This window comes from Rhizobium sp. P1_C7 (assembly GCF_056406295.1).
In genome coordinates this window covers 226,218-283,888 of the sequence record NZ_JBFUAL010000008.1, presented here as the reverse complement: position 1 = coordinate 283,888, position 57,671 = coordinate 226,218, and the positions used below count along the sequence as shown (strand labels likewise).

Below are 57,671 nucleotides of genomic sequence, written 5' to 3'. Positions count from 1 at the left end.
GAACGGCAGCGAGGCGATGACGACCCATGGCGCTACAGTTCCATCGTCAGGTCCGAAAGGCGCACCCCGGGCATTGTAGTCGAAGAACTCCCGATCGACTCCCTCTATCTTCCGCTTGCCCCAACCGGGTCCGTCGCACGCAGTGAACCCCCAGCAATGCTCACCATAGCCGGCAAAGTTCATCGGGTTCCGGATTGCGTATTCTTGCTGGATATATGTCGCATGCCGGCTGTTTTCGAAATAGTCGCTGTCATGGTCACGCATGAACGCGTCGCGAATGCCTCGAAAATCTATCCACATGTGTGAGAGTTGATGGGTAAAGAGCGGTCCCGAATACAACAATTCGCGGCCGTAGATATTTCTCCACTCATAGCTCTCAGTGTAGGCGGCATAGGATTCGGGGGGCAATGGATGAGTTGGGGAGCCGAGGCCGATGATGTAGAGCAGCAGGCCTTCATCGTAGCCACGCCAGCGATAGGGGATGAAGCCACTCTCCGGACGCCAGCCATGGGTTAGAGTGGCACCGCCATTGCGGGCCCAATTCCAATCCGCCCGTTCGTACAGCGCCATCGCAAGCTGGCGGATTTCCGCCTCATCGGCGTTGTCGCCATCAAAGTAAGTGGCGACGGTCAAGGCACCAACGAACAGGAACGCCGAGTCGATCGTCGACAACTCGCACTGCCACGCGCGGCGCCCGGTTTCAATGTCTAGAAAATGGTAGAAAAAGCCTTTGTAGCCCGATGAATCAGGCTCAGGCCCCTGCGGGCAGGCCAGGAGGTATCTCAATCGGCTGCGGGTGATCTTTGCCGCAAATTCGCGGATAAGAACGCCGCGTTCTACAACAACTGGGATCGTCGCGAGCGCCATTCCGATCGCTGCGATGCTTGCCGGTGTATTTGGTTCTGTCTTGTCGCGAACCAGCCCGTTGTCCGGATTTGTGCAGTGGAGATAGTACAACAAGGTGGTGAATTGCAGTCGACCGAGGTCCTGATCGGTGGGCTGGCGGTCGACATACGCGTGAGTTGAGAGGGTTTCGGTCATATCCGCTAACCAATTCCCACGTGTACATCATGCAAGCGCCCGTCTTCGACAAGCGGGACCCTTTTGTCCGCGACAGGTTTACCGTCCAGCGTGACGGAGTGCACGCCTCGGCCGATGGCCTTTGAATTGTCGAAACGGATACGGTAGGTCGCCGATCCATATCGGTAGGCGATCTCATAGGCGGGCCAGCTCGGGGGAACGCACGGCTCGAACCGCAGGAATTGCCCTTGCCGGTGAAAGCCAAGGATCGCCTCGAGTGCTACGCGATAAAACCAACTGGCCGATCCAGTGTACCATGCCCATCCACCGCGACCCGTGTGTGGAGCCGCGCCATAGACGTCCGCGCTGACTACGTAAGGTTCCACCTTGTAGCGTTCGACTTGATCTCTTGTTGCCCCATGGCAAATCGGATTGATCAGGTTCCAAAGCTTCAAGGCGAGATCGCCGTCGCCCTGCAGAGCTGTCGCCCACACGACCCAGGTTGCAGCGTGAGTATACTGCCCGCCATTTTCGCGGATGCCGGGGACGTAGCCTTTGATGTAGCCGGGCTGCAGCACGCCTTTGTCAAAAGGTGGGTCGAAGAGTTTGATCATCTTGTCCTGTGGGAGGACGAGCCGCTCGTGGACCGCACGCATTGCCTGCGCAGCGCGTTTCGCATCGGCCTCGCCGGAAATGACAGCCCAGGCTTGGGGGATGGCGTCGATCTGGCACTCGTCGTTCAGGGATGACCCGAGCGGTGTACCATCGTCGAAATAGGCCCGGCGATACCAGCCGCCGTCCCAGGCGTTGGCCTCAAGGGCCGTGCGCAACGCCTCGACTCGCTCGCGGCACCAGGCGGCTCTGCTTTGATCTCCACGCGACGCTGAAATCTCGGCAAATGATTTCAGGACCGTGAGGAAGAACCAGCCGTTCCAAACGCTCTCTCCCTTGCCTTCGGCGCCGACCTTGTTCATGCCGTCGTTCCAGTCACCGGTTCCCATGAGGGGAAGGCCGTGGCTGCCCAATCGATAGCCATGCTCCAGCGCACGGATGCAATGATCATACACGGAACCGGACTGTTGGCTGGTCGCCGGTTGGTTGAAGTCTTCCTCCTGGTCTTCTTTCAGCACCGGTGACGTGATGAAGGGAACCATGTCATCAAGCAGTTGAACGTCCCCCGTCGTGGACACGTAGTGATGAACGACCAGCGGCAGGAAATAGAGGTCATCGGTAATTCGGGTACGCACGCCGATGCCGGATGGAGGATGCCACCAGTGCTGGACGTCCCCCTCCTCAAACTGCCGAGCTGCCGATCGCAGGATCTGGGAGCGGGTCTCGCTCGGAGTGCTGTAGACCAGAGCCATCACGTCCTGGAGCTGATCCCTGAAACCGTAGGCACCTCCGGACTGATAGTTGGACGTGCGCGCCCAAACACGACACGCCAGAACCTGGTACAGCAACCAGCGATTCATCATCAAGTTCAAGCCAGCATCCGGTGTCGATACCTGTACCGAGTTCAGAATGTCATCCCACTGGCGGGAGACAGCCGAAAGGCTTGCGACTGTGCGTTCGGGGTCGGCATGTTCGTGGACGAGCTTTCGGACCTCATCGAGGTCAGCGGCTTCTCCCAGGACAAAGACGACCTCCCTGGTTTCGCCGGGTGACAGCAGAATATCCACCATCAGCGCGGCGCAGGGATCAAGCAATGCACCGAACCGTTCTGCGAGATTGGTTCGCAGCAAGGCCGCCGGCTGGGATACGGAGCCATAGTTGCCGAGAAACTCAGTGCGGTCGGATGTTGCCGAGCGTACCGGCCGGCTGGCGGCTGCGAAAGCGACCCTCCCGGCAAAGGTTCCGCCCCAGGGGTTTGTCGCGACGATGGCGCCCGACCGCGTATCCCGCGCGCAGACAATTCGCGTCGCTGCGTCTTCGCGGTGGGTCCCAAGGACCCACTCGGCGAAATATGTCGCGGTGAGGTGGCGAGCCCGAACATCATCGTTGGTAAGCGTGAAACGAATGATCTTGACCGGATCGGTAAGAGGAACGAAGACCGTGAGCTCCTGATTGAGGTGACGGCTGTGACTTATATATCGGCTGTAACCTTGACCGTGGCGAACAGTCACGATCGCACCGGGACCGAGAGGTAAGGGCGTCGGCGTCCAGATCTCTCCGGTTTCTTCATCTCGTAGATAGAGGACCTCGCCCGGCATGTCCGCAATTGGGTCGTTGGACCATGGCGTCAAGCGGTTCATCTGGCTGTTCTCCGACCAGGTGTAACCTAGGCCCGCTTCCGTCGTCAGGCAGCCAAAATCGGGATTCGCGATCACATTCGTCCAAGGCGCAGGCGGCAGGGCAGGGGCTCGTGGTTTGACAGCGTCGACGAGCACGACATATTCATGTCCATCGGATGTGAAGCCGCCAAACTCGTTCCAGTATTGCAATTTCTCGACCGACTTGGGAGGCGGGGGTGCCGGTTCCTCATTCCGCCGAGTGACCAAGGTGGGCGAAAGAGCTGGCAGAGCCGGGGAGAATCGTTTGAGTTGATCGCTGAGTGTACCGCCGCTTCCCAGCAGGACGACGCGCGCGGCTGCAACGAAGGTCGCCAGATGATCGCTTCCCGTATCGGACTCGGAGAGGACGAAAACTCCTCCGGACTGGCCGATCATCTCGGCTTGCGGACCCGATTGCAGTTTTTCGGCCAGCCTCTTGGCGTGCGCTGCATCGCCCTCCTCAAGCAGAACCAGGTCAAATCTCGAGCCCCTCCGCCGAGCGAAGTCGTGCCCCATCGTCACCTGGCGAACGAGGGCGTGATCCCGATCGCCATTCGCGCGGACCAGAGCGATCGGGAGGTCGCCCGAGATACCATGAGCCCAGAGTGCAGCCCGATCCAACCGATCTTCCCCGAGAGCGGTCACCTGCCGCATCGCCGGGTTGGCAAACAAGACGCTCCCGGCCAGCCGATTAAACAAAGATACATCGTGAGGCTTCAGGTTCAGCGTCTGAAGCTCGGTTTCGTATCTCTCGGATGCCTCGGAGAACGCCCGCTCGGCAGTCTCGATATTCGCGTATCTCTCCGCGATGCCTTGCACAGTTGACCGGTCATCCGCGGCTCCTGTGACGAAGGCGACGCGTGCTTCACCGCCGGGGGACAGACGAACAACTCTTCGCAAGCAGAAAACCGGGTCCAGAACGGGGCCGGTCGTCCCGGAAAGCGGTGCTCCTTCGTCGAATATCGCAGGGCTGGCTGCCGTTCGGCCTCGGCCAAGAAATCTCAGCCGATCCGTTTCATACTGGACTTCTTGGGAGGGCGACAGGTTCGATGAGGAAACGTGGATTGCCCAAGTGGCTTTTTCCCCGGCAGCACGGGGCCGGCGGCGCGCTAACAAGGCGCCTGACGCCTCATCGAACTGCGTTTCGACAAATAGCTTGGCAAAAGCCGGATGCGCCATGTCCGCACGACGATTGTTCAGGCAGACCTCGGCATAGCTTGTCAATTCGAGTATACGCTCGCGCCCGCCATGGTTCGTGACGGTGACCATGCGCACTTCTGCGTCCACATCCGTTGCGACACAGATTTTCCAGAGGACTTCGATGTCACCGGCCTCACAGCGAAATTCGGCCCGGTCTCCAGAAAAGGCGTGTTCGTAAACGTTTGAGGGTCGAAATAACGGCTGCCTTCCGATGGACCAGAGGTCGTTGTCCGATAGATCCCTGACATAACAAAACTGGCCCCAGCAATCGCGGGTGCTGTCCTCGCGCCACCGCGTAACGTCCAGGTCTTGCCAAGTTGCGTACCCGGCGCCAGCGGCTGTGATCAGTACGTTGTACCGATCGTTGGAAAGCAACGCGATGGCGGAGCCCGGGTTCATCGGCTCCGCGACGCTATTTTGCCATACGGTCTCGGACGCACTCGTTACCACTGAAACCTCCGTTCGACTGGGCGTCGGCGCTCAAGCATTATCCCCTTCAGTCGAGGTTTTTTGGTGCGCTCCTGGTTTGCCTTTCGAGCCCCATTTCCAGCCGCTGATTGCTGGCATGTCGTCGCCGTGCTTCTCGATGTATTGCCGGTGTTCGATCAGCTTTTCGTGAATTGCCTGTTTGAGATAGCCAGCACGCGCACCCAGTTGGGGCAGCCGGTCGATCGCATCCTCGACCAAATGGAAACGGTCCATTTCATTCAGGACCACCATATCGAACGGAGTCGTCGTCGTTCCCTCTTCCTTATAGCCTCGGACGTGCAGATTGCCGTGATTCGTACGGCGGTAGGTGAGCCGGTGGATGAGCCACGGATAGCCATGGAAAGCGAAGATGATCGGCTTGTTCTTGGTGAAAAGGGCATCGAAATCGCGATCCGACAGACCGTGCGGATGCTCGGACGGCGGCTGAAGCTTCATCAGGTTCACCACGTTGATGAGGCGGACTTTCACTTCAGGCAGGTGCTCCCGGATCAGCTCGATTGCTGCGAGCGTCTCAAGCGTGGGAACATCGCCGCAACATGCCATCACCACGTCGGGCTCGCTTCCCTTGTCGTTGCTGGCCCACTCCCAGATACCAATGCCTTCGCTGCAATGCTTTATGGCCTGATCCATCGTGAGCCACTGTGGTGCAGGCTGCTTGCCGGCGACGACGACGTTGACGTAGTTGCGGCTGCGCAGGCAGTGATCGGTTACTGACAGAAGCGTATTGGCGTCCGGCGGCAGATAGATTCGGACAACATCTGCCTTCTTGTTGGCGACATGGTCGAGGAAGCCCGGATCTTGATGGCTGAAGCCATTGTGGTCCTGCCGCCAGACGTGGGAACTCAAGAAATAATTAAGCGAGGCGATCGGACGCCGCCAGGGAATGTGGTTACATACTTTCAGCCACTTGGCGTGCTGGTTGAACATCGAGTCGATGATGTGGATGAAGGCTTCATAGCAGGAAAAGAAGCCATGCCGGCCGGTCAACAGGTAGCCTTCCAGCCAGCCTTGGCATTGATGTTCGCTGAGAACCTCCATCACTCGTCCGTCTGGCGAAAGATGGTCGTCTTCCGGATAGATCTCTGCCATGTAGCAGCGGTCGGTAACTTCCAGCACGTCCTGCCAGCGATTGGAGTTGTTCTCATCCGGGCTGAACAGGCGGAAGTTCTTGCTCTCCATATTCATCTTCATGACATCACGGAGAAACTTGCCCATCACCCTCGCCGACTCGGTGTGGGTTTGCCCCGGGCTCGGTACAGATACCGCGTACTCCCGGAAGTCGGGCATCTTCAGGTCGCGCAGCAGCAGGCCGCCGTTGGCATGTGGGTTGTCGCTCATTCTGCGATGCCCAACAGGCGCAAGTGCGGCGAGCTTTCGTGTGAACTGGCCGTTGTCGTCAAACAGTTCCTGGGGGCGGTAGCTCTCCATCCACTCCTGAAGAATATGAATGTGATCCGGCTTGTCCATGTCGCCCATCGGCACCTGGTGCGCCCGCCAGTAGTCCTCGCATTTCTTGCCGTCGATCTCAGGAGGGCAGGTCCAACCTTTCGGCGTGCGGAAAACGATCATCGGCCACATGGGACGTTTCACGTTGCCTTTGGTGCGGGCATCCGCCCAGATTTTCTGGATATCCGCCACTGCGGTATCGAGTGCGCCGGCCAGTTGCTGATGCACGCTCGCCGGGTCATTCCCCTCGACGAAATGCGGCGTATAGCCCATGCCTTCAAACAGTTTTCGCAGCTCTTCGCGCGGAATGCGGGCAAGGAAGCACGGATTGGCGATCTTGTAGCCGTTCAGGTGCAGGATTGGCAGCACGCAGCCGTCGCGAGCGGGATTCAGGAACTTGTTGCTGTGCCAGGCGGTCGCCAGCGGCCCTGTTTCAGCTTCTCCATCGCCGACAACGCATGCGACAATCAAATTCGGGTTGTCGAACGCCGCCCCGTAAGCATGGCTGAGAGCGTAGCCCAGTTCGCCGCCCTCGTGGATGCTGCCGGGGGTTTCCGGAGCAACGTGGCTGGGAATGCCGCCGGGAAAGCTGAATTGTTTGAACAGCCTCTTCATGCCGTCGGCGTCCTGGCCGACGTTGGGGTAAACTTCGCTGTAGGTGCCTTCGAGATAGGCGTGCGCGACCAGCGCCGGTCCACCATGCCCCGGTCCTATGACATAGATCATTTCGAGATCATCGCGTTTGATAACGCGATTGAGGTGCACATAGAGCATGTTCAAGCCTGGTGTCGTGCCCCAATGACCCAGCAGCCGTGGCTTTATGTGCTCGCGCTTCAACGGTTTTTTCAGCAGTGGGTTGTCGAGAAGATAGATCTGACCAACGGACAGATAGTTCGATGCGCGCCAATAGGCGTCCATCGACTGCAATTCCTCCGCCGAAAGGGGGCCGCCGCCCGATGCCATGCTCCCGCTTTTGGCGACCTTTGCATCTCCTGCCGTGTCAAGCGAAACCATGGGTGCCTCCTCCTGTGAGCCCAGACTGCTACGGTAAGATCTAGAATCGTCGCATTTCCAACGGCTCGCGACTTCAGCGAGCGACGCGCGGCTTGGCGGAAGGGATGCCAAAGGCAAGGAGCGCAGTCTGCAGTGCGGTCGTTGTCGACCGGATGTTTGCCGGATGCACTTCATTCGGCATAAGCGTAACGCGCCAGCGCTCCTACGACCGTTTGTTCCCTAGCTTGTTGTCGGTCGCTCCGCTGTGTGGAACTCTGCCAAGCAACCATTATCCCAACCGTGCAATTCTCGCACAAAAAGCATCCAAAGCACAGTTCAAATCAAAGGCACGTCCCGGTGGTTTATGTCGAAACCTCGGAGAAGTGCTCAACGACACCTTTGACGCCGCGGACACTTTCGGCGGCCACGCGGGCCGCCTTCCTGCACTCAGCGGTGTCAACGTTTCCCCAGAGGTGGGCTACCCCGTCGGAGACGGTTACAGTCATGTCCTTTCCTGCAAGACCCGTATTTTCACTGAGACGGACCGCAACACTGCGACGGATGGCCTCGTCGCCCGAGGCGGTTTCATCCTGGCTGGCCGCAATAATCGCCTCCAAAAGGTTCGCGCGACTGACGATGCCGACCACTTTACCGTCCCTCATCACAGGAATGCGCTTGATGCGATGTTCCTGCATCAGCCTGGAGACCTGCCCCAGAGATGCGTCCTCGTTCACGACGACTGGGTCGCGGCTCATGACGTCAGCCACCCTCCACGCGTTGCTCTTAACATAAGAGCTGGCTCTTTCCTCGGCCGTTGGGGTTGCCGTCCCGATGTCGGCAATGGCTCCCCGGCCCAACTCCGTTCTCCGCAGCAGATCACCCTCACTGATGATCCCGACGAGGTGACCCGTATCGTCGATGACGGGGACGCCGCTTATGTCATTGGTGAGCATGATCTCGGCGGCGCGCCTGACACTGTTGTCGGGTGATACCCCGACAACTTTCGTGATCATCACGTCTTTGACTAACATGGCTGCACGACCTTCCCTCTATGGGCACCGAGCCGCAAATTACACCTCTTGCGGGCGTTCGACAACCATTTCACCGGCATTCCTTGGCAGCGCCTCAGGCCCGGCTGCCCGTCCACTCCCATCCGCCATCCTCGCCGAATTCTAAGACCGCGTCGTGACAATCGCGCAGGGCGTCGGTTTCCGCGCTGTTGATGCAGGCAATGGAATTTTCGGAAAGTATCTGCAGGATCCTCTGAAGCTGTTCGAGACCCAGGGTCGTGTCGATTCGGTCCAGGAAGGCGAACCGCGGCATCGCGACAAGGATATTGACGAGTGCCAGGAGTTGCTGCTCCTGCAGTGAAAGCAACATTTCCCAGTCTTTCTCGACATCTAGTCCGCCGGCGTGCTCCAGCACATGTTCAAGATCGAGCTCACGCAAATACCGGACGATGCGTTCCTCCGGGGCGTCGCCCGCGCGTGCACTGCGCACAAGAGCCTGGCGTAGCGTGCTTGTCGGCAGGTAAGGCCGCTGAGGGAGAAAGAGTATGTCGTCGGCGGCTGGGCGGATGATACGACCGGATCCCTTGAAGGAAATGCCCGCGGTTGCTTTGAACAGCGCTACTCGAGCGCTTTGAATGCCCCCGGTGATCAAAACGCGCGTTCCGACGGGGATCGAAAGCGACAAGTCTCTGACGAGCGGGACTCCATTCGCTGATGACAACAGCGTCAGCCGCTCGTAGGCCAGACGCCCTGTTTCCTCGACAAACTCGATACCGGATTCCGTGGGTGCTTGGACCTGTTCCATGGCTTCCATCAGGGAGCTAAGCCGTGCGACGACCGCAGCGAACGTCGAGATGGACTGGAACTGGGTTATGATAAGCGAAAAAGCGCCCACGAGCATTGCGAAAGCCGCGCCGGATTGGGTTATCACCCCGAATTCGATGTCCCCTCTGATGTAGGCAGGCGCAATGATCAAGGCGGGAATGATCTGGATCAGCCAGTTGTAACCGGTGGTGAAGAATCCCACATTGCGGTTGATCGCCGTGACTTTGCGAAAATTGGTGACGGCCTCCTCGAGTCGCTGCAGCAGACGAAAAGTCTGCTGTCCTTCGCAACGCGCCAGCATAATGGATTCGGCGTTCTCTCGAACTTGAATTAGGCCGGAGCGGAAGCTGGCCTCCTTGTCGAGCTGGTCATAGTTCAGCTTGATCAGTGGTCGTCCAAGCACGATCGTCAAGTACGATCCGCCAGCCGCATACAGCACGGCGACGACAAACAGCAGGGGACTTATCGACCAAAGCACACCGGAAAAGGCTATGATCGTAAGGCTGCTGTTAAGCGCCATTAGGATGAATGATAGCGTCGTCACCGTGAAGGCGCGCATGTCCTCAGCGATCCGTTGGTCGGGGTGAGTGAGCTGCCCCGAAACGTCCAGATGATAGTAGGTTCCATCAGCCAGATAGGAATTGACGGCCCGTCGGGTGAGGAAATCTCGCCAGAGCAGCGCAAGTCGCTCTTCGATGAATCGCGAGACGACCGAAACGAGGGTGAATGCCGCAAAAACCGCAATGTAAAATGTTGCCTGCCGGATGAACTCAGCGGTTTCGCGATCAGCGATCGCGGTCATGAAGTTGCGGCCTACGTAGCTGTTTACGACGTTCAGGCCGCTGAGCGCGAGCAAGAGCGCGACCAGTCCGCCAAACATCACTCCGGCCTTCCTGCCGACCTCGGAGGTAAGGAAGGCCGTGAGCGCTCGTACGAAGCGAACGGCGGTTGTCTTGAAGGGGATCTGTTGCTTGTCCATGCAAGTGGTTCGGCCCCATGTGTGATGCACAAATTTAAAGCATAACGACGCCTAGAACACCACTGCGCCACGTGCGCTCCAAGTAGCGAAATCGAGGACTGGATTGGGTCAGAGCAGGCTGGGCCCCACCGCTATCGCAGGAGTTGCTTCAGGTCCGTTCCAGCAATTAACAGGGATATTGAAGCCAAGCCAAATGGTTTTCTATGAGGCCGGTTCTGGCGAGCGCTTTCGTCAGCTTGCGTCGGGTTGCTTCGGCAACCTGCCAGCTTCATCATCGGCACGGTTCCATCCAACGACGATGCAAGACTCCGACGGACAACGCCGGAGTCTTCATCCCGTGATCAACGGCGATCCGCTGTGCCTATAACTGCGGCGGTCCGACCTTGACCGTTACCTTGTCGAGCGTCCCGGTGAAGCGGAAGGGCACCTGATAGTCCTCGTCGTCGACAGATGTGCGGGTATCAAGGCCGACATCGAATGACTCGTCGATTGTCACCAGGAACGGGATCGTGTGAGAGATCGACCGCTCCGCGACCTTGGAGCCGTCAACACTTAGCACGCCTCTGCCGCCCTTCCCAAAACCGGGGCCGTCATAGGTGAACTCGAAGGCGACGGTGTGTTTGCCGGGCGTCAGTGCCTGCTCGCCCGCCCAACGGAAGCGTTCAAGCGCCAGAAGGTTGTAACTAAAGACAGGCTTTCCCTTAATCAGGTACAGGCCATAGCCACCAAAGCGGCCGCCCAGAGTGGCAAGCACACCCTCCCCACCGCCTTCTGGTACCTCGATGTCTGCGCTGACCGTGTAGGATCGGCTGAGTGGGCTAGCCGCCGAAGCCGCCGCCAAACCGGACAGCTCGCCGGAATACACGAATTCATTGCGACCGGCAGTCGCACTCGGCCGCGGCGCAAGCAGACGCGCGGCGACGGAGTTGTCCAGCGGCAAGACCTGATACTTTGCTGCCTCGACAAGGAAGAGTTGCTGCATATCGCGCAGCTTGTCCGGTTCCTTGGCGGCGAGATCGTTGAACTGGGAGTAGTCCTCCGTGAGGTTATAGAGTTCCCAGTTGTAGCCGTCGATCACGTCTGGCAGTTTGCCGAGCCCCATCAGCCATGGTCCGGCCGGTGGCGTGGTGGAGGCGATCCAGCCGTCATGGTAGATTGCACGATTGCCGAACATCTCGAAATACTGAGTCTTGCGCGCGGAGGGCATATCCTTTGCGCCCTTTGTCCACGTGTAAGCCATGCTCACGCCTTCGATTGGCTTCTGCGCGATTCCGTTCACGGTCTGCGGTGCTTCGATGCCGGTCGCTTCAAGGATTGTCGGTACGATATCGATCACGTGGTGGAACTGGCTGCGGATGCCCCCCTTGTCGGTGATGTGACCGGGCCAGGACATCGCCATTCCCTGTCGTGTGCCCCCAAAATGGGATGCGATCTGCTTGGTCCACTTGAACGGCGTATCGAAGGCCCACGACCAGGCGACCGACATATGAGGCTGGGTCGTCGGATCGCCCCAGGCGTCGTAGTATTTCAATTGGTCGGCGACCGGCATGTTGATGCCTTGGATGGCTGCGAGGTCAAAGGCTGTGCCGATGGTCGATCCCTCGGCGCTGGTTCCGTTGTCCCCCTCGATGTAGATGATGAGAGTGTTGTCGAGCTTGCCCTGCTTGCGGACCTCATCGATCACCCGACCGATTTCGTTGTCCGCATAGGCCACATAGGCGGCGAAGACCTCGGCCTGTCGCGCGAACATCTTTTTCTCGTCCGGCGTCAGCGTATCCCATTGCGGCAGGTCATCCGGCCACGGGGTGAGCTGGGTATTCTCGGGTATCACTCCAAGCCGCTTCTGATTGGCGAAGATCTGGTCGCGCATGGCGTTCCAGCCCATGTCGAACTTGCCCTTGAACTTGTCGATCCATTCCTTCGTCGGCTGATGCGGCGCGTGGGTAGCGCCCGGAACATAGTACATAAAGAACGGCTTCTCGGGTGTCGCAGCATTGACCTCGCGCAGATAGGTGATCGCGTCATCGGCCATGCCAGTGATCATGTTGTAGTTGGGATTTTCATTCCACGGAAAGATTTGGCTGTGATTGCGGAACAACCACGGCGTCCATTGATCGGATTCGCCGCCCATGAATCCGTAGAAATAATCGAAGCCCATGCCCGAGGGCCACTGGTCGAAGGGTCCAGAGGTGGAGATCGCATATGTGGGAGTGTTGTGGTTTTTGCCTATCCATGAGGTGGCGTAACCGTGTTCCTTGAGGATCGTGCCAATGGTGCCGTTGTTCGGCCCGATGATTGAATCGTATCCCGGAAACCCCGTGGACTGTTCGGCGATTACCCCGAATCCCGCCGAATGATGATTGCGACCGGTAATCAGCGCTGCGCGTGTCGGCGAGCAGAGTGCGGTGGAGTGGAACTGGGTAAACCGCAGCCCGTCGGCCGCGATCCTGTCGAGCGTCGGTGTCGGAATGACGCCGCCAAAGGTACCGGAGACGCCGTAGCCCGCATCGTCTGTCATGATCAGCAGTACGTTCGGAGCGCCCTTGGGCGGCACCACAGTCGGTGGCCACCAAGGCGTGGAGTCCTTTGCGTCCAAGTTGATGGTACCTCCGAATGTCGGTGGCGCAGCCGGAAGCGACTGACCGTCGACCGTCGAGGTGGCGCTGGGGGAACCGGATGCTCCAGTGACGACCTGTTGACCCGCGGCGGGAAAGCATGAAAAGCAACTGGCGGCGAGCACTGCTAGAAAAGCGCGCGTTTTCATTGTTGATCGCTCCCTGTTATGCCCTCGGCAACGGAAGCGAGCGATTATGTCCGCTCTTGACGCTTGCGCATTTGCACGAGTGACCGCCCATCCTAACACGCGATTGCGAGGGAGTCAGATTGCTACCGTCCAGTGGGAGTAATTACTGTACCCACATGCCTCGGAACACGGAGGTGTTCAGAACCCGGCCTCGCCGGACAAGATCGGAACCGCGCCACAGAGCCGAGTCCGGTTGTCGCGCCCAAAGCGGTCACTCAAACGGCATTCGCGTCGTCGGCTCAAGATCAACAAAGAATGTAGCGCAAGCGGATCGGCGCCAGGACGGCTACCACTTCGATCTGCACCTTGCGGGCGGGGGGGTGTACGATACGTTCGGGGAACGGCTGTCACTGCTTGCGCTCACGCAGACATCCCGCGACAAGTACAATCGGCGGTCCACGAGCGCAATATTTCTGCGCTATCTTCCGGTTGTCTCTGGTGCTGCGATGGCGCAATTCTACATTGAACTGGCGTGATTGCCGAATCTTAAACAGGTGCCGCGATATCGTGGCACGAATGGCTTTGGATGGGTTCGTACAAGCTGCGCTGGATGAAATCGATGGCAATGAACGGGAAGCAAAGCAGCGAGAGTTCAGGGGCGGCGGACGACCGCCAGAGGACGAAGGCGCCATTGTCGCCTTGGGTAAGACCCCTGAGGCTGCATCTCAGTGTCGTTATCGTGACGTTGCTCGTTTGCATTTCCGCGCCACTGATGTGGCTCACCTACACGAAAGGGCGAGAGGCGGCGATCACAGCGGGCGAAGACCTGATGCGGCAACTGGGACTTCGTGCGATCGATCGCTATCGCAACGTCTTCGGAGATGGGTACTCCGCTGTTGCCACGGCATCGGTTCTTGCGCCACTGCTAACGCCGCCGCCAGCCGACCTCGATGCGAAGCAGGAGTTTCTTGTCAGGGTTCTGCAGAGTTCGCCCTACATCGACGGGATCTATGTGGGCTACCCCGATGGAGCGTTCGTCCAAGCGGTCAATGTCGAGCGCAATTCCAGATGGGATGACGTTCTCAGGACGCCAAGCGGAACGATCTTTGCGCTGCGAACCGTTCAAAAGAGCGGCGACGACGCCCTGTCCACGTGGCGCTTTCTCAATCGGGGCGGTGTTTCCGTGGGTGAACGATCCGACGGGAAGGTTGCGTTTGATCCGCGCGCGCGCCCCTGGTACAGCGCCGCGATGACGGCCGGCGGGCAGGTTTCGGTCGGACCTTATGTCAGCGCCACAACGAGGTCGCTCAGCCTGACACTCGCCATGCCGATGACAAAGGGCAACGGAGTGGTCGTCGGCACCGACGTGCTTCTGGAAGCGATCAGCCGGCTTCTCAATCGCGAGGCGATATCGCAGCATGCGCGCGGTTACGTCTTCGACGACGACAGTCAACTCATTGTCCATTCCGACCCGGCGATCATGACTGAGATCCTGGACACTCTGTCCTACAATCCGACAGGCCGCACGCAGATAACTGGCGCGGAGGATCCGGCGGTCGGGCCCATCAAGGCTCTCCTGGCGAGCAGCGTCACCCAGCGCGGCGGCGCAGTGCAGTTCATGGTCGGAGCCGAACCGTATCTTGCACAAATCTCGCCCGTCGAGTTCTCGGGACTGTTGAAGGGCAATGTCGTCGTGCTGGCCGCTCCCCTCGACGATTTCGTCGGGCCCAGCGATCGCCTTCTGAACAAGACATTGTGGATTGCCAGCATACTCGTTCTCGTCGGGATCGCCGCTGCGCTCGTCGTCGCACGACTTATCAGCAATGCATTGTTCTCGCTTGCGAACGAGGCGCGGCAGATCGGCAACCTCGAACTCGACGGCAATCTCGCGACGCATTCGTGGATTGCCGAGATCAACGTTCTGGCAAACGCCCTGGCGTCGGCGCGCGACGCCATTCACAATTTCGCACTCTACGTGCCGCGCGAACTTGTGCGCAGGATCGTCAACTCGGGCAAGCTGGCTGTCGGAACGGCCTTGCGCCAGGACGTGACATTGCTTTTCACCGATATTCGCGACTTCACGACCATTTCGGAACAGCATTCGCCCGAAGAGGTGGTCGACATGCTGTCGGTCTATTTTCAGTTGATGAACGAGATCGTCGAACGTCACAACGGCGTCATCATCCAATATCTGGGAGATTCGATCTTCGGCATGTGGAACGCGCCGCTTGCCGATCAAAGACACGCGGAAAACGGATGCCGATGTGCCCTCGCTCTCAAGGCTGCGATCGATGATTGGAACGCGGTCAACCGGGCGGCGGGCCGGGCAGAACTGGTGACGCGCTTTGGATTGCATACGGGCGCGGCGGTCGTCGGCAGCGTTGGCGCCCAGTCGCGCCGCCAATACACGGCAATGGGCGACACCGTTAACGTCGCCTCGCGCCTCGAGGGTATGAACAAGCAGTTCGGAACATCGATCCTTGCCAGCCGCGCAGTTGAAGACAGCGTCCGTGAGATGTTTCACTTTCGTGCCCTGGGGCTGGCGGAGGCCAAGGGTCGCCTCGAGCAGATCGAGATTTTCGAGCTTGTCGGCGACAAAGTTTGAGCTTCCGCGCCCGATTGTCACGAAAAGAGGAACCATCTCGGCAAAGACATACACTCGCAACGCCCGTGCCAGGACGATCCTACCGCATCAGTCTCGGGACGGGGCAGCCTTTGTCCGGCATCTAGTCAGCCCATTTGACGTCGCCTGTGAAGGCAATGGTCAGCCAGCGGTCCGGCCCGGGATCGCCGATTTCATTTCCTATCTCCGCTCGAATGGCATCGAGCCGATCGACCGTGCCGATTTCCATCGTTCGCGGCACGATCAGATAGATTTCGATCATTCGCGAGCGTCCGACCTTGGCAACATAAGACCGGTATCCAGCGAAGCCGTGCCGGGCGACCGCATTTTCCGCCGCCTTTCGCGCCAGCTGGTCCAGATCCCGCGGCGCGACGAGGAGGATATCCTTGAAGGCATCGAAGACCGTTTTGATCGGAACCGGCAGCAGGCAGAGTGTCAAGATACACAGGATCGCCGGGTCAATATACGGCACCCACATCCCATAGTCCGTTTTCTCCAGGATCGCGCCCACGATGAAAGCCGCGAGAAGCGCGGTGTTGATCAGGCCCGACATCGCCCAGCCCTTCATGTCGAGCGCGAGAAAATCGGACCGTATGGTGCGGTTGCTGCGGCGCACGTAGAGAAACATGCCGAGGCAGATTGCCGACACCAGGACCGTGTAGGCCACGGCCCAGTCGAAAACGAGATGTCGCCCTCCCGAAAGGAAAGAGGACGCCGCATTCACCAGCGCATAGAAGGAAAGCAGCGTCAGCAAACCGCCATTGAGGACGAGGACCATCGGCTCCGTATGCCAGTATCCCATCTGGAATCGCGCGCTGTTCTCGCGGGCTATGAGTCGCGTGACATTGAGCGCAAGCAAGGTCATTGCGGCATCGACGAGGGAGAAGACTCCGTCAAACACAATCGACATAGAAGCGGACAGCATCCCCAGCAAGATGGCAGAGCCACCGACAAACATCGTGGCGGCGATGGATCGTTTGAGGATTGTTTGCTCGATGGGCGTCCTCATTGGCACGTGAACTCCGTTTCGAGCGTCATTATCCTGCGCGACCGAAAAAATCGCTAGCGGTGGTTTTGAAGCCAAATGGCAACCCGCCCGGTCAACGGATCTTACGCTTCAACTTGTCAGCGCCTCGTCAACAGCACGACACACCTGGGCGAGCAATAGCACATTCCCCATAGGGTCAAGAGCGTGTTGGCCACCACGTTAGGTCACGGCGTAGCCGAGCCCCGGAAGCTGGGGAACGTGCATTTTGACTGCTTGAGTTGCAGGAATACGGGGAAGATACACCCTTGCGCGTCCGATTCAAGGTGCTAATATTATTCGCGTAAAAGTTTGAAATTATATCGCTTGGGACGAAAACGCTAAAAGACCGCCTATCACAGAAGTTGCAGGCAGAAGCAAGTTTTCTTCGAGGGTGAAAGGTCGGCAAGGGAGGCACCGTTCGACAAAACTTGGCTTTATTCGCGGCGAAAAGAACGTCGGCGACGGGCACCGATGCAGTCGTTCCGTGTAACTGCCCTTCCGACGCCAATCCGATACTCAACCTTTGGCTTTGCTTACTATCCAGTCGCTTTTCGGTCACCAACTCATTGGCACCGCCGCACTCGGCTCGTCCGGCAATCGGACGGCCATTTCACAAGGGAAATGAATCATGCCTGAGATCGCTTACCGCGACCCGCCGGGCTCTCGCTGCCCCCACAGTTCATGATGACCATGTTCTCGCTGAGCGAATGGATGAATACCGACAAGATCTATCAGAAGGCACGCATGGAGATTCTGCCATAAGCGCGTTGGCGCCCTGTTCGAGGGATTGCCGCTCGACGTACAGCCGAATCCGAAGGATGCGATGCTACGAAACAACTAGGTTCCGATTGAGATGGGGATTTGTGAAATGCCTCGAATTCATGGACTACGTCTGGCAACAGTCTTCGCGTTCTTGTTGACCCTCGCCGGGTTTTCCTTGACTCCGGACTTCATCGCTGTGGCTCGCGCACAACAAGCGGCGGCTGCCGATGTCTCAGGATCCACCGACGAGGCACCAGCGCCACTGACGGACGACGAGCTCGAAGTGCTGGTTGCCCGTATCGCACTCTATCCGGACGAGCTGGTCGCGGTCGTCACAACCGCATCGCTCTATCCCCTGCAGATCGTCGAGGCAGCGAGATATTTGGACGATGTGAAGACGAACGCCAAGCTGAAGCCCAAGGACACTTGGGACGGTAGCGTGATTTCGCTTCTCAACTATCCCGACATCGTCAAGATGATGAGCGACGATCTCGACTGGACGCAATCGCTGGGCGAGGCACTGACCAACCAGCAGAAGGATGTCCTGATCGCCATCCAGCAGCTTCGCGACAAGGCGGTTGCCGACGGGATCATCAAGACCGACGACAAGATCACGGTCGTCCAAGAGAACAACAACGTCGTCATACAGTCGGCCAGCCCCGAGAAGATCTATGTGCCGCAATATGCGCCCGAGATGCTCTATGAGCCGAACTACGCGCCGCAGCCGATAGGCTATTATCCAGACTACTATCCGAACTACACCTATCCCAGCGCGCCGTTCTTTGCCGCAGCCGTCACCGGCGCGATCTTTGCGGCGGCGGTCGATTGGGACGACTGGGGTGTGTGGGGCGGGCGATGGGGCGGCGACGTCGATATCGATTGCAACAACTGCTTCAACAACGTCAACGGCAAGGTCAACTTCAACGACGTCGACTGGAAGAATGTCGATCGCAGCAAGATCAAGTTCGACAGCGACCAGTTCAAGATCGATCGGAACTCGATCAAGAACAGCATCAAATCGAACGACCGCAACAGCATCGACGCCAAGGCGAACGCAATTGGCAACGACCGCAACACCGCGATCCGCAACACGGGCGGCAATGTCAGCGTGAAGGACGTTCGCAACAGCAAGATCGATGCCGACCGCATCAATCGTGACATGGGCGCCAACGCTGGCAACAAGTCGGGGCAGGCGATCCAGAACAGGACGCCCAACGCCCGGCCGGACAGACCCGCAGGCAGCGTCGCGTCCAAAACCAATTTCGACCGTCCGGCCGGAAAGCCCAAGCCCGCCGCCCGCGCGGACAACAGGCCAAGCAAGCCGTCGGCGCTCGGTCATGTCGATAACGGCCGCCGGGCGCAGCAGCAGTCCAATCGCGGGCGTGAGGCGATGGGCGGTGGCAATCGTGGCGGCGGACACGCCGGCGGCGGCGGGCATCGATCCGTTCCTCATAGCGGCGGCGGACGTCGGTAACCCCTGGAGCAAAGGAAGACAGTCATGACGACGTCAGTCAGAACCATGGTCCTGAGCTCGGTCTTTACCGTTGCGCTCATCGGATTTGCGGCTCCTCCGATAGGCCTCCATGCCGCGGAGCCATCCGAGGGGGCTGTTATCGCGGGTTTTGCGTCGCCGACCGATCCGCCGATATTCGATACGCCCGAGCAGGTCGTCGACGCATTCAAGGCGGCGCTTGCTGCCGGCGACTTCGACAAGCTCGCAACGTTGCTCGGCCTCGACCCCAAGAAGGCGAGGACGGGCGAAGGTGTGATGGATACCTATGCCCAGATCCGGGACGGCGCCAAAAAGCAGGTCGTCGTCCGCGACGACGGTGGCAACAAGATCCTCGACATCGGTGAAAAGTTGTGGCCGCTGCCGTTCCCGATCGTCAAGGGCGCAGACGGAAAATGGGCTTTCGATACCTATGCCGGGTTCGAGGAGATCATCAATCGCCGCGTCGGCGAAAACGAACTGCAGGCGATCGCGACGATGCGAGCCTACGTCGACGCGCAGAAGGAATACGCTTCGGCCGATCACGACGGAGACGGCGTTCTGGAATACGCGCAAAAGCTGATCAGCAGCGAGGGCAAGACCGACGGGCTCTACTGGTCCCCCGATCTCGGGGCGGGCGACAGTCCAGCGGGCGCTGCCTTTAAAAGCGATTCAGTCGCCGTCAAGAAGGCCAAGACGGGTTCGGGTTATTTCGGCTATCACTATCGGATCCTGACCAGCCAGGGGCCAAATATCGCTGGCGGAAAGTTTGATTATATCATCAATGGCAACATGATCGCCGGTTTCGGACTGATCGCCTGGCCGGTCCGCTACGGCGAGACGGGCGTCCATACCTTTGTCGTCAATGCCAACGGTATCGTCTATCAGGCCGATCTGGGCAAGAAGACCGACACGATTGCTGCCGGGATCAAGCAGTTCAATCCTGACGACAAGTGGGACGTTACTGAGGACTGAGAGCTTCGGCTTGGCGAGACAAGAGGCGCCTCGACATGTTTGCGGCCGAGCATCAGGTCGGCACGGCCTTCGCAACATGCCGGGGACAACGTCTTCAAAATCGACGCCACCAAATCCAGCCCAAGAGCCCGTCGCATGTATTCTTGCGCGGATAGGGTAGGTTGCGCAGGGTTGGCGTGACTTGGCCTAGCATCTCCCGCTTGCTTGCCAACAATCTGAATTCTTGAGCGGATTCTCTCCGTTGGGACTTCCGATGCTCATCCTCGCAGCGCGCAGATTTGAACTTAGAGCTTGGTTTCTGGATTCTATGCCCATCACAGACAGTCTTGAGCGACACTATACTTGAAAGCATGGCGCATGGCTTCCGTTGCCACCTTTGCCTGTTCGAGTGTCAAATAAGGGGAGAGTGATGAAGAAGTTGCTGCTATCATCGTTGGCTGGTCTGGCGCTGGCAAGTTGTACGCCGACGCAGCAAGGCGCCGGTATTGGCGCTGCGACTGGTGCCGTGGTCGGTGGCGCCATTACGAACGATGTCCGAGGTGCGGCTGTCGGTGCGGCAATCGGTGGCGTTTCGGGCGCCGTCATCGGCAATGTGGCCGGACGACCCGGGCAATGCTACTATCAGGATCGCTATGGCCGGCGTTATGTGGCGGCTTGCCCACGCTAACGGGTGGTCGACGTCGTGGTCGGTGTTTGATGCGCCACCGGCTCATGCACCAACACGCTCACGCCGATCGCGTGATGCGGTTGATCTGCGTGAGCCCCATCTGGGCTCCCGCCATAGTCAGCAATGCAGGCGCTCTCAAATTTCAAACATCTATTGATGAGTGCCGTGGATTGGGAATTTGGGTTCATACCGATCCGTCACTCTCCACATTAAAGCTAGCTAGCCCGCCTAAACCCAATTCCAGCGCCCTTGGGGACGCGATCCTTTGGCTCAACGGAGGCAAGATATGGCCACTGCCAATGCCGCATCAAAGACCACGATGCAGAGATTCCTCGACGGCGTCGAGAAGGTGGGAAACATGGTTCCCCATCCTGTGGTCATCTTTCTGATTTTGATCGGCATTGTCATCGTCTTGTCGGCGGTGCTGGGCGCTTTTGGAGCGGCGGTCACCTACGAGCGTATCAATCCGGATACTCATGAGATCGAGCAGGCGTCGACGGCGATCCGCAGCCTGCTGAATGTCGAAGGAATCCGCTTCCTCTACTCCTCGCTCATTCCCAACTTCATGAGCTTCACCGCCGTGGGGCTGATGATCGCCGCCATGATCGGCGCGGGTGTGGCAGAGGAATCCGGCCTGGTCACGGCGCTGATCCGCAAGCTCGTCATTGTCTCGCCGAGTTGGGCGCTGACTTACATCCTAGCCTTCGTCGGCATTCTTGCAAGCATCGCGGCCGATGCCGGCTATCTTGTGCTGATACCGCTTGCAGGCGTCGCCTATCTGGCCGTCGGGCGGCATCCGCTTGCGGGTCTTGCGTTAGGCTTCGCTGCCGTGGCGGGCGCGTTCACCGTCAATATGCTCATCAAACCGCTCGATGCCGTGCTCGTCGAATTCACCAATGATGCGGCGCATCTCGTGGATCCCGCACGGTCGATCGGCCTCGCGTCCAACGTCTGGTTTTCCATCGCCTCGGTGCTGTTCCTGACGGTCGTGGTTGCCTTGATCACCGATCGGATCATTGCGCCGCGGCTCGGCGCGTACAATCCGGAAAACGCAGAAGGTGGCGTTCAGAGCCAAGGGGCGACGCTTTCCGAGCAGGAATCGCGCGGGCTGCGGTTTGCGCTCTACGGGCTCATCGGCCTGCTCGTCGTCTTCCTCCTTTTGACAATCCCAAGCGGCGCGCCGCTCCGCAATCCCGATACTGGAGAGCTGATCGGCAACTCGCCTTTCATGAATGGCTTGATTGCCCTGATCATGCTGATCTTCCTGGTGACAGGCTGGACATATGGCATCGGCGCCGGAACGCTGAAAACGCTTGCGGAAGTGATCGCTGCGATCGAAAAATCGATCAAGAACATGGGCGGCACCATCTTCCTGTTTTTCGTCCTCAGTCAGTTTGTCGCCTATTTCACCTACACCAACATCGGTACCGTCATGGCGCTCAGCCTTTCAGGTGCTCTCCAGGCCGCCAATATCGGCGCCCTTCCGTTGCTGATCGGCTTCATCGTCGTGGTCGCGATCATCGACCTGTTGCTGACAGGCGCGATCGCGAAATGGGCGATCTTCGCCCCGGTCTTCGTACCGCTCCTGATGAAGCTGGGCGTCGAACCGGAAGCGGTGCTGGCCGCCTATCGCGTCGGGGATTCGCCGATGAACGCGATCACGCCGCTCAATGCCTATTTCGCACTCGTGGTCGGCTTCGCACAGAAGTACGACAAGAATGCAGGGGTCGGCACGATCGTCTCCCTGATGCTTCCCTATGTCGTGCTGATGTTCGTGCTGTGGACAGGCCTCTTTGCGGCCTGGAAGGCACTGGGTCTGCCGTGGGGCCTGTGAGGGTCGACGCGCAAGCCTGAACGAAACAACGTGCAATTAATCGGATGGATATCATGAGCAATACCTCTATTCCTCTCGACGTCGCCGCGGCGGAAGAACATCTGATGCGGTTTCTCTCAGTGGAGGGTGTTACCGGACAGGAGAAGAACATCGGCCTTGCGGTCTGCGACGCTCTGAAGAAAATCGGTGTGCCTGAATCGGCCATTCGCTTCGATGACGTCAACAAGCGCATTCCGCTGCCGACCGAAACGGGCAACCTGATCGTCGATATTCCCGGAACGCGGCCAGGGCCACGGTTGCTCTTTTCCACCCATCTGGACACCGTGCCACTCTGCGCGGGAGCCAAGCCACGGCGCGAGGGCGACCGTATCGTTTCCGACGGCACCACCGCGCTTGGCGGCGACGCCCGCACCGGCGTCGCGCTGCTTGTCGTGGTCGCCGAAACGCTGATCAAGCACAAGCTGCCGCATCCACCGATCACGCTGCTGTTTACTGTGCGCGAAGAGAGCGGGCTGCATGGCGCACGCGAGCTCAACCCGGCCGATCTGGGCGGCGCGGCCATGTGCATCAATGTCGATGGCCAGAGCGCCTCGGACCTGATCATCGGTGCGGTGGGGCAGGAAAACTGGGAGGTCGAAATCACTGGTCGTGCATCGCACGCGGGCGTTGCTCCCGAAAAAGGCATTTCAGCCACGCTGGTTGGCGCGATCGCTCTTGCCGAAGCGCGGCAAGCCGGCTGGTTCGGCAAGATCGTCAAACCCGACGGCCGGGGCACGAGCAATATCGGCATTTTCGGCGGCAAGGACAACAAGCCTGCCGGAGACGCCACCAACGTCGTCACTGATTACGCCTACCTCAAAGGCGAGGCGCGTAGCCCCGAAGCGGCTTTCGCGACGAAAATCGCCAATGGTTACAAGCAAGCCTTTGCCAAGGCGCAGAGCGAGGTGACGACTGACGAGGGCGACAAGGCCGACGTGAAATTCAGCCACGTCGCGTCCTATCCGCCGTTCGAACTGGGCAAGGACACGCCGATCGTGAAGCGCGCCACCAAAGCGCTCGGGATCCTCGGCATCGAGCCGGTCTATGTCTTCTCCAATGGAGGACTGGACGCCAACTGGCTCGACAAGCACGGCGTTCCCACCATCACCATCGGTGCGGGCCAGGCGGAGATCCATACGATCAAGGAATATGTGAACCTCAAGGAATACGAAAAAGGCTGCCGCATCGGCGTGCTGATGGCGACACTCGATGACTAGCACTTCCGCGGGATTGCCTGCTCGGGCCGCAGCTTGCGGCGGTCGATCCCCGGCGTGCCTGCAGTCATGAGGTCGCATACCTGCCGTGTGAGGCGTCTGCTCGACGCAAATCCAATGCAGCACGGACAGCCTGAGGTTGCATGTTGGCGCCCGCGGCTGAGTGATTTTGGGTGGCCAGAGCGCGGCCAAATGAGGAGCGGAGCGATTGAGTCCCATAGCATACACAGCCACCATCATCGCCGTCGCCGTCGTCCTGTTCGTATGGAACAAGTTACCTGTCGTCTTTGTCGCCATGCTGACCGCATTGGCGCTGTGGGCGACCGGCGTGCTGACGATCGGCCAGGCGCTTGGGGGCTTCGGGGATCCGGCCGTCATCTTCATCGCTTCACTCTTTGTCGTCAGCTCCGGGCTTGAGGTCACCGGCGTCACCGCCTGGGCAGGCCAGCTTCTGATCCGCGGCGCGGGTGAGGAAAGCCGCACACGCCTTCTGGTGCTGACCATGGGCTTGGTCGCTCTGCTCACCGCACTGATCAGCGTCAATGGCGCGGTAGCCGCGCTCCTGCCTGTGGTGGTGGTGATTGCCGTGCGCCTCCGGCGGAACTCGTCGCAGCTGCTCATGCCGCTGGTCTTTGCCGCGCATGCCGGTTCGATGCTGGCGCTGACGGGAACGCCGGTGAACGTGCTGGTTTCGGAAGCCGGAGCGGATGCCGGAGTCGGCGGGTTCGGTTTCTTCGAGTTCGCGCTTGTGGGTGTGCCGCTTCTGGCCGGGTCGATGGCGATCATCGTGCTCTTTGGAAAGCAGCTTCTGCCGGAGCGCAACGGCGCGACCATGCCTGCCGATTTCAGTCATCACGCCAAGACACTGGTGGAGCAATACGGCCTTGCGAGCGGCATCTACCAGATGCGCGTGCGGGCAAGCTCGCCCTATGTGGGGGCGTCACCGTCGGGAATAGACCTCTCCGCGCATCCGGGGCTGCAGCTTGTCGCCATTCAGGAAGGAGAGACGGCGGGACCGCTCCGCAGGATTCTCGTGGCCGAGGGAGATCACCTTCTGGTACGTGGCGAGGCTGATACGGCTGCTGCATTTGCTGCGCAATTGCATCTGGCTTTTCGGGATGAGAAGGCGGCCGGGCAGGGTCAGGATACGCTGTTCAATCGCAGCTCCGGCCTCGCTGAGGTCGTCATCCCGCCGCGCTCCGGTCTCATCGGTGAAAACGTCTTTCCGGGCATGGTGACCGAAAGCGGCGATCTGATCATTCTTGCGGTGCAGCGCGCAGGTGCGGAAATCGCTGCCGCAAACGCAACAAAGGATGCGGGCGGGATTGTGCTGCAGGCCGGCGACACGATGTTGCTGCAAGGAACCTGGAAAGCCCTGGATATCCGCCTCGACGATCCTGATGTTCTGGTGGTCAATTCGCCCGAACTGGTGCGGCGGCAGGCCGTTCCGATGGGGCCGGGCGCCCGACAGGCCATTTTCATCCTGATAGCGATGGTTCTGTTGCTCGCAACCGGTGTCGTGCCGCCTGCGGTTGCCGGCCTGCTCGCCGCGGGCGCGATCATCCTGTCGGGAATCATGAGCGTCGAGCAGGCCTATCGTGCCGTTGGCTGGACGACTGTCATTCTCGTCGGCGCGATGATGCCGCTTTCAACGGCCATGGTGGAGACCGGGGCGGCAAAGCTGATGGCTGACCATCTCGTCAATCTCGTCGGCGATGCCGGTCCCGTCGCACTGCTGGCCGGCCTCTTCGTGCTCACGGCCATCATGGGGCAGCTCATCAGCAACACCGCAACCGCGTTGATCGTTATCCCGATCGGCGTGGCGGCGGCGACAGCCATGGGTGTCTCTCCGCGTCCGGTGCTGATGAGCACGGCGGTGGCGGCTGCTGCGGCCTTCTTGACGCCGATAGCGACGCCGACCAACCTGATGGTGATGGGTCCCGGCGGCTATGCTTTCAGCGACTATTGGAAGCTGGGGTTGCCGCTGCTGATCTGGTTCTTCGTTGTCTCGGTGTTCCTCGTGCCGTTGATCTGGCGTTTCTGAAGGGCGCCCGGGCCTGTAGCTCCATTGTTCGGTGGGCGCTGCCTAAGTCGCAGGTTACCTCGATTTGACCAAACCGGAGAAGCCGGCCACGGCCAGCAGGCTTAGGGCCCAGCCGATGATGGACTGGAAGAAATAGTAGCTCAGGGTGGGCCTCCCTGTCGGTTTCATCGAGTCCGGTCGCCAGTAATCCTTCTGTCCGACGAGCAGCACCGGCAGGAGAACATCAAGCGAATACATGACGGGGTTGAACTCAGGGTAGCTGGCGGCTTCCGGCTGGCTGCGGAAGCAGGACAGCTGGTTCTGGCCGGCCTCGGCGCGTCCCGCCAGGACCTGTCCGCTCGACGGCATATAGCGGCTCTCGGTCCGCTCAAGATCGCACATTGTCCATTCGGGAGAACGCAGGACGACAGGGCTGTTCGGTTTCATCGCGCCATTGCGATAGGCAACGGCAAACACGCCCGAGCCGATCGTCCAGAAGAGGATCAGCCACACCAGCGCCAACAGGGGCTGGCGTCCATAGCGAAGGGTTATCGCAAGAATGCCATCCAGCGACGCCAGTGCCCCGCGCAGAATCGGACTTTTGGCGCGCGCCCGCCGGGCGCGCCGCTGCAAGCGTTCCTTGGTGATCAGGACAGCGCGGGCATCCTCGTCATGGCCCATTTCCCGCAGCACCGTCGAGAGATGCTCGTAAGGTTGCGGCCAGAAATCGGCCTTCCAGCGCTCTGGCGTCTGGCGCGACAACCAGTCCAGTCTGGTTTCGGCATCCACCGGTCCGCCGATGAAAGCGCCGTACTGGCAACGGTTCAGCAGCAGGTCTCCCTTCGGCGGCCAGCTGGTCTTTTCGTCATCGATTGCGCCGATCGTGGTCGCCGTCAGGTCAAGCGTACCGTCGACGGATGCCCCTTGCCGCAGAAAGAACGCACCATCGATCGCGGAGCGATTGAGCCTCAGTGCGTAACCGCCCGGCTGCGAGAGCGTCGCCGAGGTGCAATCGATATCTCCGCCGAAGCGGGCGCCATGGAAACGGGCCTCGCCGATGATGGTGGCACTCCGCAACGCCAGATCGCCACCCGCCACGATGGCGTCACCGTTGAAGGCGACCTCGCCCGGGCGTTCGATCCTTGCGCCAACCGCGTTGACATCGCCGCTGAGGCGCACGGCGGACAGATTGACGCCGCCGCGCACTATCGCGCCGCGCAGTAGAACACCGCCCCGTGTTTCCAATCCATCAGCGTCGAGCGCTACTCCGCCGGGCGATGTGATCGTAACGCCGTCCGCCTCGATGCTGCCGCCCGTGCGTGCGCCGGACAGGCGAATCTCCCCGGTTACGGTGGCGCCGCGGATGGAAAGGCAGCCGCGCGCCTCGAGCCGGTCGGCCTGCAAGCCGGGAAGAACAGAGCCGTCCAGAAACAGATTGTCGATGATAGCGGAGCGCAATATCGGCGAGGCTTCGAAGTGGCAGTCCTTGAGGCCGATATCGCGCGGAATGCGGCAACCCTCGAGATCGAGAATGCCGGTGATCCAGGCGCCGCTCAGTCTCAGCCCCTTCTCGTGCGAATGGTGGCCATCGGTACCGAGGATCAGCAAACGCAAAAGTTCGGCGCGCACGATACGTGTCGGGTCCGCGGTTTCCGGGCGCAAGCCGTCGCCCAACCTGTCGAAATCGCCCAGGCCCAGATAGGCCACAACCTTCGTCTCGGCCGCGCTAAGGGGATGGAAACTGGCGACACTGGCCGCGACGGGAACCGCGGATCCAGTCCCTGGTGCCTTCTCGTTCACTGGTCCGACGTCCGCTTGGATCGGCTTGCACGTCGTGCCGGCCGGCACGGTTCCAGCGGAGGTGCCGCGGATCCGCGCTCCGGTAGGCAGACAATAGAGGCGCGTCTGCTCATGCCATCTCTCCCTTCGCCAGGCGCTCGCCGTGAATGATTGATTTCTCCGTTTTCAATGCGGGTCAAGGGGCCTCCGCGGCGGTGGGCCCCTCCGGCACCGAAAAGCGCGGCAATGGGCCGGCATATCGGACCCTGGGCATAGTTTCTGGATTCAATGCCGATCACAGTCCGACGCAGCCGATGCTAATGTGCCCGCACGACGCATCAATGCTCTTTCGGATCGGCGAACGCCGGCGCGGAATGGAGCCATCAAGGAGACCTCCATGAGGTGATTTGCCTGCCGTGAGTGCGCTACAATTCCATCATCACCTGTTGAAAGCCTGCGCGATGCCAGAAGACCAGGGAACAACGCAACGACGCGTATCGGGGTTGCCGCAGGGCGTGTTCGTTCTCTGGGGCCTGCTGTTCATCGTCTGGCTGGTGGTCAATGCGTCATTGGAACTGCCGATCGTCGCAACCGGCGCGCTTGTCTCCCTGGTCGTGGCGGCGATATTCGTTCGCCGTGGCGACGTCTGGCGGATCGAAATCACGCCCAGCAAAGTCTTTCATTTCCTGGCCTACACCTATGTTTTCTTCGTTGAGCTGGTGAAGGCGAACATCAATATGCTGCGCTACGTCTACGCGCCGCGCATCGATATCCGTCCGGGCATCGTCAAGGTCAACATGCCGCTCAAGTCGCCGATCGGCAGGTTGGCGCTCGCCAATTCGATTGCGCTCACGCCCGGCTCGCTGGTCATGGACCTCCGGGGCGAGGCGCTGTTCATTCATTGGCTTGACGTCAGGACCACTGACCCGGAGGAAGCGACCCGCATGATCGTCGGCCCCTTCGAAAAGCACCTGGGGGCGGTTTTTGGCTGACATTATCCTGCAGATCGCCGTTGTCCTGATTTTCTTCAGCATCGTGTTTGGCGTGCTGCGACTGGTCGTCGGCAGGACCGCGATCGACCGGGTCGTGGCGATCGACATGCTGACTGTCGTGACGATCTCGCTGATTGCGCTCTATGCTCATATCTGCGGACGCTTCGCCTATCTCGATGTCGCTCTGGTCTATGGGCTTCTCGGTTTTCTGGCAGTTCTCGCCATTGCCCGCTTTCTGGAAAAGGGGCCTTAACCATCATGCTCGAATTGCTGATCCTGTTGGCTTGCGGCAGCATCTTGATGAGCGGCGTGTTGGCCGTTGTGCTCAGCAATCTCATGGCCGCCATGGTCAGCGCCGGGCTTGCGAGCCTGTTCGCGGCGGCCTCCTACGTTCTGCTGGCGGCGCCGGATGTGGCCATGGCGGAGGCTGCGATCGGCTCCGGCCTGGCAACGCTGATCTTCCTCTATGCGATCCGCAAGACAAGAGGCGGAGGACATGCAGATGAGTGACCTGATCGGCAGCATCGTCATCCTCGTCGGCGCGTTCTTCCTGTTTTCCGCGGGAGTTGGGCTGCTGCGCATGCCCGACGTCTTCACCCGCATTCAGGCGGGCACAAAAGCCTCCACCCTGGGCAATATCCTCGTTCTTGCCGGCCTCGGCATCTATCATCCCGACTGGTCGCTCAAGCTGCTCATCGTCGCGTACTTCGTTCTAATGACCAATCCGCTGTCATCGCATGCGCTGTCGCGAGCCGCGCATGCGATCCGCACGCCGATGGCGAAAACGACCATTGTCGACGCGCTCAGGGACGAGAACAACTCCACTGCCGAAGAGGCGTCCTCATGAGGCGGATGTTCAGCCTGTTGGCGGTGGTCATGTTCGGGGTCATCTTTGCCTGCCTCGTTTCCGGCTACAGCGAACGTCAGACGTTGTCGGCGCTGGCGGTGCACTATCTGTCGCAGGTCCCCGCGGATCTCGGCGCGCCGAATGTCGTGACCGGCATCCTGATCTCGTTCCGTGGGTTCGACACGCTCGGGGAGGTCGCTGTGCTCTTCATGGTGGCGGCGAGCGTCGGCGTGCTTCTCGCAAACGCGCCGGAAGAGAAGCCGTTCTCCCGGCCCACAGCAGGCCGCGAGGGGCACGGGCCGAGCGAACTGGTGCGCAACGGCGCCGAGGTGGTGTTGCCGCTCATCTTCCTGTTCGGCGTCTATGTGATCATGAACGGCCACCTATCGGCAGGCGGCGGCTTCCAGGGCGGCGCGGTTGTCGCGTCAGGTGTCATGCTGCTGATGCTCGCCTATCCCTCCGCCCAGATCGACCATGGTTTTCTCAGCATCACGGAATCGCTTGCCGGCGTTCTCTATGTTTCCCTTGGCATTCTGGGGCTGGTCTTCGCTGGCGGCTTCCTCGACAGCCACATCCTGCCGCGCGGCAATTTCGGGACGCTGCTCAGCGCAGGCGCCATCCCGCTGATATCGGCGCTGCTCGGCATCAAGGTCGGTGCGGAATTGAGTGTCATTGCTGACCGGTTCCGCAGCTGAAACAAAGCATACGAGGTATCATCATGGGACTGCCGATATCACAGGTACTTCTCACCACGGGATTTGCGCTCATTCTCATCGGCTTCTGGGGAATGCTGAAGCATCGCAACATCCTGCGCATCATCATCGGCTTTTCCCTGATCGATACCGGCATGCACATCGTCCTGGTGGCGACGGGCTACATCACCGGCGGAACCGCGCCGATCATAGACGATGCACTCGGTGCCGCGGATGCGGCCACGCGCGCGGTCGATCCCATTCCGGCGGCACTCGTGGTGACCGCCATCGTCATCGGCTTCTCGGTAACCGCGATCATGTTGTCCTTCGCGATCAGACTCCACGTGACCCGCAACACCCTCTCGATCGACGCGTTGACGGAGTCGAAATGGTAGACAGCTTTCTGCAGCCGCTGAATATCTTCCTGCTCGGCCTCGGCGGCGGGTTTCTCATCCCCTTGCTCCATCGCATCGCCAAGCCATTGCCGGCGGCGGGTTTTATCGTCGCGCTGTTGGGGATGACATCGATATCGGCGGCCTGCCTGTGGAAACTTCATCACGGCGGCGCGACCATCGAGGTGTTCACCGCGGGAAGCGTGCCGCCTTTTTCCATCAACCTGCGCTTCGGGCCCTGGGAGGGCTTTTTCTCGCTCTGCGTCAATGTCATCGCCGTGCTTGGTGCGTGGCATTTTTGGGACCGCCTGCGCTCAAGCTATGCGGCCTTGCTGCTCTACCTGATCCTGATCATGGGTATCAACGGCATGGTCATGACCCGAGACCTCTTCAACCAGTTCGTTTTCCTCGAGATCGTCTCGATCGGTACCTACGGCCTCCTGGGGTTTGAACGCTCGCCCGCGGCACTCGCCGCGGGCTTCAAATACATCATGGCGACGGTGCTCGCCTCGTCCTTCTTCCTGCTCGGTGCGGGCCTTCTGTATCATGTGACCGGAACGCTCAACATCGACGAGATGATTGCCAACCGGGCGCTGATCACCGGTCCGATCGGCGCGACGGCGCTACTGCTTGTGCTGGCCTGCCTGGTGCTCGAACTGAAGCCATTCCCGGCAAACGGCTGGGGGCTCGACGTCTACGAGACGGCAAGCAGCGGGACCGCGGCTCTTGTCTCGGTCGGGGTGTCGGCCGGCGTATTCTTCGCCCTCTTCAAGCTGCTGCCGCTGTTTGAAGGCCATCTCGGCATCCTCGCGATCTCCGGGGGCATAACCTTTCTCTTCTCCAACCTGGTTGGCCTGAAGCAGACCAGCGTTCAGCGGATGCTCGGCTATTCCTCGATAGCGCAGATGGGGCTTTTGATGCTGGCGCTTTCGCTGCTGCACCAGCTTCAGGCGGAGGAGGCGCTGCCGCTGGTCGTCGGCGGTCTGTTCATCAACCATCTCTTCGCCAAGGCGGGGTTGTTCTGGCTCGCCGGCATTGTCGAGCGTGCGGAAGTCGACGGCTGGTCCGATATTTCAGGCAATCCGTTCCTGCTCGCCACCCTTGCCGTCTTTCTCGTCGCGATTGCCGGCTTGCCTCCATTTCCCGGTTTCTGGGCGAAATGGGAACTGGTCATGCGGGCTGCAGCGGGCGGCCAACATATCTGGATCGCCATGATCCTGATCGGATCCTTGCTTGAAGCCGCCTACATGTTTCGCTGGTTCAAGCATGCGACACGTCCGATACCGGACAGAATTACGATCAGCCCGGCGCCCGAGAGGCTGGTGCCTGTGCTGGCCTGTGCGGTTCTGCTTTTTGCCAGCGGCCTCATGGCGGCCAGCCTCGCTGGCGCGGCCTCGTTGCTGCTTGTCGCACCGCTTCTGTTTGGCGGCTGCCTCTGCCTTCTCGACTGGCTGCCGGGGCGGGTAAAATGCGTGCTGATGCTGGCCGCGGTCTCTCTTGCCGGATCATGGATCGTTCGCGATATCCAGGGTTTGCCGCGGTTGTTTGCTGCGCTCCTCGTCGCTGGCGGGCTGGTGGTAGCCTCTTCCGGGCTTTATCGTTCCGATGTGCGCCGCGGTTTCTACCCGATGATGGCGATCCTTCTCCTGTCGATCGGCAGTCTGCTAAGCGCCACCACCAGCCTCGAATTCTTCTTTCATTGGGAGATAATAACCCTTTCGTCCTACTTCCTGATCGCGCAGCGCCGTGAAGCCCATCCCTATGTGCTGCAGTTCCTGCTGTTTTCGCTGGTGTCGGCGTTTTCGCTGCTCGCGGGATTCGGTCTAGCCGCTTCGGTAAATGGAACCACTGCGCTTGCTGCAATTGCGACGGCCGGCCCCGATGCGGCACCAGCATTCGCATTCCTGGCAATCGGTTTCCTGATCAAGTCTGGTGCCGTCGGTGTTCATGTCTGGTTGCCGGGTGCCTACGCCGAGGCGGATGACGACCTGTCGGCGATGATGTCCGCCGTCATCAGCAAGGTGGCTGTGTTCGGCCTGTTCATGGTCACTTACCTCGCCATACGCTCCGAAGTCGGGCTTGAGATGGCGCATGTGATGGGGTGGATCGGACTGCTGACGACGATTGCAGGTGCAGTCATGGCGCTTCAGCAGAGCGACATGAAGCGGATGCTCGGTTATTCGAGCATGAGCCAGATCGGCTACATCATCACGGCGATCGCGTTGATGAGCCATCTTGGCTGGGTGACCGCGTTCTACCTCGTTGCCAACCACCTGATGGTGAAGGGCATCCTTTTTCTGGCGGCTGCCGGCGTCATCCTGAGAACGGGCACCAGGCTGCTCGATCAGTCGGGCGGCCTTGCCGGGAAAATGCCATTCAGCTTCGCCTCCGTCGTTGTAGCGCTGATTTCGATGTCCGGCCTGCCGCCGCTGGCCGGTTTCGGCGGCAAATGGCTGCTTCTGAGCGCGATGATGGACAGGGGATGGTACGGTCTCGCGATCCTGACCGTACTCGCGACCTTCATCGGCTTCCTCTACATGTTCCGGCTGGCCTACGCCGTCTTCCTTGGGCCGCGAAAGACGGCGCATCGGGGTGTTCGCGAGGCACCCCTGCCGCTGCTCCTACCGCAGTTCGTCCTGGTCGCGGCCATTTTCGGGCTGTCCTTCTATCCCAAACTCTTGATGGATCCCGTTTCTGCGGCGATCGACCCGTATTTCGCATCGACACTGGTTTGGCAGGGGATGTCGCTTGAAACCATCTACGGCTACTGGAACCCCGTGCCCGTCATGGCCGCCACGATGGCGGTCGCGGCGGCTCTGCTCGGGCTGTTCCTGCTGATCTACAGGAGCGGACGCGGCCGCTCCGTTCCCATTGGCACCGCACACTTCTACGGCTTCTATCGCGCCGCCTTTGCGCCGCTTGTTACACCGGTGGCGGACTGGTTCTGGGACGGCTTGTGCGATCTGACCGTCGGCACGGGCGGATTGGTGCGAAGGATCTACACCGGCAATGGCCAGACATATGCGCTGTACGTGCTGTACTATGTGATTGCCCTGTACGTGCTCGGCATGCTTGGCTTCCCGGCGGGCTGAACCGGAGGAGCAGCAAAGGCCTCAGCGACAACGCTCGCCGTCTGCGGGGTAGTGTCGGGAACGACCCGAGTGCGCCTATTGTCCGCCAACAGCTTGCGCCATCCCCCCCAGAATTCGCGCCGGTAGGAAGACAATCAGTGAGGCCGCGCCCTCGATCGCTGACGCGCCGTCGGCGAGCATGGTCTGGCCGGCAGGCGGTTGGTCGTCTCTGAGGACGCTGCGCATGAGCGCGTCGTTGCTGACCACGTCCATCAGTGTTTTTGAGCTGGCAAAGACGTTGTGTCGTCCGCCGTCGACGTCCGAGACGTCAATGACCGATATGTCCTTCGCCTGCAGCATGGCGATGTCGGAACCGCTGCCGACGCGCGGATGGCCGCCGGCAATAAACCTGGAAACGCCAAGCGCGCGATCGCGCCGCGAAACCACGATCGTAAAGGGTCGGGGAATAACGCCGATATCGTCCATCTGGCTCTGGAACACGTCGACGTCGATGTCGGGCGCCGCGAGCACAACGCCGCCCAACCGGTCGAGAGTGATGCGACGACCGCTGATTGCCAGATCGCGCAGCGCCTCGGTGACGACATAGGCGCCCATCGAATGGCCGACGATGACGATCTTCGTGGCATTGGTCTGCGCCGCGATTTCGATGGTCTCCGCAAGTCCCCGCCGACCGACCAGGGCGCTGTCGCGGTCGAAGACGTAGAGCGGGACAGCCCCACCGGACGGCCAGGCGTAATGCAGGGACACTGCCTTGATGTTGTAATCGTGGACAATCTGGGCGTTGCGGAAAATGCTGTCTGCGACGTTGTTGTTGTATCCGTGGACGAAAATGAAGATCTCGCGATCCGCAGGCGCATGCTGCGCCAGGGCCGCGTTCAGCTGCCTGACGAACTCCTGTCTCTGAGTGATCGGCTGATATGTCCGTGCGGTAAAATGCCTGCTCGGATCGGGGACACGGCCGGTCTTCTCGACGTTCCCGGGAACATGGTTTTTGGGAATCCCGATGTCGAATTTCGCAAAATTCAATGCCTTCGACCGCTCCGCCGAATAGGGCAGCGACAGGTTGTCCGAGCGGGCGCGCGTGGTTGCGACATAGATCGGAACGATTGCCGCCGGCTCCCCCTGCAAGGAGGTTGCTCCGAGGCCGAGAACGGCGCGTGGCCCGCCACAGCCCATAAGGACAAGCAGCATGATCAGGGTGATGCCCAATCGCATTGGGAACATGGTTCGGCTCAAGTTCCCAGCGCGCTCTTCAAATCCATGATCGGCAAAGCGCCTCGCAAGACAATCGGTTGGACGTTGCCGATAATTCTAGGCTATCCGCGGCGCGGGCGAAAGATGAATTCCGTTTGTGCGAGCTTCAGAAACATCGTCTGTGGTTAACCCCAAACGTCACGCGTTGCAATCCAGCACAGCCCTCGGTCTGGTCTGCAATCGACTGCAAAAATCTGGACGGTAGGCCTGATTGCCGGATTCTATGCTGATCACTTCGCGTCTTGAACGGCACTATAGTCTGAACGGAGCCCTGCGCCTTCGGGTTCCCGTGACAATGCGCAAGCTGACCCGGGCGTTTAAGGGAGCATCAACACTTGGGTTCCTACTCAGGACTTCTATCGTGCGCGCTCACCACCATGACACACGGGATGATGATTGACGGGCGCTTCCTTGGGCTACCTCGAGCGTTCCTCGCTTCCCTCTTGCCGGCCAGAGTGCTGGTTGCGCGAAGTGCCGCAGGCGCTATCCCATCATGGTCGCGGTCGTCCAAACGACCAAACGCGAGCCTGATACCAGGCCGGACGCTGCGTGGTGATCTCATTGAGTAGGTTTTTGCTTTCATTCATGCGTGGCTTCGACCTGTCGCGCCGGGAAATTTCGGGGAAATCGCCGATGAAAATACGCCTTGCCGTACCAAGACCCAGCTCAGCATTCGGCTTGTCAGCCGCAGTACTGGCGGCCTTTTTCCTGGCCGGTTGCCAGGATGAGAACGATGCGGGGGATCGGCCGCCGAGGCCGGTCAGAACGGTCTCCGTTTCCTTCAATCCCGAGGATACATATGGATCGCTGGTCGGCGAGATCAGGCCGCGCACCGAAACAAGTTTCAGCTTCCGCCAGGGCGGCGAGATACGAGAACGAGACGTCGATGTCGGCGATCTTGTCGAGGTAGGGACGGTTCTTGCCCGCCTCGACGCAGAGGACGCCCAGGATGCCCTTCGCAAGGCTGAAGCAAATCTGTTTTCGGCGCAGGCGCAATCCCAGAACGCCGAAACCGAGCGGGCGCGCCAGCAGCAGCTTTACCCGCGTACCTCGACGCGCCAATTGTTCGAAGCGGCCATGGCTCAGGCGGACATGGCCAAGGCCGGGGTCGATGCCGCGCAAGCCGGGCTTCGGATCGCTCAGACCAACGTCGATAACCGGGTATTGAAGGCGAACGCCGCCGGGGTCGTAACAGCGATCGGCGGTGAAGTCGGGCAGGTCGCCGGTGGCGGTCAGATGGTCGTGCGCGTCGCGCAGCTCGGAACACGTGACGCCGTCTTCCAGGTGCCGGAAGCCACCATCCAAACAACCGGCGGCAATGCGCGCGTCGATGTGCAGCTGCTGAGCAACCCGAACGCAAAGGCGACGGGAACCGTGCGCGAGATCTCCCCGACAGCCGATCCCGTCACCCGCAATTTCACGGTGCGCGTCGGATTGGACAGCGCGCCCGATGATTTCCGCTTCGGGAGCGCCGTGCGCGGCACGATCCGTCTCTCGGGCGAGCCGGCTGCGCGGTTGCCGATCGGAGCGCTGTTCAACCTGGACAACAAGAGCGCTGTATGGGTCGTCGATGCGGCCAGCAAAACCACCAAGCTCGTGCCGGTCGAGGTTCATCGCTTCGACACCAAGGATTTCCTCGTCACCAAAGGCCTGGCGAGCGGCGACAACGTCGTCGTCGCCGGCGTTCAGCAGCTTCGTCCGGGCATGCCAGTCCGCCTGCTTGAAGGAAGCGCCGAATGAACGAGGGCTTCAACCTTTCGGGATGGGCGATCAAGCGCCAGAGCCTTATCATCTTCCTCGTGCTTCTCAGCGCCATCGCCGGTATCATTGCCTACGTCAATCTCGGTCGTGACGAAGATCCCGAGTTCACGTTCAAGACGATGATCGTTTCCGCCGGATGGCCGGGCGGCACGATCGAGCAAACTGTCGATCAGGTTACCGATCGGCTCGAGCGGACACTTGAAGAGGTGCCGCATCTCGATAACCTGCGAAGTGTGACGACGGCGGGACAATCCATCGTCTATGTGACGCTGGACGATGCGACGCCGCCGGATCAGGTGGGCGAATCCTGGTACCAGGCCCGCAAAAAGGTCGGCGACATGCAGGCGACCCTGCCCGCCGGCGTGCGCGGACCGTTCTTCAACGACGATTTCGGCGACACCTTCGGGATCATCTACGGGTTTACCTCGGAAGGCTTCAGCGACCGCGAAGTGCGCGATTGGGCCTACGAGGCGCGTACCCGGCTGCTCAAGCTCGACAACATCGGCAAGGTTCAGCTGATCGGAACGCAGGACGAGACGATCTACATCGAGTTTTCGACGGAGCGCCTGGCAAGTCTCGGCCTCAGCGCAGCAAGGGTGATCGGCACGATACAGGCGCAGAACGCCGTCCTGCCCGCCGGCCTCATAACGTCAGAACAGGATCGGACCATCCTGCAGGTCTCCGGCAGTCTCACGGACGAGAACACGATCCGCCAGTTGAACGTCCCGACCTCGTCCGGTTTCGTCCGCCTCGGCGATATTGCAAGCGTCGTGCGCGGCACGGTGGACCCACCCCAGCCGCGATTCCGCATCAAGGGCAAGCCGGCGATCGGCATCGCAATTTCCATGGCATCGGGCGGCGACATTCTGCAGCTCGGACGCAATATCGATGCGACGATGCAGAAACTTGAGGACGACCTGCCGATCGGCATCAACCTTACGCATGTGGCCAGCCAGCCTGCGGTCGTGAAGACCGCGATCCGCAGTTTCACCACATCGCTGGGGCAGGCGGTGGTCATCGTTCTCGGCGTCAGCTTCCTGGCGCTTGGGCTGCGCGCCGGTCTCGCTGTCGCAGTTTCCATTCCGCTTGTTCTCGCACTGACGTTTTTGTTCATGGACGTCACCGGCATTGCGCTGCAGCGCGTCTCGCTCGGTGCCCTGATCATTGCGCTGACATTGATGATCGACGACACGATGGTGACCGTCGAGACGATGATGGCGAAGCTCGAGCAGGGCTACGAGCGCGTCAAGGCGGCGTCCCATGCCTACACCTCGACGGCGTTTCCAATGCTTGCCGGAACACTGGTGACGATCGCAGGCTTCATTCCTGTCGGCTTTGCGAGCAGTTCTTCGGGTGAGTATGCACGGTCGTTGTTTCTGGTGATCGGCTTCGCGCTGATCGTGTCCTGGCTGGTGGCGGTCCTGCTGACCCCGATCATCGGCCTCGCCGTTCTCAAATCGAGCCCGGCGACGGGGGCGAAGCCGGACGGAGCGCTGATCCGTAGCTTCAAGAACTTCCTGTACACCTGCATGCGGATGCGCCTCATGGTGGTCCTTGCCACCGTCGCATTGTTTGCGCTGGCGCTTGTCGGATCATCCCTGATGAAGCGGCAGTTCTTTCCGCCGTCCGACCGTCCGGAGCTCATCTTGCAACTGACGCTGCCGCAGGGCGCATCGCAGGCGGCCACCGCTTCGGAAGTGACGAAGGCGGAAGAAGTGCTCGCCGCCGACGAGGATGTGGTCGACTGGAGCTTCTATGTCGGCTCCGACCCGGTTCGGTTCTACCTGTCGATGGATCTTCAGGCTCCGGCGCCCTCGCGCGCGCAGGCCGTGGTGATCGCCAAGAGCGTGGGTGCGCGCGAAGCGCTGCAGGCGCGCCTGCAGAAGACGCTCGACGAGAAAATGCCTGAGATCGTCGTGCGCGTCTCGCCTCTCGAAATGGGGCCGCCGGTCGGCTGGCCCATTCAGTACCGCGTCAGCGGTCGGGATATATCGGGCGTGCGCGATGTTGCCTGGCAGGTGGCGGATGCGATCGACAAGGTCCCCGGCGTCGTTCAGCCGAACCTCGATTGGAACGAACCGGTGCGCAAAGTTGTCATCAACGTCGATCAGGACCGCGCCCGACTGGTGGGGCTCAACTCCTCGGTGATCGCCCAGACGTTGTTTGCGACCGCGTCCGGCCTGCCGATCACGCAGGTCAAGGACTCGATCTACCTCGTCAACGTCGTTGCGCGTGCAACGGCAGAGGAGCGCGTCGATATCAGCACCCTGCGCTCGCTGCAGATCCCGGTTGGACCCAATCACACGGTGCCGCTCTCCAGCATCGCCACGATCGAGTACCAGACGACCCAGCCCGTCATCTGGCGGCACGATGGTTCCACGACAATCACCGTTCAGGCGGATACGGCCGAAGGTGTGATGGCCGCCAGCGTGGTCGAGGCGGCGGCTGGTAAGATCGACGAACTGCGCCGCGCGCATCCGGACTACCAGATCGAAGTCGGCGGTGCCGTCGAAGGCGCCGAGGAGGGGCTGGCATCGGTTGTCGAGATGCTGCCGGTGATGGGGATTATCATCCTGATCGTCCTGATGTTCCAGTTGCAAAGCGTGCAGCGCCTGTTGCTGGTCATCAGCGTGGTTCCCCTCGGGCTGATCGGCGTGGTGCTGATCATGCTGATCACCAACACGCCGGTGGGCTTCATCGCTGTTCTCGGGATGATTGCTCTCATCGGAATGATCACGCGAAACTCCGTGGTGCTGATCGACCAGATCGATATTGCGATGGAGGAGAAAGGTCGAACCTGGCAGGGCGTCATCGACGTGACCGCCCAGCGGCTTCGACCTGTCTTTCTCACCGCCGGATCGACGGTGCTCGGCATGTTGCCGATCATCCGCGATCCGTTCTGGTCGCCGCTTGCCTTCACCGTCATCGGCGGCCTGGTGGTTGCGGCGGCGCTGACCCTGATCTTCCTGCCGGTGCTCTATGTTCTCTGGTTCCGCATTCCGTCCGCTGCCGAGCCGACCAAGGTCGAGGCCGCAGAACCGGAGCCGGTTGCGGCTGGCGGCTAACGGCTTCATCCGTCAGCGACAATGGATTGGGCAATCGCCCGCCGGCCTCGGCAGATCATGTTCTCTCAGGCGCGGGTTTTTCTTTGCTGCGGCCGAGCGAGAAGCGTCCGTCCGCGGCGTTGAGACATCTGAGGGAGGCCGCAGAGGCGAGGCGGGATCGCAGCAGAAAGAGACGCAATGCAAAGCTACGGGATTCCCTGCTAATTTCATCGGTGCATGGATGGCTATGATTTGGCGTCAACGCAATAACGCGTGCTCATTAGCTTTGTTCACGGGAGTAGCCATGTCTGATTTGATTGCGATCGTCTATCCGACGGAAGCCAAAGCCGAAGAGGTGCGTCAGCGTCTGTTCGAACTGCAAAAGGAATACCTGATCAAAGTCGGAGATGCAGTCATCGCCACCAAGACCGAGGCCGGAAAGGTCAAGCTCAATCAGCTGGTCAATACCACTGCGGCCGGTGCCGCGTCTGGCAGTTTCTGGGGCCTGCTGATCGGTGTTCTGTTCCTCAATCCGCTGATCGGCGTGGCAGTGGGTGCTGCCTCGGGCGCGATCGGTGGCGCCTTGACCGACGTCGGGATCAATGACGCCTTCATGAAGGATCTTGCCGGCAGTCTTCAACCGGGCAACGGGGCATTGTTCGTTCTGGTGCAGGAAATGACCGCCGACAAGGTGCTTAAGGAAATCTCGTCCTACGGCGGCGTTGTTCTCAAGACCTCCCTCGACGAAACGAAGGAACAGGTCCTGCGCGACGCGCTGCAAAAAGCGACCTCAGCCGGGTAAAACCCCACCACCAACTATATCAAGCGACCGCGCGGGATCGGGCCAGTGTCTGGCCGTCTCGCGCGACGACAGCGAGGTCGACGCATAGGCGGGGCGAGCCATGCGGACGACAGACAGCCGGCTCCTTATGGGGGAACGGCGAGATTGCAGAGTGGTCAAGGGGCAGGCATGGCGGGGACGGGCGACAATCGAATGATCGGGTCGGTAGCGACCGGTATCCTCGTGCTTGCATTGCTTTACGTGGCGCAATCCATTTTCGCTCCGCTGATTTTTTCCCTGTTCGTCATCGCGCTTGTCTGGCCGTGCCAGGCCGCCTTGCAGCGTTGGATGCCGAAGCTTCTGGCCCTGCTCATCACGCTTGTCGCGACCATGGTCGTGATAATCGCGATAGGTTCATCAGTGGCGTGGGGGTTCGGCAAGCTCGCGCAATGGTTATTTCTCAACGCCGAGCGGTTCCAGGCCATCTATGTCGACTGGACAAGCTGGCTGGAGGGGCACGGAGTAGCCGTTGCCGGCCCTTTGGCAGACCGTTTCGATGTGACCTGGCTGGTGCGTTTTGTCCAGGGGATGGCCGGGCGCCTTAACAGCTTCGCCGGCTTCACGCTGCTGGTCTTCATCTTCATCATGCTCGGCCTGCTGGAGGTGGAGGATTTCAATGCGCGCCTCCTTGTGCCCGCTGCCCAGCCTTATGGCGAGCGGATCCTGACCGCCAATCGCGTGATCGGCGCTAAGCTTCGGCGTTTCATGATCGTGCGGACATTCGCCAGCATTTTGACGGGGCTCGTCGTCTGGCTCTTCGCGCTTGGCGCCGGACTGGAACTTGCCGCGGCGTGGGGCGCCATTGCCTTCGCGCTGAACTACATACCGTTTCTCGGGCCGTTCGTCGCGACGGCGCTTCCGACGATGTTCGCCATCGCCCAGTTCGATTCCTGGCAGACGGCGATCATCATCTTCACCAGCCTGAACGTCATCCAGTTCATCATCGGCAGCTATCTGGAGCCGCGGCTGACCGGAGCTTCCTTGGCAATATCGCCCTTTGCCGTTATTTTCGCAGTGTTTTTCTGGAGTTTCATGTGGGGCATTTCGGGGGCCTTCATCGGCGTGCCGATGCTGATAGCATTCATCGTCTACTGCGCCGGCACACCGTCCGGAAGGTGGGTCGCGACGTTGTTGTCGGGCGGTTCGAAGCTCGAGACGGAGGGCGAGCAATGACGACGTGGTTGCGACACGCGGCGCTGTCACGAAGAGGCTGCCAGGCATAGGTGTGCCAATCACCTCTTGCATTTGTGAAGTCTTTGCGCACCTGAAGTTGAGAATAAATGCAAAAAGAGTTAAGTTTCAGGCGGGAGACGCAACGGCTGTTCGGGGAGGCAGGTCGGAACACACGCAATGACGATGGTTAAACTGTCCGGCGAAATCGTCCGTCGAGGGTGAAAGACAGTACTCTCGCGGCCGTCGGCAAACATGTCACTAGCATCATTCAGAGATCACCCGGCCTTCTGTTGTTGGCCCGATAGGAGAAGTACGAATGCAATGCGCATATTTTCCTATTCTCGCGACGACCGCGGATACTGCGGTCAGGATTATTGCTGCTGCAACGTTCGCACAGATCGATATTTCGGGTGGCACTCTCCGCCGCCCATCCATGATCACGCATGACCGTACTGCCCAGATGAGGGCGACGGCTCAGTCGCAACCTGAGCGGCGCAGGGGCCGCGCACTGTCGGACAGCAGCTCCTTTTCGTCGGTGAATTCCATGTCGGCAATCAGCTTTGGATGGAGTGTTGCTGCCGCTCGACTGGAGGCAGGACGATGACAACCGAAGAAGCTCTAGCACACGCAACGCTTCTCGAGGGGCGGGCGAACGACGAACGGTTCGCGATCTCGGATTGCGAAGCCGTTGATACGATTGTCGTAGCGGGGAGGGAGAAGGAAAAGGCGTCGCCTTTGCCGTTCTTTGAGTTCTCGACTGCGGGACTGGAACGACTCCAACAGTTCGCTGCGTGGCACGACAGCTTCGCTCCCATGCTCGAACTGGCCGATATAGACCCGACGACAGCCGAGTTCAGCGGCCGTCAGACACTCTGGGACCTGGGTAGCCTTGTTCTCGCGCACATCCGTACCGACAGCCTGGCTTTCTCCAGTTTGCAGGGACATGTGCGGCGCGATCCGGTGGATCATTGGGCGGTCACTCTTCTCAAGTCCGGATCCATCCACACTGAGACGGCAAGACATGCGTTCACCACGCATCCGGGCGAAGTGCAGATCCATTCGCTGGGGCGCGCATTCGACGGCGTAGTTGCCAAGAAAAGCGACATGCTGATGTTGTTCGTGCCGCGGGATTTTTCCCTGGAAACGGCGGCTACCCTGGGATCGGCGGAATTCTCTACCCTTGGCACCGGCATGGGGCGATTGTTCTCGGACTATTTGATCGATGTCGCCAACCGCCTGCCGTTGCTGACCCCGACGGATCTCCCCGGGCTTGCAGCCGCCACACGAGCCATGATCCTTGCCTGCGTGTCCCCATCTCCCGATCATATCGAGGAAGCAGAAGGCCCGATTGCCACAGTTCTTCTCGAAAGGGCCCGGCAGTTGGTGCAAAGCAGGCTTCTCGACCCGAAACTCGGATCCGAAATGGTGCGGCGCGAGCTCGGTATATCCCGCACGCGGCTCTACAACTTGTTCGAGCCATTTGGCGGGGTGATGCACTATATCCAGCGCCGGCGGCTGCTCAGTGCCTATTCGGCGTTGACGGACCCCAACGACCGGCGTCTCATATTCCAGATCGCCGAAGAGCGAGGTTTCAGCGACGGCGCTGAGTTCAGCCGGGCGTTCAAACGCGCGTTCGGCGATAGCCCGAGCGATGTCAGGAAGCGAGGCGGAGGCGGGATGCCACATAGGCCAAGCATGGACGATTGCCTGTCGCAGGAGCGATTGGGCGTTCTCCTGCGCCGGCTGCAGGGGTAGTCCGGAACGAGGGCTTTGTAGTGGAGCACAATGGCGTGTCGCAGCGCCGAGAGAGCGATATCGCATGTCGGCATGGTATGGTTAAAGACTTCGGCAATGAGCGATGATTTTCTGATCACGGGTCCGGAGGATGCCTCCGTTACTCTCCTGCTGGCACACGGGGCCGGCGGCGCGATGGATTCGCAATCCATGACGGCGGCGGCCGATGCGCTGGCGGCAACGCGCCTTCGCGTAGCGCGCTTCGAGTTTGACTACATGGCCGAGCGTCGGCGCTCGGGCCGGCGGCTGCCGGCGCCACGAGCGGACACGCTTGTTGACGAGTACCGGGCCGCAGTGAGCCGGCTTGCGACAAGCGGGCCGCTGATCATCGGCGGCAAGTCGATGGGTGGTCGGGTCGGCAGCATGGTGGCCGACGAGATCTATCGGCGCGGCGAGATCGCAGGTTTGCTTTGCCTTGGATACCCCTTTCATCCGGTCGGCAAGCCTGAGCAGTTGCGAACCGCACATCTGCGCGATCTGTTGACGCCCACCCTGATCTGTCAGGGAACGCGCGATGCATTCGGGACCAGAGACGAGGTTGCCGGTTACCACCTCTCAGGAGCGATTTCGATCCTCTGGCTGGAGGATGGCGATCACGATCTCAAACCTCGCAAGGCAGTCTCTGGCATCTCCGCGGCAGAGCATTTGGCAACGATGGCGATGGCCGTGAAAACGTGGAGCGAAGGCTTAATACAGGCTTAGAGAGGATGTGGGTCGTTCCTTCTTGACTATTAGAAAGCGTTTATGCATCCTGACGTTGAAGTATCTGCATGCGATCCGATCAGTGCCTTTTTCATGGGGAAACATTTGTGAGATACTGCACAGGTTCAGGCTTTTTCGTCGCTTTTCTTTATTCAGTTGTGCTGTCCGCCTTGCCGGCTAAAGCTGAGGATCTGCGGATTGCAATGCCGAACTGGCCTTCAGGACAGGCAACGGCCAACATCCTGAAAATCGCCATAGCCAAGGAGTTCGGGCTTCCCGCCGAGGTGCAGGAGCTGGGTGCGCTCAATGCCTTCGTCGGCCTGGAGAGCGGCACGGTCGATATTCACCCGGAAGTATGGCGGCCGAATCTCGATGATGTCATCAAGAAGTTTGTCACCGACAAGGGTGTCGTCGTTCTCAGTCCGCGCGGCGTGCCCGCCTGGCAGGGTATATGCGCGACGCCGGCGGCGGCCGAAAAGGGCCTGAAGACGATTGCCGATCTCAGCGATCCCAAAAAGACCACGGTACTCGACACGGACGGCGACGGCAAAGGCGAGATGTGGATCGGCGCACCGACCTGGTCATCGACCGGCATCGAGCGCGTGCGTGCCAACACCTATGGTTACGCGCAGAACCTGACGCTCGTCGAGGCCGAGGAGGAAGTGGCCATGGCGGGGCTCGACGCGGCAGTGGCCACCAACGAGCCGATGGTCTTTGCCTGCTACGCACCGCATTTCATTTTCGACCTCCATAAGATCGTGCGCATCAGCGAGCCGCCGCATGACGCCAGCAAGTGGAAGCTGGTTGGTGCGACGGATCCGCTGTGGATCAGCAAGTCCAGCGCCTCGACGGCCTGGGACGCTGCACATTTCCACATCGCCTATGCAACGGCTTTCGGCCAGAAACATCCTGACGTCGCGGCATTCCTGGATAAGGTAGATTTCTCGCCGGAGGAGGTCACGGCGATGAGTTATGCGCTTGAAGTCGAACGGCAACCGGCTGCAGACTACGCGAAAAAATGGGTCGCTGACCATACTGCACGTGTCGACGGGTGGGCAAAACGATGATGGCACGGTTCAAACGTTCTGCCGAAGCTCGTCCGGCAAGCGCGCGGCGCGTCGGCCTTGTTATTCTTGCAGCTGCGGTCTGCCTCGCTCCTCTGGCTGCGCTGGCGCAAACCCAGATCTACGATGCCAAGACACGCACATGGGTCGACTACGACAAGAAGAAGGCGCGGCAGTATTACGCCCGCAACAATCAGCCGCCGGAAGCGTTCCGCCGGCAGCTGGTCACATTTCGAACGGCAGAGCCGCCCGGCACGATCATCATCGACGGCAACCAGCATTTCCTCTATCTCGTCCAACCCGGCGGGCAGGCAATCCGCTATGGCATCGGCGTGGGCCGCGACGGCTTCGGCTGGGCTGGCATCGTGCGGGTGGGTCGCACAGCGGAATGGCCGACATGGACGCCTCCCGCCGAGATGGTGGCCCGCGATCCCAACGCCGCGAAATGGGCGGCCGGCATGCCTGGCGGGCCGGAAAACCCGCTCGGCGCCAGAGCGCTTTATCTCTATGAGGGTGGCCAGGACACGATCTACCGGATTCATGGCACTGCGGAGCCTTGGACCATTGGGCTCGATGTATCCTCCGGCTGCATCCGCATGAACAATGACGATATTACCGACCTGCATTCCCGCATCCAGGTCGGCGCCAAGGTGATCGTGCTGATGCAGGGCGCGGCGCTCTACAAGGGCATTTAAAGGCAGATCCCGGCGCAAGCCAGAGGGGGATCAACAACGTCCGGAGAGGGTGGGACACGTGTCGAAAAGCGATGTGAAGCGGATGTCGGGCGGTTGGCCTGTTCTAATTGTGGCGGGCGTCTCTCTGCTTGCCGCCTGTACGACGGCGGCGCCGCCGCCACCGCCTCCCGAATCCATGGCGCGCACGACGCTTCAAACGGCACCCGCCGACCTGCAATTGTTATGTGCGAACTCGGCCGCTGGCGTCGCGGGCGCGAACGCAAAGGTCCTGCCCACAGGCTCGCGATTGCTGCCGGACGGCACCTTTGCGGTGGATCTCGACGCGAGCGGTCGCAAGTTCTCCTGCAATGTCGACAACAACGGTACTGTCCGTTCAGTGACGCCTGTAGCGTGAGCCGGATACGCAGTCCTGCTTACGGATGCTGCGCACCGTTGGTCGTAGTGTAGATCGAATAGACCGATTGCGTTGCGGTGATGAACAGGCGGTTTTTCTTCGGTCCGCCGAAGGTGATGTTGGAAACCGTCTGCGGCACCCTGATCTTGCCTAGCAGCGTGCCGTCGGGCGCAAAGCAATGCACGCCGTCGGCGGCGCTGCTCCAGAGATTGCCATCGACATCCAACCGGAAACCGTCCGGCACGCCGTTTTCGATCGAGCAAAAAAAGCGGCTGTTCGCCAGCTTGCGCCCGTCCATGATATCGAACACGCGGATGTGGCGGGGCACCTCATGGTTCGATGAGCCGGAGTCGGCGATGTAGAGTTGCTTCTCATCAGGCGAGAAGGCCAGGCCATTCGGCTGAATGAAGTCCGTTGCGACGGCATCGATCTCGCCTGTCGCTTCATCGATGCGGTAGACGTTGCGGGTTTCCTGTTCCGGCTCGGCCTTGTACCCTTCGTAGTCCGACATGATGCCGTAGCTTGGGTCGGTGAACCAGATCGAGCCGTCGGATCCGACGACGACATCGTTCGGCGAGTTCAGGCGCTTACCCGCATAGCTGTCGGCCAGCACGGTGATCCGACCGTCAGGCTCGGTGCGCGTGACGCGACGTCCGCCATGCTCGCACGAGACGAGCCGGCCCTGGCGGTCGCGCGTATTGCCGTTGGCGTAGTTGGAAGCGGAACGGAACACCGAGACGCCGCCATCCGGTACCCAGCGCATGATCCGCTCGTTGGGGATGTCGCTCCAGAGGAGGCAGTTGAGATCCGAAAACCAGACCGGGCCTTCTGCCCAGCGGCAGCCGGAGTAGAGCTCCTCGAGCCTGGCGCTGCCGGCGATCAGGCCGCGGAAACGGTCGTCACGGATATCGTAAAGGGCATCATGCGACACGGCTAACTCCTCCCAAAGCGTTCGACGTCCTTCGTAAACGCAAATCGTGGAGCGCTCCAGAGCCCGCAACGGCAAAAATGACGGGGTCCCGACAGTTTTTCAAAGTGGCGCGAGAGGGTAGGTGACCCGTCGCAACCACCCCAGCCCGACTGGTCGAAGCGGATCATCGAGCCCGTCATCAGGCCAGGTTCGGCAGACGAGAGATAGGCGCAGGCGCGGGGCCACCTCTTGCCGATCGACCGACGCCCGTTCGGCGTTCCGAACAGTTATGAGCGGCGCGATGCCCGGGCACATCGCGCCGGCATCACTGTCGGCCGTCGAGATCATTACGCCTTACAACATGCCACCCGCGGACTGAAGGTTTGGCTTTCCCTTGCCGGCAAAAGCGCGATAGAGATTTTTCATGAGCGAGGATATGCGGCATGGAATATAGCGATATCGGAACGGTTGCGGCATGGTTGACGGAGCAGGGCCTCAAGGGCGCCTCCGAATCCGAACTGCTGACGGGATTCTGCAATACCTGCCGCGAGTTTGGACTGCCGCTTGACCGCGGCATGGCGCTGATGGATACGCTTCATCCGGTACACGAGGGCCGCGCCTTCCGGTGGGACAGCCAGGAAGAAATCGAGGCGGAATTCGAATACGGCCCGACCGGCAGCGAAGGGAGCTCGCTCGAAAGCTGGCAGAAATCCGCCTTCTATTACCTTTGGGCCGGCAACGAAAACGAGGTGCGCCGTCGGATAGGCTTCGGCGATCCGATCGATTTCGTGATGCTCGAAAAGATGCAGGCCGATGGCCATACCGATTTCATCGCAATGGTGCATCGCTTTGCCAAGGCGGGCACGATCGGCGAGATGGATTGCTTTTTCTCGCATTTCACGACGCGCCATCCGGAGGGCTTCTCCGACCACGACCTCATCATTTTGCGCAAGCTCGTGCCAGTATTGGCGCTCGCGATCAAATGCATCGCCCTCGGCCGGATCGCCCGAACCATCGCCGAAGTCTATCTCGGTGAGGATGCGGCGCGGCAGGTTCTGGAAGGCAAGATTACGCGCGGCAAATCCGAACGGATTTCTGCGGTTCTCTGGTTCTCGGACCTCGTCAACTACACCAAGATCTCCGACAGCGCGCCGCCTGAAGAAATTCTGCCGATGCTGAACGCCTACAGCGATGTCGTGATTTCGGCTGTTCACGAGGCTGGCGGAAACGTGCTGAAGCTGATCGGCGACGGCGTGCTGGCGATCTTCAAGGCGGATGAGCCTTCGGACGCGTGTAGCGCGGCGCTCAGGGCCGAGCGCCTTCTGCGCGAAAAGCTCGTCACGTTGAATGACGAGCGGGCATTGGAGGAGCGGCCGACGACCGACGTCTATATCGGACTGCATATCGGCGATGTCTTCTACGGCAACATCGGCAGCCAGGAAAGGCTCGATTTTACGGTGATCGGCCCTGCCGTCAACGAGGTCAGCCGCATTGCATCGCTCTGCCGCTCCGTCGATTTCAATGTGCTGATCTCTTCGGATTTCGCTGCCGCCATTCCGCAGGAGGAGCGCAATGCGTTGGCCTGCATCGGACGCTACGCGCTGCGCGGCGTACAACGGCCGCAGGAACTCTTCACGCTCGATACGGCACGGATGGCGGGCTGAGGGCAATGCCCGGGCATGGGCTTGTTTTAAGTTGAGGTCAGGAAAAGGGACGGCTACGGGGCCGCGGCAGTCTTTCAGTCCAACCTGTTCCTTTCCGCGCGTCGGAGCGGACCGATGCCTCTTTCGACATCAGGGCATGCGGCTATTTGGGGTTGGAGCGGGCTTACGGCAAAGGAAAAGGGGCAGCTTGCCGCCGCCCCTTGCCTGTCCATTTCCCTCGCCGGTGGCTCTCACCACTCGGCGACGCTGCCGTCTTCGTGGCGCCAGATCGGGTTGCGCCAGCGATGGCCTTCCTTGGCGCGTTCGATGACGTAGGCCTCGTCCACTTCGACGCCGAGGCCGGGACCCTGCGGGATGCTGACGAAGCCATCGGCGTAGTGGAAGACTTCCTTGTTGGAGATGTAATCCAGGATGTCGTTGCCCTTGTTGTAGTGGATGCCCAGGCTTTGTTCCTGGATGAAGGCGTTGTAGCTGACGGCATCGACCTGCAGGCAGGCGGCAAGGGCAATGGGGCCAAGCGGGCAATGCGGGGCCAGTGCCACGTCATAGGCCTCTGCCATCGTCGCGATCTTGCGGCACTCGGTGATGCCGCCGGCATGCGACAGGTCGGGCTGCAGAATGTCGACGTAGCCTTCCGAGAGGATGCGCTTGAAGTCCCAGCGCGAAAACAGTCGCTCGCCGAGCGCGATCGGCGTCGAGGAATGGTTGGCGATCTCCTTCAGCGCTTCATAGTTTTCCGACAGGACCGGCTCTTCGATGAAGAGCAGCTTGTAGGGTTCGAGCTCCTTGGCGAGGACCTTTGCCATCGGCTTGTGGACGCGGCCATGGAAATCGACGCCGATGCCGATATAGGGGCCGATCGCATCGCGGATGGTGGCGATGGTTTCGACGGCCTTTTCGACCTTTTCGTAGGTATCGACGATCTGCATCTCTTCGCAGCCGTTGAGCTTGATCGCCTTGAAACCGCGGGCCACGACCTCCTTGGCGTTGCTGGCCACATCCGACGGACGGTCGCCGCCGATCCAGGAATAGACCTTGATCTTGTCGCGCACCTGGCCGCCGAGCAGCGAGTGGATCGGCTGGCCAAGGGCTTTGCCCTTGATGTCCCACAGCGCCTGGTCGATGCCCGAGATCGCGCTCATGTGGATCGCGCCGCCGCGATAGAAACCACCACGGTACATGACGTTCCAGTGATCTTCGATCAGGAAGGGATCCTTGCCGATCAGATAGTCTTCCAGCTCGTGGACGGCAGCCTGTACGGTCAGCGCCCGGCCTTCGACGACAGGTTCGCCCCAGCCGACGATACCCTCATCGGTTTCGATCTTCAGGAACAGCCAGCGCGGCGGAACGATATAGGTGGTCAGCTTGGTGATCTTCATCGGGTGCTCCTCGTTTGCTTTTCTGCGGCTGTGCCATATTTGGGGTGTATTTCGATTATCCGGTTCGTCCGGCCGTCTTTCCGGCGGCCGTCAGGTCGCGCACGGCAAGATCGAGAATGCGGTTCATGGACTGGCGGGCACGCGGTCCGTCGCGAAGGCGCAGCGCCTCGACCAGTTCGGCGTGTGTTTCGATGGCCTCGCTGTGGTCGGGCATGGCCACGTTGGAAGCATGCAACGCATACTTCAGCGCGGCGTGAATGGCGGTCGACAGGCGGTGGAAGACCTGGTTGTGGCTTGCCTTCAGCAACACAGTGTGAAAGGCCACGTCGCTATCGGTGAAGGCTTCGAAATCGTCGCCGGAAGCCTGCATCTGCCGCCAGGCGTTGTCGAGGTCGGCGATCTCCTGGGCAGTCGCCCGCTCGGCGGCATATTCGGCGGCAGCCGGTTCGATCGTTCGGCGCGCCTCGATGATACTTGCCAGCAGGTCGAAGTCGTTGAGGTTGTCTCCCATCCATTCCAGTACGTCCTGGTCGAGGATATTCCAGTCCTCCTTGTCACAGACTGTCGTGCCGATGCGCGGCTTGCCGCGAACTAGTCCCTTCGATTCCAGCACCTTGAGAGACTCGCGGATGACTGTTCGGCTGACACCGTGGAGATCACAGAGATCGTTTTCGCGGGGGAGGGCCGATCCGGCTGGATAGCGTCCCGAGCAGATATACTTGCCGATGGCGGCCGTGACGTTGCGGCGCACGCGGGGGCGGCGTTCGACGATTGGAGTCGGCTCGTCCATATCGTGTTCCTCCGCACTGTTTTCTTCGATGGCGCTCTCCATACGTTAATCATCATACAATTGCAATCAGCTAGTATGATGATTTGGATGAACATGCGGGTGCGGCGCCCGGATTTAACAAGATTGTCGCCTTCCGCCGTTAGAGGATTATATCCAGCGACGGAGGGGCACGTTGCGCCTCTTAACGAGCGGCGCGGCACGGCACACGGCGTTCAAGGAAACTCGATCCAACAGGAGAACGGAATGCAGATCAATCGTACAGGTTCGGCGCAGTGGTCCGGTGGCCTCAAGGATGGCAAGGGGCAGATCTCGACCCAGAGCGGCGCGCTCAAGTCATATCCCTACGGCTTTGCCAGCCGTTTCGAGGGTATCCCCGGCACCAACCCTGAAGAGCTGATCGGAGCGGCGCACGCCGGCTGCTTCACGATGGCGTTGTCGCTGGTCCTTGAGGAAGCGGGGCTGAAGGCCACCGACATGCAGACGACTGCGAAGGTTACGCTCGAGAGCGTCGAGGCTGGGTTTGCCATTACCGCGATCCATCTTTCGCTGACAGGCAGCGTTCCCGGTACCGACGAGACAACCTTTGCCGAGCTCGCCAACAAGGCCAAGGCCGGTTGCCCGGTTTCCAAGGCGCTCTCGGCTGTTCCAATCTCGCTCGACGTCAAACTTTCCTAATCGGCGGCCAACGACATGATCGCGCGTCGCGGTCCGCTGGGTCGCGGCGCGCTCCATTTTTGCGATATTTCAGATTTCTCTTTCTTTTGAAACGATTGCGCTGCAGCATCCGGATTGCAGGTCTGTATTTGGTCCTGTTCTCATCCCGTATTTCATTGCCTGTTCTTTTGACCCGCCTTCATCGAGGGAGTTAAACCATGTCGGGAATTGCAGCTCTTACGTTATTTCATGTCATCGTCAGTCTGATCGCCATCGTCGCAGGCATCGCGCTCGCTTACGGCCTCATCACCGGAAAGCGCTACGACCGTTGGACTCTTCTTTTCATGTTGACCACGGCGGTCACCGTACTTACGGGTTTCGTCTTTCCCTACAACGGCTTCACGCCGGGGATCGGCGTCGGCCTCATCTGCGTGCTGGTCTTCGTCCCCACAGCACTGGCCCGCTACCGGTTCGCGATGGCCGGCATCTGGCGACCGGTCTTCGTCGTCGGGGCGTTGGCGCTCTTTTACTTCAACTGTCTCGTGTTTGTCGTCCAGTCTTTCCAGAAAGTCCCCGTGCTCAACGCATTGGCGCCGACTGGCGGCGAGCCGATCGTCGGTATTGTTCAGGCGATCGTCTTCGTCGCCTTCCTCGTCGTCGGCTACCTCAGTGTTCGACATTTCCGGCCGATCGCAGTGCGCCACTGAGCGCTGTCGTCGCAGTGCAGCAGATTGACTCTTGACGCTTGATGTTTTACGACTGACGAAATTCAAAAATCGTCAGTCGTAAGTCAGGTGTGTGAACTTCATGGATGACACTGCGGAAAATGTCCTGGAATCAACGCGACAGGAGAATGTGACACGCATTCTCGATGCCGCCGAGCGGCTGTTCCGCCACTATGGCTACTCGAAGACCACCGTGGCCGACATTGCCCGCGACCTCGGTATGTCGCCGGCCAACGTTTACCGCTTCTTCGCCTCCAAGGTCGATATTCACCAGGCGATCTGTGGCCGGATGCTCGCGGCGAGCTATCAGCAGGCGTTTGATATCTGCCATCTCCCCGTCAGCGCTTCGGATCGTTTGGGCCGTTTCGTCCGGGGCCAGTATCAGATGACGCTCGAGACCATGCTCGACCAGGAAAAGGTCCACGAGATGGTCATCGTTGCCATCGAGCGGGATTGGCACGTCATCGAAAAACATATCGACAGTATCCACGCGTTGATTGCCGATGTGATCCGTGAGGGGATCGCCGACGGCGAGTTTGTCGAGCAGGACGCGGACGTCGCGTCACGCTGCTTCGGTGCTGCGACCATAAACCTCTGCCACCCGCAAATGGTGGCCCAATGTCTTGCCAAAACAAACCGCGCGACGGTGGACGAACTGGTCGATTTCGCGATCAGGGCGCTGAAGAAATAGCGCGACGACAAAGCCGCGCCTCTCAACATTGAAACGATTGCAGGAGTGCGAAAGATGATTTCGCTGAAGACAGTAAAATTGCCGTCCGTTGCCAGTGTTGCGCTCCTCGGCGTCGTTGCACTTGCCGTTTCAGGCTGCAGTGACGAGAAAAAAGCCGAGACGAAGGAAATCCTTCGGCCGGTGAAGTTGGTGGAGATCGCCAAGGCCGGGGACACGCGCTCGCTCGATTATTCCGGTGCCGTCAAGGCGCGCGTCGAAATGAACCTTGGCTTCCGCGTCGCCGGCAAGATTACCGAGCGGCGCGTCAATATCGGTGATCGCGTCAAGCCGGGCGACCTGATCGCCCGCATTGATGCGACGGACTATGAGCTCGCAGCCAAGACCGCGGAGGCCAATCTTAACGCCGCCGAAAAGGGCGTCGCCACCGCCGACCTTGCAAACAAGCGCGCCCAGCAGCTCTACGACAAGAGCGTAACGGCGAAGTCCCAGATGGAGCAGGCGTCGCTAAGCTACGATCAGGCGGTTTCCACGCGCGACGCGGCGGCATCCTCGCTCGATCAGGCCAAGAACCAGGTGAACTACGCAGAACTCAGATCCGATCACACCGGTATCGTCACTGCAATCAGCGCAGATGCCGGTACTGTCGTTGCCTCGGGCACGCCGGTTGCTACCGTCGCGCTCGACGGCGAGAAGGAAGTGCAGATCGCCGTCTCGGAAAACGACATTGCAGCGTTCAAGCCGGGCAAGACGGTCAAGGCCAGCTTCTGGTCGGACAGCAAGCTGGTGCTCGACGGCAAGGTGCGGGAGGTCTCGGGCAGTGCGGACCCACAGTCGCGGACGTTTGCGGTGCGCGTCAGCCTTCCGAACGATGACCGGGTTCTGCTCGGTATGACGGCGACGATCGAAGCCGATGTCGGCAATGCCGCCGCCCATGTTGCCATTCCGCTCGCGGCACTTGCCGAGAGGGATGGCAAGAAGATCGTATGGGTCGTCGATCGTGGTGGCGCGACCGTTCACGCGCGCGACATCATCGTCGCGGATTTCACGGCCGAGGGCGTAGCCGTCTCCGAGGGCCTCAGGAGCGGGGATCTCGTTGTTGCCGCCGGCACGCAGTTCATGACCGAAAACCTCAAGGTCAAGCTGCCGGGCCAACAGTCGGCCTCGGTCGAAACCACCGACGTCGTTCGCTAAGGCGCAGTCAGGAGAGGGAACGGGACCATGGACAACTCCACCGAAAAGCGACCCTTCAACCTGTCGCGTTGGGCCATCGGCCATCCGAGCATAGCGCGCTTCCTGTTCGGCCTCATCCTGATCACTGGCGTGCTCGGGCTGACGCGCATGGGCCAGAAGGAAGACCCTGACTTCACCTTCCGCGTGATGGTCGTGCAGGCCATCTGGCCGGGCGCCTCCATTCAGGAGATGGAAGACCAGGTCGTCAACAAGATTGAACGTAAGCTGCAGGAAACGCCCCACATCGATTGGGTCAAGTCCTATACGCGGGCCGGCAGTGCCATCATCACGCTGCAGGTGAAGGGCGATACCAATTCGGCCGACGTTGCGGACGCCTTCTATCAGGTGCGCAAGAAGGTCGGCGATATATCAAACGAGCTGCCGGAAGGTTTGCTAGGACCGTATTTCAACGATGAGTTCGGCGATACCTATATTACGCTGCACTCGATCAGCGGCGATGGCTACAGCTATCCGGAACTGAAGAAGTTCGCCATTCAGGCGCGCGACATGCTCCTGACGACGCCGGGTGTCGAGAAGGCCGTCATTCTCGGCGACCAGCCAGAGAAGCTCTACATCGACGTTTCCTCAAAGGCGCTGGCGGAGCGCGGCCTCACGGTCGTCGATCTGCAGAACGCGATCAAGGGCCAGAACAACGTCGATGCCGCGGGCTCTGTCGAGACCGGCACGCGCTCTGTGCGGATCTCGGTCGAAGGCGACGTCACCAAGGCGAACGATATCCGCGAGTTGCGCCTGCGCGCCGGCAACCAGGTTACGCGGCTTGGCGACATTGCCACCGTCTATTCAGGGCTGGAGGATCCCTACCAGCGCAAGTATCGCTTCAACGGTCACGAGAGCGTCCAGGTGGGCGTCGTCATGGCCAGAGGCTTCAAGGTGACGGATGTCGGCAAGGAAGTCGAGGCGACCTACCAGCGCTTCGAGGAAGCCCTGCCCTACGGCGTCGCCGTCGATCAGATCTCCAACCAGCCTGACGTCGTGACAGATGCGGTCAGCGAGTTCATGCATGCACTCGGCGAGGCCCTGGTGATCGTGCTGATCGTCTCCTTCCTGTCGATCGGCTGGCGTTCGGGTCTGGTGATTGCGATCGCCATTCCGCTGGTGTTGGCTGCGACGTTTGCGATCATGTACGAACTGGGGATCGATCTGCAGCGCATTTCGCTCGGCGCATTGATCATCGCGCTCGGGCTGCTCGTCGACGATGCGATGATCGTGGTCGAATTGATGGAGCGAAAGCTGGAAGAGGGCCTTGTGAAGATCGAGGCGGCCAGTTTCGCCTATTCCTCGACCGCCTTCCCGATGCTCACCGGCACGCTGATCACCACAGCCGGCTTCATTCCGGTCGGGTTTGCGGCTTCAACTGCCGGCGAATATGTGCGCACGCTGTTTTACGTTGTCGGCATCGCGCTCGTCGTCTCATGGTTCGTGGCGGTCTATTTCACGCCATGGCTCGGCTACATGATCCTGAAGCAACGCCATCATGCGGGCGAACATCATGACGCGTTCGATACCCGCTTCTATCGGCGGCTTCGGGCGACGGTCGGCTGGGCTGTGCGCCATCGGATCATTGTGGTAGCGATGACGTTGGTGACGTTCGTCACCAGCCTCTGGGCGTTCCAGTTCATCCCGCAGAACTTCTTCCCGCAATCCTCGCGTCCGGAGATCCTGGTTGATCTCTGGCTGCCGGAGGGCACGAGCATTGCCGAGGTCGAGACGCAGGCCAAGGCCCTTGAAACCAAGATCATGGATGACACGGACAAGAAGTTCGTCGCCACCTACATCGGCGAGGGCGCTCCGCGCTTCTTCCTGCCGCTCGACCAGCAGCTTCGCAACCCTAACTACGCGCAGCTTCTCGTCATGGCAAACGACGAGCCGGCTCGCGAACGACTGATCCTCAAGCTGCGCGCCATCCTTGCGGAAGATTTCCCTGACATCCGGGGCAAGGTCGACCGGCTGTTCCTCGGCCCACCGACCGGCTGGCCGGTGCAGATGCGCGTCATGGGACCCGACCGCCAGGAAGTGCGCAAGGTCGCTGACGAGGTGAAGGCGCAGTTCCAGGCCAACCCGATGCTTGGCGCCATCCACGACGACTGGCTGGAGCCGGTGCCGGCGATGAAGCTGGTGATCGACCAGGACCGCGCCCGCGCGCTCGGCGTTACGTCGCAGCGCGTCCGCCAGATGCTGCAGACCACCATGTCCGGCGCACCGCTCGACGATTTCCGTGATGGCGAGGAGACGGTGTCGATCGTCGCCCGCGAGCCTGAGGGCAATCGCTCTTTGCTGTCGGCCGTCAACTCGGTCTACGTGCCGACGGATTTCGGCGGTTTCGTCCCGGTCTCGCAGATCGCCAAGGTCGTGCCGGTGCTGGAGCAGGGCATCGAGTGGCGGCGCGACCGCCTGCCGACGATAACGGTACGCGCGACGCTGCCGGATGACGTGCAGCCGAATGACGTTGTGATGAAGATGTATGCCGACATGAAGCCGCTGCGCGACAGTCTGCCGGCAGGCTACAAGATCGAGATCCAGGGCGGTGCGGAAGACGCGGCCGAAAGCCAGGCCTCGATTGCCGCCAAGGCGCCGATCATGCTTCTCGTGATCGTCCTGCTCTTGATGGCGCAGCTGCAGCATTTCGGCAAGGCGATGCTGGTTCTGGCGACCGGTCCGCTCGGCATCATCGGTGCCGCCGCGGCGCTCCTGATCAGCGGCGCGCCGTTCGGCTTTGTCGCGATCCTCGGCGTCATAGCGCTTCTCGGTATCATCATCCGCAACTCGATCATCCTCGTTGACCAGATCGACCAGGACATCAAGGCGGGGATGCATCGCCAAGAGGCGATCGTGGGTGCTGCCGTGCGGCGTTTCAGGCCGATCATGCTGACGGCTTTGACGGCCGTTCTGGCGCTGATCCCGATCTCGCGCGGCGTCTTCTGGGGTCCACTCGCCTACGCCATGATGGGCGGCATCCTGGTCGCGACGGTGCTGACCATCCTGGTTCTGCCGGCCGCCTACGCGCTGTTCTTCGGCAGGGAGCCGAAGGCAAAGGACAATGACAAGAGCCTTCCTTCCAACAGCAACGACGAAGAGATCGACCGACAGCAACCCGTGATGGCTGCGGAGTAACTGACATGGCACGGTGCGAGCCGTGCCATTTTTCATTCAGGAAGTCGGGAAGCTGTCGTTGCGGTATGAAGGTGCGGCTAAACAGTCAGCGTTTTGGCAAGCAGCCCCCTCAACCGGCTGCCGCCACCCACCTTATCCTCACGGGGAGAAGAGACTTGTGGTAGCGACCAGGCTTACCCTCTGCCCTCGGGCGAAGGGTAGGGTGAGGGGACGCCATGGTCTTTGCATCTGTGCGGGACGCGCAGGCCCCGCCACACGTTGCCGACAATGCAAGCAGCCACGAGAGATGCTCTTAGCCACTCTTAGGCAGCGAGTTCGTCTTCAGCCTTCAGTCCCAGCAAGGCCGCGCCGA

Annotated in this window: 42 protein-coding genes and 2 pseudogenes (2 of these 44 cut by a window edge); 30 read left to right on the top strand and 14 right to left on the bottom strand. The window is 60.4% G+C overall.

What is annotated here, in order from left to right:
* The 6 genes from AC1D2R_RS15335 to AC1D2R_RS15310 all read right to left on the bottom strand — a co-directional run.
* Positions 1-1,041, bottom strand: the 5' portion of a protein-coding gene (locus tag AC1D2R_RS15335; RefSeq protein WP_477968119.1) for a glucoamylase family protein. Its footprint begins 279 nt before the window's first position; the window shows 1,041 of its 1,320 coding nt (coding positions 1-1,041); the start codon lies at positions 1,039-1,041; the stop codon falls past the left edge of the window.
* Between the two features lie 5 nt (positions 1,042-1,046).
* Positions 1,047-4,889, bottom strand: coding sequence for a GH36-type glycosyl hydrolase domain-containing protein (locus AC1D2R_RS15330; protein WP_477968135.1), 3,843 nt, complete (start codon positions 4,887-4,889; stop codon positions 1,047-1,049).
* Between the two features lie 81 nt (positions 4,890-4,970).
* On the bottom strand, positions 4,971-7,439 hold the full coding sequence (locus tag AC1D2R_RS15325; RefSeq protein WP_477968118.1) for a phosphoketolase family protein: 2,469 nt from the start codon (positions 7,437-7,439) through the stop codon (positions 4,971-4,973).
* Between the two features lie 341 nt (positions 7,440-7,780).
* Positions 7,781-8,449, bottom strand: coding sequence for a CBS domain-containing protein (locus AC1D2R_RS15320; RefSeq protein ID WP_477968117.1), 669 nt, complete (start codon positions 8,447-8,449; stop codon positions 7,781-7,783).
* 94 nt (positions 8,450-8,543) lie between these two features.
* Positions 8,544-10,232, bottom strand: a complete 1,689-nt coding sequence (locus AC1D2R_RS15315) for an ABC transporter ATP-binding protein/permease (protein WP_477968116.1) — start codon at positions 10,230-10,232, stop codon at positions 8,544-8,546.
* Between the two features lie 361 nt (positions 10,233-10,593).
* The gene (locus tag AC1D2R_RS15310) at positions 10,594-12,996 is read right to left on the bottom strand and encodes an arylsulfatase (protein ID WP_477968115.1); all 2,403 of its coding nucleotides are present in this window, start codon (positions 12,994-12,996) and stop codon (positions 10,594-10,596) included.
* Positions 12,997-13,600: 604 nt separating this feature from the next.
* Here AC1D2R_RS15310 and AC1D2R_RS15305 point away from each other — a divergent pair.
* A complete protein-coding gene (locus AC1D2R_RS15305) occupies positions 13,601-15,580 on the top strand; it encodes an adenylate/guanylate cyclase domain-containing protein (RefSeq protein ID WP_477968114.1) in 1,980 nt (659 codons plus the stop codon).
* A 121-nt stretch (positions 15,581-15,701) separates the two neighbouring features.
* On the opposite strand, the gene AC1D2R_RS15300 is transcribed toward AC1D2R_RS15305, so the two are convergent.
* The gene (locus AC1D2R_RS15300; RefSeq protein WP_477968113.1) at positions 15,702-16,607 is read right to left on the bottom strand and encodes a cation diffusion facilitator family transporter; all 906 of its coding nucleotides are present in this window, start codon (positions 16,605-16,607) and stop codon (positions 15,702-15,704) included.
* An 886-nt stretch (positions 16,608-17,493) separates the two neighbouring features.
* On the opposite strand from AC1D2R_RS15300, the gene AC1D2R_RS15295 reads away from it, so the two are divergent.
* The 6 genes from AC1D2R_RS15295 (at position 17,494) to AC1D2R_RS15270 (ending at position 25,649) form a co-directional block, all read left to right on the top strand.
* Positions 17,494-18,861: a DUF3300 domain-containing protein gene (locus AC1D2R_RS15295; RefSeq protein ID WP_477968112.1), complete on the top strand. Its 1,368-nt coding sequence runs from the start codon at positions 17,494-17,496 to the stop codon at positions 18,859-18,861.
* A 24-nt stretch (positions 18,862-18,885) separates the two neighbouring features.
* On the top strand, positions 18,886-19,851 hold the full coding sequence (locus AC1D2R_RS15290; protein WP_477968111.1) for a DUF2950 domain-containing protein: 966 nt from the start codon (positions 18,886-18,888) through the stop codon (positions 19,849-19,851).
* Positions 19,852-20,260: 409 nt separating this feature from the next.
* On the top strand, positions 20,261-20,518 hold the full coding sequence (locus AC1D2R_RS15285) for a YMGG-like glycine zipper-containing protein (RefSeq protein WP_477968110.1): 258 nt from the start codon (positions 20,261-20,263) through the stop codon (positions 20,516-20,518).
* Positions 20,519-20,804: 286 nt separating this feature from the next.
* Complete coding sequence (locus AC1D2R_RS15280; RefSeq protein WP_477968109.1) at positions 20,805-22,352, top strand: AbgT family transporter; 1,548 nt, start codon at positions 20,805-20,807, stop codon at positions 22,350-22,352.
* Between the two features lie 53 nt (positions 22,353-22,405).
* A complete protein-coding gene (locus AC1D2R_RS15275) occupies positions 22,406-23,608 on the top strand; it encodes a M20/M25/M40 family metallo-hydrolase (protein ID WP_477968108.1) in 1,203 nt (400 codons plus the stop codon).
* Between the two features lie 205 nt (positions 23,609-23,813).
* A complete protein-coding gene (locus AC1D2R_RS15270; protein WP_477968107.1) occupies positions 23,814-25,649 on the top strand; it encodes an SLC13 family permease in 1,836 nt (611 codons plus the stop codon).
* 54 nt (positions 25,650-25,703) lie between these two features.
* On the opposite strand, the gene AC1D2R_RS15265 is transcribed toward AC1D2R_RS15270, so the two are convergent.
* Positions 25,704-27,428 carry a hypothetical protein gene (locus AC1D2R_RS15265; RefSeq protein WP_477968106.1) on the bottom strand — a complete coding sequence of 575 codons (1,725 nt, stop codon included), beginning with the start codon at positions 27,426-27,428 and terminating at the stop codon, positions 25,704-25,706.
* 440 nt (positions 27,429-27,868) lie between these two features.
* Here AC1D2R_RS15265 and AC1D2R_RS15260 point away from each other — a divergent pair, with 440 nt between their 5' ends.
* Genes AC1D2R_RS15260 through AC1D2R_RS15230 form a run of 7 tightly spaced genes read left to right on the top strand, consistent with a single transcriptional unit; the run spans position 27,869 to position 33,422 of the window.
* A complete protein-coding gene (locus AC1D2R_RS15260) occupies positions 27,869-28,399 on the top strand; it encodes a Na+/H+ antiporter subunit E (protein WP_477968105.1) in 531 nt (176 codons plus the stop codon).
* Positions 28,392-28,652 (top strand): MrpF/PhaF family protein, encoded by a 261-nt coding sequence (locus AC1D2R_RS15255; protein WP_477968104.1) that lies wholly within the window; start codon positions 28,392-28,394, stop codon positions 28,650-28,652. The genes AC1D2R_RS15260 and AC1D2R_RS15255 overlap by 8 nt, the downstream gene beginning before the upstream one ends.
* Before the next feature lie 5 nt (positions 28,653-28,657).
* Entirely contained in the window at positions 28,658-28,909 is a 252-nt protein-coding gene (locus AC1D2R_RS15250; RefSeq protein ID WP_477968103.1) for a hydrogenase subunit MbhD domain-containing protein, read from the top strand.
* Positions 28,902-29,246: a monovalent cation/H(+) antiporter subunit G gene (gene mnhG, locus AC1D2R_RS15245; RefSeq protein ID WP_477968102.1), complete on the top strand. Its 345-nt coding sequence runs from the start codon at positions 28,902-28,904 to the stop codon at positions 29,244-29,246. Before AC1D2R_RS15250 ends, mnhG begins: the two co-directional genes overlap by 8 nt.
* Complete coding sequence (mbhE, locus tag AC1D2R_RS15240; protein WP_477968101.1) at positions 29,243-29,941, top strand: hydrogen gas-evolving membrane-bound hydrogenase subunit E; 699 nt, start codon at positions 29,243-29,245, stop codon at positions 29,939-29,941. The genes mnhG and mbhE overlap by 4 nt, the downstream gene beginning before the upstream one ends.
* 23 nt (positions 29,942-29,964) lie before the next feature.
* A complete protein-coding gene (locus AC1D2R_RS15235; RefSeq protein ID WP_477968100.1) occupies positions 29,965-30,333 on the top strand; it encodes a sodium:proton antiporter in 369 nt (122 codons plus the stop codon).
* Positions 30,327-33,422: a proton-conducting transporter transmembrane domain-containing protein gene (locus AC1D2R_RS15230; protein ID WP_477968099.1), complete on the top strand. Its 3,096-nt coding sequence runs from the start codon at positions 30,327-30,329 to the stop codon at positions 33,420-33,422. Before AC1D2R_RS15235 ends, AC1D2R_RS15230 begins: the two co-directional genes overlap by 7 nt.
* A gap of 75 nt (positions 33,423-33,497) precedes the next feature.
* Here AC1D2R_RS15230 and AC1D2R_RS15225 read toward each other — a convergent pair whose 3' ends face one another.
* Positions 33,498-34,646 (bottom strand): alpha/beta hydrolase, encoded by a 1,149-nt coding sequence (locus tag AC1D2R_RS15225; RefSeq protein ID WP_477968098.1) that lies wholly within the window; start codon positions 34,644-34,646, stop codon positions 33,498-33,500.
* Positions 34,647-35,309: 663 nt separating this feature from the next.
* On the opposite strand from AC1D2R_RS15225, the gene AC1D2R_RS15220 reads away from it, so the two are divergent.
* The 9 genes from AC1D2R_RS15220 (at position 35,310) to AC1D2R_RS15180 (ending at position 46,144) form a co-directional block, all read left to right on the top strand.
* A complete protein-coding gene (locus AC1D2R_RS15220) occupies positions 35,310-36,416 on the top strand; it encodes an efflux RND transporter periplasmic adaptor subunit (protein ID WP_477968097.1) in 1,107 nt (368 codons plus the stop codon).
* The gene (locus AC1D2R_RS15215; protein ID WP_477968096.1) at positions 36,413-39,502 is read left to right on the top strand and encodes an efflux RND transporter permease subunit; all 3,090 of its coding nucleotides are present in this window, start codon (positions 36,413-36,415) and stop codon (positions 39,500-39,502) included. The genes AC1D2R_RS15220 and AC1D2R_RS15215 overlap by 4 nt, the downstream gene beginning before the upstream one ends.
* Positions 39,503-39,785: 283 nt before the next feature.
* Positions 39,786-40,283 (top strand): DUF1269 domain-containing protein, encoded by a 498-nt coding sequence (locus AC1D2R_RS15210; protein ID WP_477968095.1) that lies wholly within the window; start codon positions 39,786-39,788, stop codon positions 40,281-40,283.
* Positions 40,284-40,451: 168 nt separating this feature from the next.
* A complete protein-coding gene (locus AC1D2R_RS15205; protein WP_477968094.1) occupies positions 40,452-41,495 on the top strand; it encodes an AI-2E family transporter in 1,044 nt (347 codons plus the stop codon).
* 600 nt (positions 41,496-42,095) lie between these two features.
* Complete coding sequence (locus tag AC1D2R_RS15200) at positions 42,096-43,250, top strand: helix-turn-helix domain-containing protein (RefSeq protein ID WP_477968093.1); 1,155 nt, start codon at positions 42,096-42,098, stop codon at positions 43,248-43,250.
* Between the two features lie 96 nt (positions 43,251-43,346).
* Positions 43,347-43,991, top strand: coding sequence for an alpha/beta hydrolase family protein (locus AC1D2R_RS15195; protein WP_477968092.1), 645 nt, complete (start codon positions 43,347-43,349; stop codon positions 43,989-43,991).
* Between the two features lie 68 nt (positions 43,992-44,059).
* Positions 44,060-45,058 carry an ABC transporter substrate-binding protein gene (locus tag AC1D2R_RS15190; RefSeq protein WP_477968091.1) on the top strand — a complete coding sequence of 333 codons (999 nt, stop codon included), beginning with the start codon at positions 44,060-44,062 and terminating at the stop codon, positions 45,056-45,058.
* Positions 45,055-45,750 carry a L,D-transpeptidase gene (locus AC1D2R_RS15185; protein WP_477968090.1) on the top strand — a complete coding sequence of 232 codons (696 nt, stop codon included), beginning with the start codon at positions 45,055-45,057 and terminating at the stop codon, positions 45,748-45,750. The genes AC1D2R_RS15190 and AC1D2R_RS15185 overlap by 4 nt, the downstream gene beginning before the upstream one ends.
* Before the next feature lie 82 nt (positions 45,751-45,832).
* Positions 45,833-46,144, top strand: coding sequence for a hypothetical protein (locus AC1D2R_RS15180; RefSeq protein ID WP_477968134.1), 312 nt, complete (start codon positions 45,833-45,835; stop codon positions 46,142-46,144).
* Positions 46,145-46,163: 19 nt separating this feature from the next.
* Here AC1D2R_RS15180 and AC1D2R_RS15175 read toward each other — a convergent pair whose 3' ends face one another.
* The gene (locus tag AC1D2R_RS15175; RefSeq protein ID WP_477968089.1) at positions 46,164-47,075 is read right to left on the bottom strand and encodes an SMP-30/gluconolactonase/LRE family protein; all 912 of its coding nucleotides are present in this window, start codon (positions 47,073-47,075) and stop codon (positions 46,164-46,166) included.
* Between the two features lie 119 nt (positions 47,076-47,194).
* Positions 47,195-47,296, bottom strand: a pseudogene (locus AC1D2R_RS15170) (short-chain dehydrogenase); the annotation flags it as partial.
* A gap of 17 nt (positions 47,297-47,313) precedes the next feature.
* Between AC1D2R_RS15170 and AC1D2R_RS15165 the strand changes: the two are divergent.
* Positions 47,314-47,433, top strand: a pseudogene (locus AC1D2R_RS15165) (LacI family transcriptional regulator); the annotation flags it as partial.
* 64 nt (positions 47,434-47,497) lie between these two features.
* Positions 47,498-48,718: an adenylate/guanylate cyclase domain-containing protein gene (locus AC1D2R_RS15160; RefSeq protein WP_477968088.1), complete on the top strand. Its 1,221-nt coding sequence runs from the start codon at positions 47,498-47,500 to the stop codon at positions 48,716-48,718.
* Positions 48,719-48,948: 230 nt separating this feature from the next.
* On the opposite strand, the gene dgoD is transcribed toward AC1D2R_RS15160, so the two are convergent.
* Both dgoD and AC1D2R_RS15150 read right to left on the bottom strand, forming a co-directional pair.
* Positions 48,949-50,097 carry a galactonate dehydratase gene (dgoD, locus tag AC1D2R_RS15155; RefSeq protein WP_477968087.1) on the bottom strand — a complete coding sequence of 383 codons (1,149 nt, stop codon included), beginning with the start codon at positions 50,095-50,097 and terminating at the stop codon, positions 48,949-48,951.
* A gap of 55 nt (positions 50,098-50,152) precedes the next feature.
* Entirely contained in the window at positions 50,153-50,887 is a 735-nt protein-coding gene (locus AC1D2R_RS15150) for a FadR/GntR family transcriptional regulator (protein ID WP_477968086.1), read from the bottom strand.
* A gap of 243 nt (positions 50,888-51,130) precedes the next feature.
* On the opposite strand from AC1D2R_RS15150, the gene AC1D2R_RS15145 reads away from it, so the two are divergent.
* From AC1D2R_RS15145 to AC1D2R_RS15125, 5 genes are all read left to right on the top strand, one after another.
* Complete coding sequence (locus tag AC1D2R_RS15145; protein ID WP_477968085.1) at positions 51,131-51,562, top strand: OsmC family protein; 432 nt, start codon at positions 51,131-51,133, stop codon at positions 51,560-51,562.
* A gap of 197 nt (positions 51,563-51,759) precedes the next feature.
* Entirely contained in the window at positions 51,760-52,248 is a 489-nt protein-coding gene (locus AC1D2R_RS15140; RefSeq protein WP_477968084.1) for a hypothetical protein, read from the top strand.
* 100 nt (positions 52,249-52,348) lie between these two features.
* Positions 52,349-52,957: a TetR/AcrR family transcriptional regulator gene (locus AC1D2R_RS15135; RefSeq protein WP_477968083.1), complete on the top strand. Its 609-nt coding sequence runs from the start codon at positions 52,349-52,351 to the stop codon at positions 52,955-52,957.
* A 54-nt stretch (positions 52,958-53,011) separates the two neighbouring features.
* Entirely contained in the window at positions 53,012-54,148 is a 1,137-nt protein-coding gene (locus tag AC1D2R_RS15130; protein ID WP_477968082.1) for an efflux RND transporter periplasmic adaptor subunit, read from the top strand.
* A gap of 27 nt (positions 54,149-54,175) precedes the next feature.
* Positions 54,176-57,319, top strand: a complete 3,144-nt coding sequence (locus AC1D2R_RS15125) for an efflux RND transporter permease subunit (protein ID WP_477968081.1) — start codon at positions 54,176-54,178, stop codon at positions 57,317-57,319.
* Positions 57,320-57,621: 302 nt separating this feature from the next.
* Here the strand turns inward: AC1D2R_RS15125 and AC1D2R_RS15120 are convergent, their stop codons facing one another.
* Positions 57,622-57,671: the final stretch of an ROK family protein gene (locus AC1D2R_RS15120; protein WP_477968080.1), read on the bottom strand. It continues 871 nt past the right edge of the window; 50 of the gene's 921 nt are visible here — the last part of the coding sequence; the start codon falls outside the window, past its right edge; its stop codon occupies positions 57,622-57,624.

What these genes read in the sequence shown, in the direction of transcription:
- AC1D2R_RS15200 (WP_477968093.1), top strand. Translation starts at nt 42,096, where the DNA reads ATGACAACCGAAGAAGCTCTAGCACACGCAACGCTTCTCGAGGGGCGG.
- AC1D2R_RS15130 (WP_477968082.1), top strand. Translation starts at nt 53,012, where the DNA reads ATGATTTCGCTGAAGACAGTAAAATTGCCGTCCGTTGCCAGTGTTGCG.
- AC1D2R_RS15295 (WP_477968112.1), top strand. Translation starts at nt 17,494, where the DNA reads ATGCCTCGAATTCATGGACTACGTCTGGCAACAGTCTTCGCGTTCTTG.
- AC1D2R_RS15235 (WP_477968100.1), top strand. Translation starts at nt 29,965, where the DNA reads ATGGGACTGCCGATATCACAGGTACTTCTCACCACGGGATTTGCGCTC.
- dgoD (WP_477968087.1), bottom strand. Translation starts at nt 50,097, where the DNA reads ATGAAGATCACCAAGCTGACCACCTATATCGTTCCGCCGCGCTGGCTG.
- AC1D2R_RS15300 (WP_477968113.1), bottom strand. Translation starts at nt 16,607, where the DNA reads ATGAGGACGCCCATCGAGCAAACAATCCTCAAACGATCCATCGCCGCC.
- AC1D2R_RS15220 (WP_477968097.1), top strand. Translation starts at nt 35,310, where the DNA reads ATGAAAATACGCCTTGCCGTACCAAGACCCAGCTCAGCATTCGGCTTG.
- AC1D2R_RS15145 (WP_477968085.1), top strand. Translation starts at nt 51,131, where the DNA reads ATGCAGATCAATCGTACAGGTTCGGCGCAGTGGTCCGGTGGCCTCAAG.
- AC1D2R_RS15210 (WP_477968095.1), top strand. Translation starts at nt 39,786, where the DNA reads ATGTCTGATTTGATTGCGATCGTCTATCCGACGGAAGCCAAAGCCGAA.
- AC1D2R_RS15330 (WP_477968135.1), bottom strand. Translation starts at nt 4,889, where the DNA reads ATGAACCCGGGCTCCGCCATCGCGTTGCTTTCCAACGATCGGTACAAC.
- AC1D2R_RS15260 (WP_477968105.1), top strand. Translation starts at nt 27,869, where the DNA reads ATGCCAGAAGACCAGGGAACAACGCAACGACGCGTATCGGGGTTGCCG.
- AC1D2R_RS15140 (WP_477968084.1), top strand. Translation starts at nt 51,760, where the DNA reads ATGTCGGGAATTGCAGCTCTTACGTTATTTCATGTCATCGTCAGTCTG.
- AC1D2R_RS15280 (WP_477968109.1), top strand. Translation starts at nt 20,805, where the DNA reads ATGGCCACTGCCAATGCCGCATCAAAGACCACGATGCAGAGATTCCTC.
- AC1D2R_RS15230 (WP_477968099.1), top strand. Translation starts at nt 30,327, where the DNA reads ATGGTAGACAGCTTTCTGCAGCCGCTGAATATCTTCCTGCTCGGCCTC.
- AC1D2R_RS15310 (WP_477968115.1), bottom strand. Translation starts at nt 12,996, where the DNA reads ATGAAAACGCGCGCTTTTCTAGCAGTGCTCGCCGCCAGTTGCTTTTCA.
- AC1D2R_RS15290 (WP_477968111.1), top strand. Translation starts at nt 18,886, where the DNA reads ATGACGACGTCAGTCAGAACCATGGTCCTGAGCTCGGTCTTTACCGTT.
- AC1D2R_RS15150 (WP_477968086.1), bottom strand. Translation starts at nt 50,887, where the DNA reads ATGGACGAGCCGACTCCAATCGTCGAACGCCGCCCCCGCGTGCGCCGC.
- mnhG (WP_477968102.1), top strand. Translation starts at nt 28,902, where the DNA reads ATGAGTGACCTGATCGGCAGCATCGTCATCCTCGTCGGCGCGTTCTTC.
- AC1D2R_RS15180 (WP_477968134.1), top strand. Translation starts at nt 45,833, where the DNA reads ATGTCGGGCGGTTGGCCTGTTCTAATTGTGGCGGGCGTCTCTCTGCTT.
- AC1D2R_RS15185 (WP_477968090.1), top strand. Translation starts at nt 45,055, where the DNA reads ATGATGGCACGGTTCAAACGTTCTGCCGAAGCTCGTCCGGCAAGCGCG.
- mbhE (WP_477968101.1), top strand. Translation starts at nt 29,243, where the DNA reads ATGAGGCGGATGTTCAGCCTGTTGGCGGTGGTCATGTTCGGGGTCATC.
- AC1D2R_RS15320 (WP_477968117.1), bottom strand. Translation starts at nt 8,449, where the DNA reads ATGTTAGTCAAAGACGTGATGATCACGAAAGTTGTCGGGGTATCACCC.
- AC1D2R_RS15135 (WP_477968083.1), top strand. Translation starts at nt 52,349, where the DNA reads ATGGATGACACTGCGGAAAATGTCCTGGAATCAACGCGACAGGAGAAT.
- AC1D2R_RS15250 (WP_477968103.1), top strand. Translation starts at nt 28,658, where the DNA reads ATGCTCGAATTGCTGATCCTGTTGGCTTGCGGCAGCATCTTGATGAGC.
- AC1D2R_RS15325 (WP_477968118.1), bottom strand. Translation starts at nt 7,439, where the DNA reads ATGGTTTCGCTTGACACGGCAGGAGATGCAAAGGTCGCCAAAAGCGGG.
- AC1D2R_RS15125 (WP_477968081.1), top strand. Translation starts at nt 54,176, where the DNA reads ATGGACAACTCCACCGAAAAGCGACCCTTCAACCTGTCGCGTTGGGCC.
- AC1D2R_RS15225 (WP_477968098.1), bottom strand. Translation starts at nt 34,646, where the DNA reads ATGTTCCCAATGCGATTGGGCATCACCCTGATCATGCTGCTTGTCCTT.
- AC1D2R_RS15275 (WP_477968108.1), top strand. Translation starts at nt 22,406, where the DNA reads ATGAGCAATACCTCTATTCCTCTCGACGTCGCCGCGGCGGAAGAACAT.
- AC1D2R_RS15305 (WP_477968114.1), top strand. Translation starts at nt 13,601, where the DNA reads ATGAACGGGAAGCAAAGCAGCGAGAGTTCAGGGGCGGCGGACGACCGC.
- AC1D2R_RS15285 (WP_477968110.1), top strand. Translation starts at nt 20,261, where the DNA reads ATGAAGAAGTTGCTGCTATCATCGTTGGCTGGTCTGGCGCTGGCAAGT.
- AC1D2R_RS15205 (WP_477968094.1), top strand. Translation starts at nt 40,452, where the DNA reads ATGGCGGGGACGGGCGACAATCGAATGATCGGGTCGGTAGCGACCGGT.
- AC1D2R_RS15315 (WP_477968116.1), bottom strand. Translation starts at nt 10,232, where the DNA reads ATGGACAAGCAACAGATCCCCTTCAAGACAACCGCCGTTCGCTTCGTA.
- AC1D2R_RS15160 (WP_477968088.1), top strand. Translation starts at nt 47,498, where the DNA reads ATGGAATATAGCGATATCGGAACGGTTGCGGCATGGTTGACGGAGCAG.
- AC1D2R_RS15195 (WP_477968092.1), top strand. Translation starts at nt 43,347, where the DNA reads ATGAGCGATGATTTTCTGATCACGGGTCCGGAGGATGCCTCCGTTACT.
- AC1D2R_RS15215 (WP_477968096.1), top strand. Translation starts at nt 36,413, where the DNA reads ATGAACGAGGGCTTCAACCTTTCGGGATGGGCGATCAAGCGCCAGAGC.
- AC1D2R_RS15190 (WP_477968091.1), top strand. Translation starts at nt 44,060, where the DNA reads ATGCGATCCGATCAGTGCCTTTTTCATGGGGAAACATTTGTGAGATAC.